Here is a 55,954-nt window from a genome sequence, read left to right as displayed (position 1 = left end):
GCGCATTATCCTGTGATTGACCGCGCCTGTCACGGTGCAACCTCATGCGCGAGCACAAAGCGTGCGCCGAGGGTTGTCAGGCTTCGCCTGCGAGGTTCAAACTGCGGCCCTTGTCGCGGGCGGTTTACACAGCTGCCTCGCTTTAAGCCTGGCTATACAGACGCCAGGCTCACCGACCTTTATAAGGGACCCGAACATGGAACTGGTTGTAAAAAGCGTTAGCCCCGAAACGTTGAAGACCGCCACCCTCGTGGTCGCCATCGGCGAAGGCCGCAAGCTGGGCGTCGCCGCCAGCCAACTCGACGAATTGAGCGGCGGCGCCATCAGCGCGATCCTCAAGCGCGGCGACCTGGCCGGCAAAGTGGGCCAGTGCCTGCTGCTGCAAAGCCTGCCCAACCTCAAGGCCGACCGCGTATTGCTGGTGGGCGTGGGCAAGGACGCCGAACTGGGCGACCGTCCGTTCCGCAAGATCATCAGCACCCTGCTCACCACCCTCAAGGGCCTGGGCGGCACCGAGGCCGTACTGGCACTCGATGAAATCGTCGTCAAGGGCCGTGACAGCTATGGCAAGACCCGCCTGCTGGCCGAAAGCCTGGTGGACGGCGGCTACGTGTTCGATCAATTCAAGAGCCAGAAAGCCGAACCGCGCGCGCTCAAGAAAATCACCCTGCTGACCATCAAGGCCGCCCAGGCCGAAGTGCAGCGCGCCGTGACCCACGCCACCGCGATTGCCAACGGCATGTCGTTCACCCGTGACCTGGGCAACCTGCCGCCGAACATCTGCCACCCGACGTACCTGGGCGAACAGGCCAAGGCACTGGGCAAGGAGTTCAAGGGGCTGAAGGTTGAAGTGCTGGACGAGAAAAAGATCAAGGAACTGGGCATGGGCTCGTTCTACGCCGTGGGTCAGGGCAGCGACCAGCCTCCACGCTTGATCGTGATGCAATACAACGGCGGCAAGAAATCCGAGAAGCCCTACGCCCTGGTAGGTAAAGGCATCACGTTCGACACCGGCGGCATCAGCCTCAAGCCTGGCCTGGGCATGGATGAGATGAAGTACGACATGGGTGGCGCCGCGAGCGTGTTCGGCACCCTGCGTGCCGTACTGGAACTCAAGCTGCCGATCAACCTGGTGTGCATCCTGGCCTGCGCCGAGAACATGCCGAGCGGCGGCGCGACCCGTCCGGGCGATATCGTCACTACCCTGAGCGGCCAGACCGTCGAGATCCTCAACACCGACGCCGAAGGCCGCCTGGTGCTGTGCGACGCCCTCACCTACGCCGAGCGCTTCAAGCCACAGGCCGTGATCGACATCGCCACCCTGACCGGCGCCTGCGTGGTCGCCCTGGGCGCCCACACTTCGGGCCTGCTGGGCAATAACGATGAGCTGATCGAGCAACTGCTCAGCGCCGGTCAGGCAGCCGACGACCGCGCCTGGCAATTGCCGCTGTTCGACGAGTACCAGGAGCAGCTGGACAGCCCGTTCGCCGACATCGCCAACATCGGTGGCCCGAAAGCCGGCACCATCACGGCCGCCTGCTTCCTGTCGCGCTTTGCCAAGAACTTCAACTGGGCCCACCTGGACATCGCCGGCACTGCCTGGACCAGCGGCGGCAAGGACAAGGGCGCCACCGGCCGTCCGGTGCCCCTGCTGACCCAGTACCTGCTGGATCGCGCCAAGGCCTGAAACTGAAGACGCCGGGGCGGTGATCATTTCGCCGTCCCGGCCTCAGGAACCGCAATGACCCAAGTCGACTTCTATATATTGCCCAGCGCCGACCCGCTCGCGCGCCTGGACTTTGCCTGCAAACTCACCGAAAAAGCCTGGCGCATGGGCCACCGCATCTACCTGCATTGCAGCGATGCCGGCCAGCGCGATGAGCTGGATGCGCGCCTGTGGCGCTTCAAGGGCGAAAGCTTCGTGCCCCACGGCCCCGCAGAATCCGAGCCCGACGGCCGTGTGGTGCTGGGGTTGGGCGACGGCTGCGGCAATCACCAGGACCTGCTGATCAACCTGGACCTGAAAGTACCGGCCTTTGCCAGGGCATTCGCCCGCGTGGCGGAGGTGGTGGTGGAAGATCCGGCTGTTCGTCAGGCCGCGCGGGAGAGTTTTCGTTTCTATCGCGAACAGGGCTATCCTCTGCAGGATCACCGGCTACAACGACTTTGAGTAGATGATGGACACGCCAAACCCGATTAAAAAAGACGACCATTTACTGGACGACCTCGAGTCGATCCGTCAACTGCTGGGTGACGACGACCTGCAGCCGCCGTTGCTGACCGAAGCGGTCATGGACGAAGCACAGATTGCCATGGCGTTCGACACGCCAACGCCGCAACCCGCTGCCGCCACAGCGGAAAAACCGCAGGACGCCTTGTTGCTGCACCTGGACAACGAACTGCGGGCCGCTGCGCAATTGATCATGCAGGACGTGATCGACGACTTCGCACCGCACATCGAAACCGAGATCAAGCGCCGGCTGGATGCGCGAATGGAGCGGTTGCTCAGCCAATACCAGTCCTGAGCTTCACCCATATCCCGTGTGGGAGGGGGCTTGCTCCCGATAGCGGTGTGTCAGTCATCAATTCATAGCTGATCCGCCATTATCGGGAGCAAGCCCCCTCCCACAGTTGATCGCGTATCCCTTAAGCCTGTCTTCGTCTCGCCCTCTCCCCTATCCCCCGTTATACTTGCCGGCTTTCCTGAATAAATGCCAACTAGGGTCCCGCCGCGCATGGATAAGACCTATCAGCCCCACGCTATTGAAACTTCCTGGTACAACACCTGGGAGTCCGAGAACTATTTCGCCCCACAAGGTGCGGGCGACCCCTACACCATCATGATTCCGCCACCGAACGTCACTGGCAGCCTGCACATGGGCCATGGCTTCAACAATGCGATCATGGATGCGTTGATCCGTTTCCGCCGCATGCAGGGTCGAGACACCCTGTGGCAGCCGGGCACCGACCACGCCGGCATCGCCACGCAGATGCTGGTGGAGCGTCAACTGGAAGCCACCGGCCAAAGCCGTCATGACCTGGGCCGCGAGAAATTCCTGGAAAAGATCTGGGAATGGAAGGACCAGTCCGGCGGCAATATCAGCCGTCAGATCCGCCGCCTGGGTTCGTCCGTCGACTGGAGCCGCGAGCGGTTCACCATGGACGACGGCCTGTCGGAGGCCGTTAAAGAAGCCTTCGTGCGCCTGCATGAAGACGGCCTGATCTACCGCGGCAAGCGCCTGGTCAATTGGGACACCAAGCTGCACACGGCAATCTCCGATCTTGAAGTGGAAAATCACGACGAGAAAGGCTTCCTGTGGAACCTCAAGTACCCGCTGGCCGACGGCGCCAAAACCGCCGAAGGCAACGACTACCTGATCGTCGCCACGACCCGTCCGGAAACCATGCTCGGCGACGCCGCCGTCGCGGTTAACCCGAATGACGAGCGCTACCAGGCCCTGATCGGCAAATTCGTCGAGCTGCCGCTGGTCGGCCGCCGCATTCCGATCATCGCGGACGACTACTGCGACCCCGAATTCGGCACCGGCTGCGTGAAGATCACCCCGGCCCACGACTTCAACGACTATGAAGTCGGCAAGCGCCACAACCTGCCGCTGCTGAACATCTTCGATAAAAACGCCGCCGTATTGCCAGCCTGCCAGGTGTTCAACCTGGACGGCACACTCAACGACAGCATCGACGGCAAAATCCCGGCCGCATACGCAGGCCTGGACCGCTTTGAAGCGCGCAAGCAGATCGTCGCAGCGTTCGATGCCGCCGGCTTGCTGGTCAGCGTCGACGACCACGGCCTGAAAGTGCCGAAGGGCGACCGTTCCGGCACCGTCATCGAGCCGTGGTTGACCGACCAGTGGTACGTGTCCACCAAGCCGTTGGCCGAGCCTGCCATTGCTGCTGTCGAAGACGGCCGCATCCAGTTCGTGCCCAAGCAGTACGAAAACATGTACTTCTCTTGGATGCGCGACATTCAGGATTGGTGCATCAGCCGTCAGCTGTGGTGGGGCCACCGTATTCCGGCCTGGTATGACGAGTCGGGCAAGGTCTATGTCGGCCGCGACGAAGCCGAAGTGCGTGCCAAGCACAACCTCGGAGCCGACATTGCGCTGCAACAGGACAACGACGTACTCGACACCTGGTTCAGCTCGGGCCTGTGGACGTTCTCGACACTCGGCTGGCCGCAGCAGACTGAATTCCTCAAGAAATTCCACTCCACCGACGTGCTGGTCACTGGTTTCGATATCATTTTCTTCTGGGTTGCCCGGATGATCATGCTGACCATGCACCTGGTGAAGAACGAGGACGGCACGCCGCAGGTACCGTTCAAGACCGTGTACGTGCACGGCCTGGTGCGTGATGGCCAGGGCCAGAAGATGTCCAAGTCCAAGGGTAACGTCCTGGACCCGCTGGACATCATCGACGGCATCGACCTGGAAACCCTGGTGCAGAAACGCACCTCGGGCCTGATGCAGCCGAAACTGGCGAAGAAGATCGAGAAGCAGACCCGCGACGAGTTCGCCGATGGTATTGCCAGCTATGGCACCGACGCCCTGCGCTTTACCTTCTGCTCGCTGGCGTCCACCGGTCGCGACATCAAGTTCGACATGGGCCGCGTCGAAGGCTATCGCAACTTCTGCAACAAGATCTGGAACGCCGCGCGCTACGTGCTGGACAAAGGCGAGGACTGCGGCCAGAACGGCGAAGCCTATGAGCTGAGCCTGGCCGATCGCTGGATCATCTCGCAGTTGCAGCGCACCGAAGCCGAAGTAACCCGCCAGCTCGACCAGTTCCGTTTCGACCTGGCCGCGCAGGCCTTGTACGAGTTCATCTGGAACCAGTATTGCGACTGGTACCTGGAGCTGTCCAAGCCGGTGCTGTGGGACGAAAACGCGCCGGTCGAACGCCAGCGCGGCACCCGTCGCACCCTGGTGCGCGTGCTGGAAGTGGCGCTGCGCCTGGCGCATCCGTTCATGCCGTTCATCACCGAAGAAATCTGGCAGCGCCTGGCGCCGCTGGCCGGTATCGACGGCAAAACCATCATGCTGCAGCCGTGGCCGGTGGCCAATGAAGCCCGCATCGATGAAGCCGCCGAAAGCGATATCGAATGGCTCAAGACTCTGATGCTCGGCACGCGCAACATCCGCGCCGAAATGAACATCGGGCCGGGCAAGCCACTCGCCGTGTTCGTCAAGAACGCCAGCGCCGAGGATCAGCGTCGTCTCGATGAGAACGATGCGCTGCTCAAGAAACTGGCGAAGCTGGAGTCGATCACCGTGCTGGCTGATGGCGCCGAAGCACCGCTGTCTGCCACCGCACTGGTGGGCGACATGGAAGTGCTGGTGCCGATGGCCGGGCTGATCGACAAGGGCGCGGAATTGGCCCGTCTCGACAAGGAAATGCTGCGCCTGCAAGGCGAAGTGCAACGGGTGGGCGGCAAGCTGTCCAACGCGGCATTCGTCGACAAGGCGCCGGCTGAAGTGATCGACAAGGAACGCGCCAAGCTGGCCGAGGCTGAACAGGCCCTGGGCAAGCTGGCGGAGCAGCATGCGCGGATTTCCAGCCTTTAAGGCTTGAGCCGTGTGAGAAAAGAGACCTTCGGGTCTCTTTTTTTATGTGGCAAACCCTCCCACATTTAACCCAGGTAGACAGGGGGAATGTGTGACAATGCCCACCACTTTGAGCCAACACCAGAATCAACATGACCGCCCCCACTACGCCCAAACCTCCGCGCAAGAAGCCCAAAACCGCCGCCACGGCCAAGCCCGTCGCACCGCGCAAAGAGGCTACCCTGCACCCGCGCAACCGCCACACGGGCCGTTACGACTTCCCGGCGTTGATCAAGACCACGCCGGAACTGGCGCAATTCGTGATCATCAACCCGTATGGCAAGGAAAGCATCGACTTCGCCAGCCCCGACGCGGTGCGCGTTTTCAATCGGGCGTTGCTCAAGTCGTTCTATGGCATCCAGCATTGGGATATACCGGCCGACTACCTGTGCCCGCCGGTGCCGGGGCGCGCCGACTACGTGCACTTCCTCGCCGACCTGCTGGCCAGCGGCAATGAAGGCAAGATCCCGCGTGGTTCAATCGTCAAGGTGCTGGATATCGGCATGGGCGCCAACTGCGTCTACCCGCTGATTGGCTATATGGAATACCGCTGGAACTTCCTTGGCTCCGAGGTGGACCCTACCGCCGTCGCAGCGGCCAAGGCCATCGTGCAGTCCAACGACCTGAGCAAGGTTATCCAGTTGCGCCTGCAACCCAACCCGAAGCAGATCCTGCTGGGCCTGCTGGAGCCGGGCGAGCGTTTTGACCTGACCATGTGCAACCCGCCGTTCCACGCGTCCATGGATGAAGCCACCAAGGGCAGTGAACGCAAATGGCGTGCCCTGGGCAGGGCCGATCCGAAGCGCAAGCTGCCGGTGCTGAACTTCGGTGGTCAGTCGGCCGAGCTGTGGTGTGAAGGCGGCGAAGCGCGCTTCGTGACGCAGTTGATCGCCGAGAGCGCGCATTTTGCGCACAAGGTGCTGTGGTTCAGCACCCTGGTGTCAAAAGCCTCCAACCTGCCGGCCATCGAAACCGCCCTGAAAAAAGCCGGCGTGCTGGAGAGCCAGGTGGTGGAAATGTCACAGGGGCAAAAGCAGAGCCGGTTCGTGGCCTGGACTTTCCAGACCAAAAACGAACAGCAGCTGTGGCGCCAGCGCTGGGTGCGCTAGGACTGAATCGCAGCCAACAAAAAACCGTGCCCGGATCGCTCCGGAGCACGGTTTTTTTTGCTGCGTCTTACTTGTTAACAGCGTCGGTCAGGCCTTTGGCCACAACCAGCTTGATAACTTTTTTGGCAGCGATTTCGATGGCAGCGCCAGTCGAAGGGTTACGGCCAGTACGGGCAGGACGCTCGGTCACTTTCAGTTTGCCAACGCCTGGCAGAGTGATTTCGCCGCCGTTTTCCAGCTGATCGGCAACAACCTGGCTCAGTTGGTCCAGCAGAGCGCGCACGGTGGTTTTCGGTGCGTCTACTGCTTCAGCCAGGTCAGCGATCAGTTGGTCTTTAGTAATAGCCATTGTGGTGTTCCTTCCCTATCAAATTCATATGGATTGCAGAGTGCAGTGTCAGCCATCGAGCCCTGCCATCTAGGCCTGGCACCCCTGGCTTATAACCGTCGGAGATCGGGGTTATAGATGCTCTAAACAGGGATTGGTTCGACCTGACAGATGCTGAATGCACGCTTAACGCCGAGACTTGGCGCAAGACCGGGCAAAACTAGCACAGAGACGGGGAAATATCCGCCTCTACCTACCCATTTGGTCAGCTTTATCGCTCTAAACCGTGAAAAAAAGGCATATGGCCCGTAAGCGAGCGCGCAAAACACCTTCCAGGCGCCCCCCGACCAATGGGTGCGGTACACTGGACGACTTTTTGGGGAGGCCCACCGCTCCCCCTCAACCAGCCGAGAAGCCTATGCCGATCCGTCATTGCATCGTCCACCTGATCGACAAAAAACCCGACGGCACACCTGCAGTTCTTCACGCGCGCGACTCGGAGCTGTCCGAATCGGCCGCCATCGAGAACATGCTGGCCGACCTCAACGAGAGCTACAACGCCAAGCAGGGCAAGGCCTGGGGGTTTTTCCATGCCGAGTCCGGCGCGCATCCGTTCAGCGGCTGGTTGAAAGAGTATTTCGACGGCGGCCAGGATTTCACCACCTTCAGCCGCACAGCGGTCGAGCATCTGCAAAAGCTGATGGAAGAGTCCAACCTCTCCACCGGCGGCCATGTGCTGTTTGCCCACTACCAACAGGGCATGACCGACTACCTGGCGATCGCCCTGCTCCACCACAGCGAAGGCGTGGCGGTGACCGACGAGCTGGACGTAACCCCGTCGCGCCATCTGGACCTTGGCCAGTTGCACCTGGCGGCGCGCATCAACGTGTCCGAGTGGCAGAACAACAAACAGTCCAGGCAGTACATCTCGTTCATCAAGGGCAAGAACGGCAAGAAGGTCTCGGAATACTTCCGCGACTTCATTGGCTGCCAGGAAGGCGTCGACGGCCCCGGCGAAACCCGCACCCTGCTCAAGGCGTTCAGCGACTTCGTTGAGAGCGAAGACCTGCCGGACGAGTCCGCCCGCGAAAAGACCAAGACCCTGGTGGACTACGCCAGCAGCCAGGCCAAGCTTGGCGAGCCCATGGGCCTGGAAGAACTGTCGGGCCTGATCGACGAGGATAGGCCCAAGGCGTTCTACGACCACATCCGCAACAAGGATTACGGCCTGTCGCCGGAGATTCCGGCCGATAAGCGCACCCTTAACCAGTTCCGCCGCTTCACCGGCCGCGCCGAAGGCCTCTCGATCAGCTTTGAAGCGCACCTGCTGGGCGACAAGATCGAGTACGACGAAGCCGCAGGCACGCTGATCATCAAGGGCTTGCCGACCCAACTGACCGACCAGCTCAAGCGCCGCAACTGATGCTCGGCGGGGTCTTTAAAAAAGTCCTGCTGGTGTTGCTGGTCGTGGTGGTGATCCAGAACTGGGGCAAGATCGAGCGGCTGTTCAACCCGTCGCAGGTGGTGTCGGAGCAGGTACGCACGTCGGCGCGCGTGGTGCTTTATTCCACGCAATGGTGTGGCTACTGCAAGCAGATCCGCCGCTTCCTGGACAAGAAAGGCATTGCGTACCAGGCCTTCGATATAGAGAAGGACGCCCAGGCCCGCACGGCGTACGAAGCGCTGGGCGGCGGCGGCATTCCGTTTGTGGATGTGAACGGGACGTTGATTCGGGATTACAACCCGGACGCGATAATGGCGGCGTTGGAGTGAAAGCCTTGGGCATCTGTGAGATGCCCAAGGCCTGCATCTTAAGGATTGCAGCCTGCCGCCTCCGCTGCGGCCTCTGACGTATCTTTTCGGTAAGGCTCGAGATTCCACGGCGATTTATCGCGGGCGATCACGTAATGACAGACCAACTGCCGGCGCATCCCGCCACCGTCGTTATTTTTCCACTGCGGGTCATTGCCGAATTTTCTCTGCAGTTCCGCCAATACGGCGTCGGTTCTGTCTGCCCTGGCGTCCTTGCCTAATTGCGTTGGCGTGATTGACAGACTCCACTCATCCTTGCCGGTGCCTGGGTCGTGCCTTTTGACCCATTCGGCCGACTGAATGTACTCGGCAGCAGGTGTGGAAGAGCACTTCTGATCACCCGGCAGATAGTCGAATGTGGCGTCCTGGGATAAAGACTGTGGCAACGTCATCTTGATGATCGGCAGACAGGTTCCGGTAGCGCCCCTGTAATCATTTTGATCAAACTGCGCATCGGCCAGGCCATCCTTCAGGTAAAACAATGCCTGGATAGGCAGGGTCTCGGGCTTGGTCGAATCCCAGGTGGCGAGGCGGAATTCATTCTGCTGATCGAAGGTATCCGAATCCTTGCCGGTCGCCTCAATAAAAGCTTCGAAGGACTGGGTGCCTTTTTCATTTGCGTCATCACGCACGTTAAAGGCGCACTGGTTCACATTACTGAGACGGTCTTTCTTGTGTTTGGCGAGCCACTGGTTCGCGTTCACGATACCTTGCTCGTGACAAATCCGGCTGTCGGAAGTTGCGCTGGTACTGACGCCACAACCTTGCCTGTCGCGTGTGTCAGTACCGCCATCCTCGGGAAATGCACAGAGTACGTGTACCGGCGTTTTATCCGGCGGCGTCAACAATGGAGGAAAAATAATATTGCCATTATTCTCGTCGCGCACCAGCCGTTTAAACTTGGCATCCCGCCGAAGATAGGAATATGACCACCCTCCACTGGCCTTGGCTTTTGGACTGGGATCCCAAAACTTATAATCAGGAGAAGGTATGGTAGCTCTAAAAATAACACCATTGCAGGTGAATCCAGGTGCGGAATATCGAGCACAAGACATTCGGGTGTCATGATAGCGAGTCCGCAAATCAGCCGCGACTTTTTGCCCTATCGCATCACCGGCGGCATCCGCCATTATAAGTCCGGACCACGCAACCGTTACAACAGCGCTCGAAAAAATAGCAACACTTATCCGTTTGGTTTTCATAATAACCTCTTGCAGCTCGATTAATAAAACACATACAGCAAGGGTAAAAATTATTGAGTCCTATACAGGATTACATTGGGCAGCCACCGCAGCCTCATGCGACACATTGGGTCTGAACGGTTCAAGATTATAAGTAGTGTTATTTCGATAAGTTGTCAGCAAGCACGCCAGTTGACGCCGAACGCCGCCTTTATTCTCGGCAAGCCACTGATTATCACGTCCGTACTTGGCCACTACTTCGGCGTAGAACTTGTCCAGCTGATTGGCTTGACTCAGCCTGCCGCAATCCGTTGGCGTTAGTTGCAATGTCCAGCGATCAGCCTTCGCACCGGGGTCATATCGGTTTACCCATTGAGCCTTGTCTATAAATCGACGGCACAGCACGGTGTCCAATCGAGCCTGGTCTGCCGGGTTATAGGAGAAGGTCGCCTCCTGAGCCGGGGTCATCGGAAGCGTCATTCGGATAATGGGCAGGAAATGCCCGGAGTCTTCGTAGAGAGCGATCTGGTCTCTCTGCGCATCAACCTTGCCTGCGTCGGAGGCGGCGCCGGTCACCGTATTATTACTGATCCAGAAAAGTGCCCAGATGGGTAGACGACTCCCATCGCTTTGCGGCCAGGAGGCGATCCGCACCTCATTGTTACTGAAAAGAATCGCAGCGAAATGCTCACTTAATACTTCTTCAAACGCATGGGCTTTTACAAACTGCATGAACGCATTGGCGCCAGCAGGCTCGGTGGCCGGCCTGAGATCAAAACCACATTGGCGATGCTTTGATCGTTTATTCAACATGTAGTCGTCACGCCACGCCGCAGCCGTTGTAATACCCAACTCCTGACAACTACGTTCTATTTCTGCCGTTTTGATAAAGTCTCCACAACCCGCCTGCGCCCGCATGTGCGTGCCCGCATCCATGGGAAATGCGCAAAGCACCTGAAGCTGAATATAATCATCGGGAGCCGTGACGATCGGCCGCATCAAGTAGCCATGACGATGGTCCGAGGCCAATTGGCGAAACTTTGCATCTTTGCGCAGCCAGGAAAAAGACGTTGCTTCTTTAGAGGCCGGCCCAGGATTCCAGAATCTGAACGCCGACGAATAAATGGTGCCGCGAATGGTGACGCCGGAACACAGGATGGACGGGCGCTTCTCTGATCCACAATCGACAGCGGTATTATTATAAGCCGCGACAATCTCCGATGCGGTCGCTGCGCCGGTTTCGTCATGCGTCAAATATTTCGCATGCGCGGAGCTGCCAAAACACAACACACAAACAATAACAGGCAAGTTCAACAAGTGCTTCATGACGTGCACCTTCAATAGGGGCTGAAGAAACCTTCAGCCCATGAAAACGCACAAACAAAAAGCCTTCTACTGTCATAATTAACAGGCGACGATATTGATTGGTAATAAATACCATAACGAAAATATCATTTAATCGTTGCGAACTGGAGAGGTTGACAGTGTCATTGAGTGTGTTTTTGTTGTAGCACTCAACGCACGATAATCACTTTTCCCAGGAGATTGTGCTGTTCAAACCCCAGCACAGTTTGCAGCGCATTCAACACAGCCTGCGGGTCCTTGCTTGGGAAGCTGCCACTCACTCGCCGGGCACCCATCGCGTCATCCAGCAACAGGATGCGTCCAGGGTAATAACGGCCCAGGTCCTTGATGACATCGGCCAGCGGCGTCTTGTAGTAATTGAGCCAACCATCGCGCCAGGCCAGGCGCGCTTCGCTGTCGACCGTCAGCAGGGGCTGGGCGATACCATCGGCGTAGGCCATTTGCTGGCCTGCGGTGAGAATTTGCTGTGAGCCGAGCTGTGATGCGGCAACACCCACCCGGCCTGACAACACTGTCACCTCGGCACCGGTCGGTTGCAGGCGCACTGCGAACTGCGTGCCCAGCACCCGCGCTTCACCACTGCCTGCCTCCACCACGAAGGGTTCGCCGGTGTGGGTCACGCTGAAAAACCCGGCACCGCGACGCAGCTGGATGAGCCGTTCGCCGTGGTTGAAATCGACGGCAATCGCGCTGTCGGCATCCAGCGTGACCCTCGAGTGGTCGGCCAGCGTGAAGGTCTTTACCTCTCCCGGCGCGGTCACGTAATCAGCGCCGATGTCGTCGATCCAATGCGACGGCTGCCAGCCGACGCCCAGCGACACCATCATCCACAAACAGGCGGCCACGGCCAGCGCACCGAACCGGCGCACCCGCCGCGAGCGCTTCGAAGTATTCATCGCGTTCAGGTAGCCCTGTAACACCAACGCTTCTTCGCTGGCCAATGTTCGCGCCGGCGCTTCGCTCAGTTCCCACAGCACCTGGGCCTGGGAATAGGCCTGGACATGGGCAGGGTCAGCACGCAGCCAGCGGGTGAAAAGAGCCTGATCGCCACTGCCGGGCTGGTCATGCAACCGGCCAAGCCATTCGAGTGCAGCCCTTTCCTGGGCGGGCGTCGGGGTGACGTTCACGGTGCTTTCCCTGGCGTGCGTGGAGGCGGTGGCTCGCGAAGACTGGCCTTGCAGGCTTCGAGGGCGCGCATCATATGTTTTTCCACGGCACTTTGGGACAGCCCCATGGCCTTGGCGATCTGCGCGTATTTGCGCCCGTGGATGCGATTGAGCAGGAAAATCTGCCGGGTGCGCTCCGGCAGGCTGCGCAGGGCGGCTTCGACGTGGCGCAGGTCGTTGCCCGCCTCCAGCGCGGCCTGGGGTTCGGCGCCGTGATTGTCCTGTTGCTCCGGCAGCCAGCCTTCACGGCTGCGCACACGGGCGCCTTCGCTGCGCAGGTGGTCAATGGCGATATTGCCGGCGCAGCGCAGCAGGTAGGTGCTGAGTTCTTCGACCTGCACCAGCGGCCGGCGCCAGAAGCGCAGGAATAAATCCTGCACCAGGTCGGCCGCTGTCGCGCGGCAACCGACGCGCCGGCTCACCAGGGCTTCCATCTGCGAACGCTGGGACAAAAACACCTGCAGAAAATACGCACGGCCGCACATCGCATCAACGGGCGGGCTGTCTTCGGAATCCGGTGGCGTGCTGATGATCATGGCGTGGGCTCAGAGGGTCACAAACGCCGCAACGGGGCTGGCCAACAACCCGGCACCCGCCAGGCTCAAGGCCAGCCTTGGCCAGTACGGCAACAGCAGCACCAGCAGCAGTGCGCTGAGCATCAGCACCGCGCACCACTCCACCAGGCCCTGGCTCCAGCCGGCAGCGGCGACGGCCGGCCAGATCGAGCCGGGCAACAGCAGCCAGCCGCTCACGCGCAAACCGACACGGCGCCGTGGCGTTGGCTTGCTGTGCAGCAGCTCGCCGTGGTGCCGGTCGGTGGACAGGCACAGCGCAGTGAATCCGGCGTAGCACAACAGCAACGCGAGCAGCATGTCAGTGAGCCTCCTGCTTGAGGTTAAGCCGATGGGCGCGTTCGGCCTTGGGCCGAGGCGCCGTGCGGTGCCGCATCTTCCACGCAGCCCAGGCCAGGAAGGCTCCGCTGCCCAGGCATGTCAGGTCGAAGCCGGCCATGGCCCAGTCGCCCCTGGCCAGTGACACACCCAAGTGCTGATCGGTGGTGAAGGCGTTCAACAGCGGCACGGCCGCAAACAACAGCGCAGCGCAGCTCAGTTGCTCGACCCAGCCCTGGCGCCCGCGGCGCAGCGCGGCATGCAACAGACTGAGGCCCCAGGCAATAAAGAACGCCTGCACCTCCCGGTCGGAACGCTCGGCAAAGCTCGCCGGCAACAGGCGGTTGGCCCAGAAGAATGCGCCGATGGCGATCAACAGCCCGGACATGCTGGCGATGTTCAGCATCTCCACCAGTCGCAATTCAAACGGCATGACGCCGGTCCTGGCGTGCTTGAGCTGGCGCTTGCCCAGCCACATCACCAGCCCGGTGCCGATCATCGCCGTGCCGGCCAGGCCACAGATGAAGTACAGCCAGCGCAGCATCGGGCCAGCGAAATGGCCGATGTGCAGGCCATAGAACGTGCCGCTGACCAGCGTCGGCAACGACTGCCCGCCGCCCACCCGCAGCAACTCACCCGTGGCGCCGTTAAACGACACCACGCTGCCAAAATCCTGCGCCACACGGTCGGAGCCTGAGCGGAATATGTTCACCGACGCGTTCACATCGCCCGGGTTGTTCACCGCCAGCCGGCCGACCTGCCCGCCCGCCCATTGCGCGCGAGCCTGCGTGTACATCGGCACCAGCGACTGCAACGGCGCCGGCTGCCCGAGGGCCGGCGCGTTGTCGGTGGCGGGGAACAGCTCGCTGAAGAACGCGCGGCTGTCGTCGCCGTAGGACGCCATGATGGGCGCCGGCATGACCATGCTCATGAAGATCACCAGGCTGCTGTAGGTGATCATCAAGTGGAATGGCAGCACCAGCACTCCCACCGCGTTATGCCCGTCAAGCCACGAACGCTGGCCCTTGCGCGGGCGGAAGGTGAAGAAGTCCTTAAAGATTTTCTTGTGGGTGATGATGCCGGTGATCAGCGCCACGAACATCACCATGGCCGCGAGGGTCGACAGCCAGCGGCCCCATGGATAAGGCATTTGCAGCTGGAAATGGAAACGGTAGAAGAACTCGCCGCCTTTGCTGTCGCGGGCTTGAACGGCCTGGCCGCTGACCGGGTCAACGACCTTCTGGACGAAATTGCCGCGCTTGCCGGGGTCGAGCTTGTCTTGCCACATCACCGACAGGCCGGGATCGCGGCTGTTGGGCAAGGTGATGAACCAGCGTGCGGCGTCGGGCGCCTGCTGCTGCAGGTAGGCCTGGGCGACGGTGAGGCTGCGCGCATCATCCAGCGGATGCGCCTGCACCTCGGGCTGCATCCAGTGGGTAATCTCGTCCTTGAAATAGGCCAGGGTGCCTGTCAGAAAAATCGCAAACAACAGCCAGCCAAAGATCAGTCCGGCCCAGGTGTGCAACCATGCCATGGCCTGACGAAAGCCCTCTTTCATGTGCGCACCATCCACAAACCCACGCCCGCCAGGGTGGCAAACGCCGCCGTCGGCAGCATCACGCCAAACCAGGCCCGCCAGGCGCTGCGGCAGGCAAAGCACCAGAGCACCGCGAGCAGGTAGAACACGAATGAGCTCATCATGCCGGTCACCACCGCATCGGCACGTGACGTCGGCAGCCACAGCGCCAGGCAAACAGCGGCCAGAGACGCCATCAGGTAGCCGCCGACCACGGCCGCCAGCACGCGTGAGGTGACGGCGAGGCGGTAGGAGACGGGCAGTGTGGTTTTGCTTTTCATTGCGGCGGCGCCAGATTATTCAGCTGGCGATATTAATGATAAATATTCTCATAAGCAAAACCGAACGGATGAATCACCTGCTCTGGCGCATTGCCGAACCCACTCGCGCGCCCTACAATGCGAACAATTCTTGTTCTCTAAAGCTTGCTCATGCTTGCGGAGTGTTTGCGTTGAGCCCGTCCACCACCGTCGAAGTCTTGTATCAGGACCATCACCATTGGCTCAACGGCTGGTTGCGACGCAAGCTCGGCTGCCCGGAAAGTGCTGCAGACCTGGCGCAGGACACCTTCATGCGCGTGCTCACCGCGCCGCCAACACCCACACTGATCGAGCCCCGCGCGTTCCTCACCACCGTCGCCAAGCGGGTGTTGTTCAACTTCTACCGCCGCCAGGACCTGGAGCGCGCCTATCTTGACGCCCTCGCGCAGATGCCGGAACAGGTCGCGCCGTCGGAAGAAGAACGCGCGATCATCCTGCAAACCCTGCTGGAACTTGACCAGTTGCTGGACGGCCTGCCAACGCCCGTCAAACGTGCATTCCTGCTGGCCCAGCTCGATGGCCTGACCTACGCGCAGATCGGCGCCGAACTGGGTATCTCCCTCGCCACCGTCAAACGCCACCTGAACAAAGCGGCCATGCGCTGCTACTTTGCCCTATGAATTTCTCGACCCAGGTGGCCGAACAAGCCGTGCACTGGCTGATGGAAATGCAGCAAGGCGCGCTCAACCCGCGCCAGCAGGCAGCCTGGCAACAGTGGCTGAATGCCCACAACGAACACCAGCGCGCCTGGGACCACATCCAGCGTGTCAACCAGCGTCTGCGCGGCATGCCTTCGCCTCTGGCACACGCGGCGTTGAACGCGCCCACATCCAGCAGCCGGCGTCAGGCGCTTAAATTGCTGTTGATCCTCGGCGCCGGCTCGGCGGCGGCCTGGGGCCTGCGCCAGCAACATATGCTGCCGCCGCTGAGCGCCGATTACCGCAGCCCGGTGGGTCAGCGCCGCACGGTGCAACTGGCGGACGGCAGTCAGCTCAAACTCAACACCGGCAGTGCAGTGGACGTGCACTTCGATGGTCAACAGCGGCTGATCCGCCTACTCGAGGGGGAAATCCTGCTGACCGTCCGCGCCGACGACACACCGCTGCGCGTACTGACCGGCCAGGGCCTGCTCAGCAGCCCGGCAGCGCGGTTGAACGTGCGTCAGTTCAATGACCATACGCAACTGGCGGTCTTCGACGGCCATGTCGAGGTGATGCCCAACCGCTACAGCGGCCTGCCGTTGACAGTGGACGCCGCGCGGCAGGTCAATTTCACCCGCAAGGGTTGGGACACGCCACGGCCCACCGACGCCAACAGCGGCGCCTGGGCCGACGGCATGCTGATGGCCGCGCACATGCGCCTGGAGGATTTCCTCGCCGAGCTGGGCCGCTACCGGCGCGGCCAGCTCCATTGCGACCCGCAGGTGGCCAACTTGCTGATCTCCGGTAGTTACCCGCTGGACGACAGCGAGCGCATTCTCGACCTGCTGGAAGTCAGCCTGCCGGTAAAAGTGCGGCGGTTTACCCGCTATTGGGTCACCGTGCAGGCGCGCGCCTGAAAATACTTTTCTACCGAGTGAGCCGTTTTCCATACCTCGCGTGACAGAGAAGGAAAGCCCCCTTGATCCGTCTTCTCAGGACCGCGTCCCATGCCCCAGCAACCCTCCCTGCTCGCCCGCACCCTGCGCCACTTGTTACTGGGCGCCAGCCTCAGTTTCACCCTGCTGCCGCCCGTCATGGCGGCCGATGCCAAGCCTTATCACATCGCCCCCAGCTCGCTGGAAACAGCCCTGAACCAGTTTGGCCGCGAAGCCGGCGTGCTGCTTTCCTTCGGTTCCCAAGTGACGGCCGGCATGCAGAGCCGTGGATTGTCGGGCAATTACAGCGCCGCCGAAGGCCTGCAGAAACTGCTGGAAGGCACCGGCCTGCAAGCCCGCGCTGAGGGCAACAACGCCTTCAGCCTGCAACCGGCAGACGCCCCGGCCACGCTGGAGCTGGCCACCTCCAGCGTGGTCGGCGACTGGCTCGGCGATGCTGCGCAGACCAACGTCTTCGAACACCCCGGCGCCCGCGATGTGATCCGCCGCGAGGAATTCGAACGCCAGGGCGCCACTCAGGCCAAGGACGTGCTCAACCGCATCCCCGGCGTCAACGCCCCGGACAACAACGGCACCGGCAGTCATGACATGGCGCTGAACTTCGGCATTCGCGGCCTCAACCCACGCCTGGCATCGCGCTCCACCGTGCTGATGGACGGTATTCCGGTGCCGTTCGCGCCCTATGGCCAGCCGCAGCTGTCGTTCGCGCCGATCAGCATGGGCAACATGGACGCCGTCGACGTGGTGCGCGGCGGTGGTGCAGTGCGTTACGGCCCGCAGAACGTGGGCGGCGTGGTCAACTTCGTGACCCGCGCGATCCCGGATGCGCCCACCGTCAAGGGCGGCCTGCAGACCGAAACCAGCCCGTCCTCCAGCCACGACGGCTTCAAGACCACCGGCAACCTGCTTGCTGGCGGCACCGCCGACAACGGCCTGGGTGGCGCCCTGTTGTATTCGGGCACCCGCGGCGGCGACTGGCGCGAAAACAGCGACACGCGTATCGACGACCTGATCCTCAAGGGTAAATACCAACTGGACGATGCCAACAGCTTCAACGCCATGGCGCAGTACTACGAAGGCCAGGCCGACATGCCCGGCGGTCTGAACGTGGCCGACTACAAGGCCGATCCGTACCAGTCCACCCGCGCCTACGACAAATTCTGGGGTCGCCGCACGATGTTCAACGTCGGCTACCGCTACGAGCAGGACCGCCGCGAATTCACCATCAACAGCTTCTTCACCAAGACCCTGCGCAGCGGTTACCTGGACCAGGGCAGCTTCCTTTCCCTGTCGCCGCGCGAATACTGGGTACGCGGTATCGAGACCCGCTTCGCCCAGGGCTTCGACCTCGGCCCCACCAGCCATGAAGTGGGTGTGGGCTACCGCTACATCAACGAAGCCGGTCATGAGCTGCGCTACCGCACGCCGATCTCGGCCAACAACCAGCAGATGCCCACCACCAACAGTCGCAACGACCGCGATACCCGTGGCGGCACCGAAGCCAATGCGTTCTTTATCGATGACCGGATCGATATCGGCAAATGGACCATCACCCCGGGCATTCGCTACGAGATGATCGAGTCGCAGCAGACCAACAACCTCAGCAACGTCAAGTACAAGGGCGACTACAACACCGCGCTGCCGGCGCTGAACGTGCTCTATCACCTTACCGACGAGTGGAACCTCTACGCCAACACCGAAGGTTCGTTCGGCAGCGTGCAATACAGCCAGATGCCCAACCGCGTGAGCAGCGGCGAAGTGAAACCGGAGAAGGCCCGCACCTGGGAACTGGGTACGCGCTATGACAACGGCAACCTGCGCGCGGAAATCGGCGCGTTCCTGATCAACTTCGACAACCAGTACGAAAGCAACCAGACCAACGATTCGGTGATCGCTCGCGGCGAGACGCGTCATCAGGGCGTCGAGTCGAGCATCAACTACGCCCTCGACGGCTTGAGCCCGGCGCTGGCCGGCTTTGATGTGTACGCCAGCTACGCCTACGTCGACGCCACCATCCGCGAAGACGGTCCGAACAAGGGCAACCGCGTGCCCTTCTCGTCCAAACACAAAGGCACCCTGGGCGTGGGCTACACCGAAGGCCACTGGAAGCTCAACCTGGACAGCAGCTATCAGAGCAGCCAGTTCGCCGACAACGCCAACACCCGCGCCGAAAGCGCCGACGGTGCCAACGGGCGCATCCCCGGCTACATGCTGTTCAGCAGCCGCGCGGCCTACGATTTCGGCCCGCAACTGTCGGATTTGAATGTGGCGGTGGGCGTCAAGAACATCTTCAACAAGCAGTACTACACACGCTCGTTTGACGATAACAACAAGGGCAAATACGTCGGCGAGCCGCGCACGGTGTACGTGCAAACCTCCATCGCGTTCTGATCGACGCTTGAACGAAAACGGGCCTGCATCTGCAGGCCCGTTTTATCAGGGGGTGAAAAAACCGTCAGCTGTTGATCGCGGCGTTTTCGTTTTCCAGGAATTCCTGTTCCAGCGCATCTTCATTCACTTTATTGATCGGCTGGTTTTTCGCGGCAGCGCGGGGCTTGCCTTGCAGTTTGCCGAACAAGTGCTCCAGCGCGTGATCGAGCTTGGTGGCTGCACCGTCGATTGCCTGTTCCAGGGTATCGGCCTTGTGCAGGACCGACAGCGGCTGATGGCCCTTTGGCCGTGCTTCCAGGCGGCAACTTAAATCGTGGGGACCGGGCTTGTCGCCGTTCTCATCGCGCAGGTAAACCTCAACGCGGGTCAGGTCTTCTTCATAACGTTCGAGCGTGCTTTCGATGGTAGTACGTACCCACTCCTCCAGTCGGATGCTGCTTTCAATATGGTTATCGCTATTGACTTGGATTTGCATAGTTCTTCCCTTATTTCAGCTAGCTCGCCAGAGATCACAAACTGCAACACCGGGGTGGTGAAACCATGACCTCCTGCTTACACAATTGAGCACCCGCTGAAACAATTCAACCCCTTTTCAAAGATAAATCCTACATTACAAATTAACCCTGACGACAAGCAGAAACGCTGTTAGGGTGGGGAGTTGGTTACATCTTCTTACGACCACATTTCCTCATGATTGCCCCTCCGCCAACGGGTGCAATGCGCGAAAATTCCCTGCTTCCTCCACCAGCCAATCATGCACCGCGCGCACGCCCGGATGATTCAGCGCCCCCGGCGCGTACAGCAGCACATAGCGTTTATGGTTGGGCACCGCCAGGCCGAATGGCACGATCAAGGTGCCGCGTTCCAGCTCATCGTTGAGCAAGGTGCGCCGCGCAATGGCCACGCCCATGCCGGCGATGGCGGCCTCGATGGTCAGGTGGTTGCGGTTGAACGTGTGCCCCCGGCGCACATCGGCGTGGTGATAGCCGATTTCATTCAGGTAGAACTCCCACTCCGCGTACTCATAACTTCCACGCCAGGCGGTAATGTCGTGCAGCAACGGAAAGTGCGCCAGGTCCGCCGGCCCGTGCAGCGGCGGGCGGCCACGCAGCAGGCTGGGGGCGCACACCGGAAAAATCTGCTCATCCAGCAGGGCGGTGGATAACAGGCCGGGGTAGCTGCCGTCATTCAGGTCGATGGCCAGGTCGAAATCGCCTTCGTGCAGGGCGACGCTGCTGTCTTCGGCAACCAGACGCAGTTGGATGTCGGGGAAACGCTGCTGCAGCCGTGGCAGGCGCGGCGTCAGCCATTTGCCGAGAAACGACGGGATCGAGCGCAGCCGCAGGGTACCGCTGATCATGCCCGCATCCAGCCGCTGCAGTTCGGCGTCGATGCTGCCGTACGCCTCCCCCACCGTGGCGGCCAGCCGCTGCCCTTCAGCGCTGAGCTCCACGCCCCGAGCCCGCCGATGAAACAGCCGAAAGCCCAGGCGCTCCTCCAACTGGCGAATTTGCTGGCTCACTGCGCCTGGCGTGATGTGCAACTCCTCTGCGCAGCGGGTAAATGACAAGTGCCTCGCAGCGCAGGAAAACACGTGCAGCCACATATAGGTCTGGCCATGAAGGGGACGTGGCATAGGGTTTAGTCCTGCTAAAGGGTTTCTTAGGATAATTCGTTGGTCAGCACCAATCCACACGCTCAGTATCACGCCAATTGCGCTCGTCCCACAAAAGATGGCAGCGATTTCTGTTCCATTGCTTGTAAGGGTTTAGCATGGCTATCAGTGTTTTTGATCTATTCAAGGTGGGCATCGGTCCCTCCAGCTCCCATACCGTCGGCCCGATGCGGGCAGCGGCGACCTTTGCCCAGGCGCTGATCGACCAGCAGGTGCTGGCCGCAACACGCCGCGTCGAAGTGCGCTTATACGGTTCGCTGTCCGCCACCGGCGTAGGTCATGCCACCGACCGCGCCTGCGTCATGGGCCTGATGGGCGAATGGCCGGATCAGGTCGATCCTACTTCGATCAATCCGCGTATCCAGCAATTGCGCGAGTCCGGCCGGCTGTTGCTGGCAGGCCAACAGGCAATCGCCTTCGACTGGCACACCGACCTCCTGCTGCTGGACGAAAGCCTGCCCTACCACCCCAACGCCATGTCCCTGCACGCCTACGGTGACAACGGGCTGTTGAGCGAACAAACCTACTACTCGGTCGGCGGCGGCTTCATCATCGACGCGGCTGAAGCGGACTCGGGTATTGCGCCGACCAGCGATGTTGAATTGCCCTACGACTTTTCCAGCGCCGTTGAACTGCTGGCTTTGTGCAATAAACACGGCCTGCGGGTTTCCGAATTGATGATGGCCAACGAGCGCGCCTGGCGCAGTGACGAACAGATCCGCAGCGGCCTGCTGCATATCTGGTCGGTGATGCGCGAGTGCGTGGAGCAGGGCCTGCGCGATGAGGGCATTCTGCCCGGCGGCCTGGATGTGCCGCGCCGTGCGGCAAAACTGCATCGCAGCCTGCTGGAGATAGGCAAGCCCAACGTCATCACCTCGACGTTATCGGCCATGGAGTGGGTCAACCTGTTCGCCCTCGCCGTCAACGAAGAAAACGCCGCCGGCGGGCGCATGGTCACCGCGCCGACCAATGGCGCGGCGGGTATCATCCCGGCGGTGCTGCACTACTACATGAAGTTCAACCCCGACGCGTCTGACGATGATGTGGTGAATTTCTTCCTGGCCGCCGCCGCCGTCGGCATCCTGTGCAAGAAAAACGCCTCGATCTCCGGTGCCGAAGTCGGCTGCCAGGGCGAAGTGGGCTCGGCCTGCGCCATGGCCGCCGCAGGCCTGGCCGACATCCTCGGCGCCACGCCCGAGCAACTGGAAAACGCCGCCGAAATCGGCCTGGAACACAACCTCGGCCTCACCTGCGACCCGGTCGGCGGCTTGGTGCAAGTGCCGTGCATCGAGCGCAATGCCATCGCGGCGGTCAAGGCCATCAACGCCACGCAAATGGCCTTGCGCGGAGACGGCAAGCATTTCATCTCGCTGGACCGGGTGATTCGCACCATGCGCGACACCGGTGCCGACATGCACGACAAATACAAGGAAACCTCGCGCGGCGGCCTGGCGGTCAACTGGGTGGAGTGCTGAGTGCGCTGCAAGCGACCGTTTTATCGGCGCTGCCCTGAAACAGGTCACCCGTCCCCCCACCCCACCGACCCCATGTGGGGAGGGGACTTGCTCCCGATAGCGGTACATCAACCAAGTATCCATTGGCTGACACACCACTATCGGGAGCAAGCCCCCTCCCACAGTTGCATCTCCTTGTAACAGGGACCGTTGTACGGCACGCCCTTTGCTGTACAGCTATTGAGGAAAACGGACCTTGTGAACCCTCAGCGACGGAGTGACCGGTGGTCAGGCAATGCGAACCAATCCCGACACCGGTCGTCAATGACTGCATGTTCTTATCAGGCGGTAACGCACCATGGACAATCCTTTTCAGATCATCACCGACACCTTCAGCCCCCAATACCGCGTCAACCTGAGCATCCAGCGGCTGGACGGCAGCATCATGCTCACCCTCTCCAACGAGGATGGCGTGGTGGCCAAACGCATGATCAGCGCCGAACAGCGCAAAGACCCGAAACGGCTCAAGCGCCTGGTGCAGAGCATCCAGTTCGGCATTGCCATCGAGCAGGGCCACAGCGCCATGGATATCCTGGCGGTGATGACCGATGGCGACAGCCACAACATACTGCAGCCACCGCCCCCTCGTAACCAGCCCTTCAGCGCCGGGCTCTAGAGCTCGCCCTTCTCGGTTTCCAGGCTCGCCTCGCCTTTGCGACGCGGGCCTTCGATCTTCATCGACGGGAAGGCCGACGAGGCGTAGCGCACTACCAGAATCGCGAACGCCAGCAACAGAATGCCGCCACACAGGTAGATGATGCCCAGGTCCGGCGGGTTGTGGTGCGACACGTTGGAAATCAGCAGGCGCGTCAGCGCGGTGATCGCCACGTAGATCAGGAAGCGTACCGGCATGTGATTGGTCTTGAAATAAATCCCGACCATCGCGCCCAGTTCCAGGTAGATGAACAACAGCAGGATGTCATCGATCTTGATGTGCCCGTTCTCCAGCATCCCCAGAAACTCCATCACCGCTGCCCACGCGGTCACCGCACCAATGGCGAACAGCGCCAGATAGTGGAAGGTTTCGACAAACAGATTGCCCAGCGACTCGGCCAGCCCGTGTACCTGCCCGCGCAGCCTTTCGGCCCAGTTGATTTTCACGATGGTGCTTCCTTAGGTCGACTCGACCGGATAATGCGGGATGGACGTGACGGTTGTTCTGCATGCAGAAAAAAGGCCAGTGCTGGGAAGTGAGAGGGCGGCGGGGTGCGACGGGGCACGTCTGGGAATTGGAAAAGTGAATATTACGCTCATCCGAGAAGCAGTCGCTCATGGATACCGTTGGCGGGCGTGTAAAACCGAAAGGATCCGGATGTGGTCCGTCACTTTGTATACGACCAGATAATTGGATGTACCACCATCTCACGCGTGCCGTTGATTCTTCCGGGACGGTAGAGATGTGGCCTACGAGAAAGAGCCAGTACAGAAGCCTCGATTGATCGCATAAGCTCCAGCGCTGCTACAGGATTGCGATCACTCAGATAATCAATAATTTGACGAAACTCCACCCGCGCCGCGGGTAGCCACTCAATCAGCATCGCCTTTCTTGAGTTTAGACTCGATGAGCGATTTCATTTCAGCCATTACCTCGTCGTGAGGAATACCGGGGCTTTTGTCATCAAGCGCAGCTTGTACCCTGGCGCGAAACCAGCGGTTGTAGCCATCGGCCTGCTCTTCGGTGTCTGCGTGGGTACCAGAGGAAAAGGAAGTGTCCATTGAAGGCTCCGTTGTCGATGAGGAAGGAGTCTAGCCGCTGGCCCTTTTACTGTCGTGCTCCAAGCGATGAAGTGAGTAACAGGAAAAATCCAGGCTTGTGCGACGGTTTTTTTGGCCGCCCCACTAGCGTGCGAACAGTCTGTTAGAGGCATCAGGGTGGCGGGCCGCGACGAGGCACAGATTGATCAAGAGAGGCTATTTCCGACTACATTAAAAACCTGCTATCCAAACCGCTGCGTTTGGCTTATGCTTTTCGCTGTATATAAATACAGTAGTCGCAAAAGACATCTATCGTGAAGGCATGTGAGGTGGTGAATGGCCGTCGAAGTGGTATACCGCAGCAGCCGAGATCTGGAGCGTTTGTTCATGGATAAAGCCGAAGCTGACCGTCATGACAAAATGCTTGAACTCGCTGAGTTGCTGGCAGAAGTGTTGCAAAAAGCCGTGCCGTCCCTCAGCGAGCAGCAGGTGGAGGAAGCCGGGATCTACATGGCGAAAAATCGCGATGTGTTTGCCAAGGCGTTCAAGAGCCAGCCGGACGCGTTGTCCGAGTTGCTCAACGCAGCGGCGGAATAAGCCCGAATTGAACAGGCCCTGAATCCTTGATTCAGGGCCTTTTTAATGCCCGGTCAGCGGTAGAGCAGGCGCTCGGCCAGTTCGTCGGCCACGCGTGCGGGTGAGCGTTTTTCGGCCTGGGCGTGGGCGAAAATTTCGGTCAGGCGCGTGCCGATGTTGGAAAGGTGCGCGGTGATGGTCGGCAATTGCGCGCCGCTGTGCTTGAGGGCGACGTAGATCAGTCCGCCGGAGTTGATCACGTAGTCCGGGGCGTAGAGGATGCCGCGCCCTTCCAGTTGGTCGGCGATCTGCAGGTTGGTCAGTTGTGCACTGGCAGAACCGGCCACGGCGGCGCAACGCAGTTGGGCAACGCTCTGGCGGTTGAGCACGGCACCGACTCCGCAGGGCGCGAGGATATCGCAGGGCGTGCTGAGCAAGGCATCGTTGGCGATAGGGTGCGCGCCGAGCTGTTCCATGGCCAGTTGCACCTTGCCGTGGTCGATGTCGCTGACCAGCAGTTCGGCACCGGCGGCGTGCAGTTGTTCGGCCAGCGCGTAACCCACGTTGCCCAGGCCCTGGATCGCCACGCGCAAGCCTTCGAGGTTGTCGCTGCCCAGGCGGGCCATGGCCGTGGTGCGAATGCCGGCGAACACGCCCATGGCCGCATGGGGCGAAGGATCGCCGGCAGCGCTGGTGCTGGTAACGAAACGGGTGTGCTGGGCGATGCAGTCCATATCGGCCACCGAGGTCCCGCTGTCGGTGGCGGTGATGTAGCGACCGCCCAACTGCTCGATGCAGCGGCCAAAGGCTTCAAACAGTGCCGCGCGGTCTTCCACATGGGCAGGCCGCAGGATCACCGCCGTTGCGCCGCCCACCGGCAGCCCGGCCAGGGCCGCCTTGTAGCTCATGCCCTGGGCCAGGCGCGCAGCATCCGCCACGGCGCTTTCGTCATCGGGGTAGGCAAGGTAGCGACAACCGCCCAGCGCAGGACCGAGGCGGCTGTTATGAATAGCGATGATCGCCTTCAGCCCGGTCACCGGGTCGATGCTCAGGTGCAGCGATTCAAGGCGGGTGTCATGCATGAGAGCAAACATCGTCAAGCTCCCGGATCACGTCTGGTCGTGGGCCAAGTATAGGCTCGCGGTAAAAATCCGCTGAAGCGTGCTGGAATAAGCAGGCGGAATTGGTAGGCGTTCCGACATAAGCAGGTAGGATATTTCTCAAGACACTGGACGTACATTCGCAGCAAGGCTAAAACGGGGCATCTGCCGGAGATTGCAATGACTCCCCGCCAAGCCTTTTTCGCCTGCCTGCAACGCTCGCCGCCTGCGCTGTTTGAAGCCGCGCTGTGGATTGCCGCCGAGCACGACCCGGCCGTGCAGCCGGCGGCGATCCTGCGTGACGTTGCCTTGCTGCAGCAACAGGTCAGCCTGGCCATGCCGATATTGCCGATGGATGAACTCGGCCAGCCGCTGCTGCGACGCATGAATGACCTGGGCTTTGCTCAGGACGACTTCACCCCGCTGCGCCCCGCCGCGGCCTTGATGGACAAGGTGCTGCAACGCAAGCGCGGGCAACCGCTGGCCATGGGCCTGATCGCACTGGAACTGGCGCGGCGCCTGGAAATCCCCCTGCAGGGCGTGAACTTCCCAGGTCACTTTCTGCTGCGTGTGCCCGGTGCCGATCATCTGCTCGACCCTTGCGGCGGTCGACGCCTCTACCCCAACGACTGCCGCGAACTGCTGCAACGTCAATACGGCCCCAACCTCACGCTGAAATCCGAGCACCTGCACACCGCCGAGCCGCGTTCGATCCTGCAACGACTGTCACGTAACCTGCGGCAGTTGCACCTGTCCAACGATGATTACCTGGCCGCGCTGGTCGACGCCGAGCGCGTGCTGGAACTGGGCAACGCCAGCGCCGCCGACTACCTGGCGCGGGCCAGTCTGTACCAGCGCCTGGACTGTCCCAGCGCCGAGCGGTTTGACCTGGAACATGCGCTGCTGCTCAGCGAAGACCCGATCCAGCGCCTGCGCCTGGCCGAACGGCTGGGTCATCTGCCCCCCAACTCGGTCGTGCACTGAACACGTGCACTCCTAATGGCGATAGGGCCTGTTGTGGCGAGCGGGCTTGTTGTGGCGAGCGGGCTTGCCCCGCGTTGGGGGGCGAAGCCGCCCCAAAACCAGGCGCTGAGCCGTATCAGGCACACCGCGTGTTTCTTGATTGGGGGCGCTTCGCACCCCAACGCGGGGCAAGCCCGCTCGCCACAACAAGCCCGCTCGCCACGACAGGCCCGCTCGCCACAACGAGTCCGCTCGTCGCGCAACCTCTCGCCTCCTGAACTAAGGCGCGTCAGCTTGACTGCCGGGATGTGCCCGGATAAACGCCGGATGCTGCGCCGCCAACGCCGCTACCCGCTGAATTCGTGGATACGCCGCCAACGACACCTTGAAGCGCTGCGCGGCATACACCTGCGGAATCAAAAACACATCCGCCAGCCCCGGCTGCTCGCCCAGGCAATACCCCTCATCGCCAATCAACTGCTCGACTGCGGCCAAGCCCTGGCTGATCCAGTGACCGATCCATTCCAGCAACTGCGCCTCATCGTGTCCCCACTGGCGCAGCAGGTTCTGGGTACTGGAGTTGTGCAACGGGTGAATATCACAGCCAATAATCGACGCCACCGCACGTTCGTGGGCACGGGTCGCCAGATCCCTGGACAGCAGCGGCACCTGTGGATAACGCTCCTCCAGGTACTCAATGATCGCCGGTGACTGAATCAACAGTTCGCCGTCATCCGTGCGCAACGCCGGAACGCGCCCTTGCGGGTTGATCGCAAGGTACTCGGGCTGATGATTCGCGCCTCCCGGCGGCACCAGCAGGTTGACCGGCACCGCGCTGAACGCCAGGCCTTTCAGCGCCAACGCAATACGCACCCGGTACGACGAGGTGGAACGGTAGTAGGTATAGAGTTGCATCGCCCTGCCCTCTCAGCGCGCCGCGATGACAGTACCCCGGCAGTCACCGAATCCGATGGACGCAAACCCGTCACGGCGGCAGCGTGCACGCAAGATGATTTCATCGCCGTCCTCAAGGAATTTGCGCACCTCGCCGTTGGGCAATTCGACCACCCGTTTACCGCCTTCGGTCATCTCCAGCAAGCTGCCGAACTGTCCTGCTTCGGGCCCGGACAGGGTGCCCGAACCGAACAGGTCACCGGCCTGCAACTGGCAACCGTTGACGCTGTGATGCGCCACCAACTGCGCGACGGTCCAGTACATGTGCAGGCTGTTGCTCAGGGCCAGACGGTGCGCCGGCAGATTCTGCTCGCGCATGGCCTGCGTGAGCAGCAGCACCTCGAGTTCGATATCCAGGGCGCCGGCAGCTTGATCGCGGGTGTCCAGCAGGTAGGACAGCGGTTGCGGATCACCTTCGGGTCGTGCCGGCTGCGCCTTGCGAAACGGTTCCAGCGCTTCCACCGTCACCACCCAGGGCGACAGGGTGGTAATAAAGCTCTTCGACAAGAACGGCCCCAGCGGCTGGTATTCCCAGGCCTGGATATCGCGCGCCGACCAATCGTTGAGCAAACAGAAACCGGCGATATGCTCGGCCGCATCGCCGATGGCAATCGCGTCGCCCATGGCATTGCCCTGGCCAATCCAGATGCCCAGCTCCAGCTCGTAATCGAGTCGCGCACAGGGGCCGAAAACCGGTTCGGTGTGGCCGGCCGGCAAGGTCTGGCCCTTGGGGCGACGTACCTCGGTGCCCGACGGGCGAATGGTCGACGCACGGCCGTGATAGCCGATAGGCACATACTTGTAATTGGGCAGCAGCGGGCTGTCGGGGCGGAACAGTTTGCCGACGTTCTGTGCATGCTCGATGCCGACATAGAAGTCGGTGTAGTCATTGATTCTGGCCGGCACGTGCATCTGGCAGTCGGCGGCGCGATGCAGCACCTGGGCCTCACGCGCCTGCAGTGAGCCGCCTTCGGCCAGCAGCTCCAGCAGGCGTTCACGCAGCGCCACGCGCGGGCCACGGCCGAGTTCGAAGAAGGCGTTCAACTGGCCGCCAGCGGTGGCCTCGACGGCGCGGCGCGCCTGACCCTCGAACGCATCCAGGGCGGCGTGCAGGTCGAGAATGCAGTCACCAATCGCCACGCCACTGCGCGGGGCAGAACCGTTGACGCTGAACACGCCCAAGGGCAGGTTCTGCAACGGGAAATCAGGATGACCGTTGGCGGAGGCGACCCAACTGCGGGTGAGGGTTGGCTGCGTCATGGTTATCTCCGATTCGGGTTGAAGGTGGCGGGCAGCGAGGCCCAGCAGGCGTCATAGGAAGGTTGCAATTGCGCGCACTCAAGGGCGAACCGAGTGGGCCGCAGCACCTGGCTGGTCTCGAACATGAACGCCATGGTGTTATCGATCTTGTGCGGCGCAAGGTCAGCGTTGATCGCTTTGGTGCAGGTCTCGCCGTCCGGGCCGTGGGCGCTCATGCAACTGTGCAGCGACGCGCCGCCGGGCAGGAAGCCTTCGGCCTTGGCGTCGTACGCACCCTGGATAAGGCCCATGTATTCGTTCATCAGGTTGCGGTGGAACCACGGCGGGCGGAACGTGTTTTCGGCCACCATCCAGCGCGGCGGGAAGATCACGAAGTCGAGGTTGGCCAGGCCGTGGGTGCTGGTGGGCGAGGTCAGGACGGTAAAGATCGACGGGTCAGGATGATCGAAACTCACGGTGCCCAGGGTATTGAAACGGCGCAGGTCATATTTGTACGGCACGTTGTTGCCGTGCCAGGCCACCACGTTCAGCGGCGAATGGTCGAGCTCGCAGGCCCAGAGTTCGCCGAGGAACTTCTGCACCAGCGTTGTAGGTTTTTTCAGGTCTTCGTAGTGCGCCACCGGGCTGAGAAAGTCGCGCGGGTTGGCCAGACCGTTGCTGCCGATCGGGCCGAGGTCCGGCAGGCGCAGTGGCGCGCCGTGGTTTTCGGCAACGTAGCCGCGGGCCTGTGCATCAAGCAGTTCGATGCGGAATTTGAGGCCGCGCGGCAGCACGACAATTTCCAGCGGCTCCACGTCCAGCACGCCGAGTTCGGTGGCGATGCGCAGGCGGCCCTGCTCGGGAACGATCAGCAGTTCGCCGTCGGCGTTGAAGAACACACGCTCCATCGAACGGTTGGCACGGTAGGTATGAATGCTGATGCCTGACGGTTTTTCCGACGCCGCGTTGGCAACCATCCCCACCAGCCCGTCGATAAAGTCCGTCGGCTCATCCGGAATATCCAGGGGGTTCCAACGCAGCCGGTTAGGCGTCACCGCGCCCAGCGGCCCGCCGGCCAACTGCCGTTCCAGCTTGACGAACGCCGGGTGATTGGCCGACGGCTGAATGCGGTACAGCCAGGTGCGCCGGGCTTCACTGCGCGCCACGGTAAAGGCGGTGCCGGAGAACAGTTCGGTGTACAGCCCGTAGGGCGCTTTTTGCGGGGAGTTCTGGCCGACGGGCAAGGCCCCGGGCAAGGCTTCGCTGGCAAATTGATTGCCGAAGCCCGACAGGTAGTCCAGGTGCATGGATCGTCCTCTGCAAGGAAGTTGTTTTTATCGTAATCCAGTTACGCACAACGTAATTTGATCACCGTCGAGCGTCAAGCTATAAAGACGCCCACTCATCTCTCGGATTCTCGCCCTTCCATGGAAAAGCCCCGCGACACCGGTAAACAGAAAGTCCGCTCGGCCGAAGTGGGCACCGATATCCTCAAGGCCCTCGCCGAGCTGTCACCGGCCACTTCGCTGTCGCGCCTGGCCGAGCATGTGCAGATGCCGGCCAGCAAGGTGCACCGCTATCTCCAGGCATTGATCGCCTCGGGGTTTGCCGAACAGAACGCCGCCACCAACCATTACGGCCTGGGCCGCGAAGCCCTGCGCGTGGGCCTCGCCGCGCTGGGCAGCATGGATGTGCTCAAGGTAGGCGCCCTGCCCCTGGCCGAACTGCGCGATGACTTGAATGAAACCTGCTTCCTGGCGGTGTGGGGCAACCAGGGCGCGACCGTGGTGCAGATCGAACCGGCGGTGCGCGCGGTTACGGTGGTGACGCAGTTGGGCTCGGTGCTGCCACTGCTCGGCTCGTCCACCGGACTGGTGTTCAGCGCCTACCTGCCCGCGCGGGAAACCGTGGACTTGCGTGCGCGCGAAATCCAGGCCGGCATCGCCCACGTACTGGCGGACGATCAGGCTTACGCCAGCACCTGCGCGCAGATCCGCAGCCGCGGCCTGCATTTTGTACATGGTTTGCTGATGCCCGGCGTGGATGCGCTGTCGGCGCCGGTGTTCAACGCGGTCGGGCAGGTGGCGGCGGTGATGACCGTGGTCGGCCCCACTTCGGTGTTCCACGCCGATGAACACGGCCCGGCGGCGCAGCGCCTGCTGGCGGCGACCCGGGCCGTGAGTTGGCGGATGGGCTACCAGCCTTGAATCAGTCGTGCCACTGGCTCAGCGTGACGGCCAGGCGATTTTCCAGGGCGCGAATTGGCGCCGCATCGCTGACGTAGTTATTGCTGATCATCGAGAACACCAGACGCCGCCCGCCGGCGTCGGTGATGTAGCCACTCAGTGACGACACCCCGGCCATCGAGCCGGTCTTGGCGTGCAGGTTGTTTGCGGCGGCGGTGCCCCGCAGGCGATAACGCAGGCTGCCGCCGGTGAGGCGATCGGCATTGCCGGCAATCGGCAACGCGTTATACCAGGCGTCGAACCAGGGCTGTTTTGCCGTCGCCAGCAGCACGTCCGTGAGGTTCTGCGAAGACACCAGATTACGCCGCGACAACCCCGAACCATCGACCTGACTCAAGGTTGCCGGGTCCATGCCCTGGCGTTTCATGAACGCCGCCACTGCTGCCACACCGGCCTGCGCGGTGCCGGCATCGGCGGTCTTGCGCCCCATGGCCTTGAGCAGCGCTTCAGACATATTGTTGTTCGAGAGTTTGAGCAGCGGCGTGATCAGTTGCTGCAACGGTGCCGAGTGGTGCTCGGCCAACAGCAACGCGGTGGTCGGGCTGGCGCCACCGATCACCCGCCGGCCCATCACCTGAATGCCCTGCTGCGCCAGCGCCTGTTCAAACAGATTGGCCACCAGTTGCGTCGGCTCCCACACACTGACCCACTGCCGGCTCTGCTTGCCCGGCGCCAGCGCGCCGCTCAGTTGCAGCAGGTTGGTGCCGTGCTGGCGGGTAATGCCGTAGCTGTTGCCCGGCCCGCTGACGGCGCGATTGCTCAGTTGCACGTAATCGGTGGCGGGGCTGATCTCCACGCTCACCGGCTGCCCGAGCGTCACGGGTGCCTTGGCGGTGACCAGCAAGGTGCCCGCATCAAAATCAGCATTTGGCGACACGGTCAGCGCCGAAATCTGCGCACCGTAGTATGTGGATTCGTCGTCCTGGGCCCAGTCGACGCCCAGGCGCTCGGCGTCAAACCAAGTGTCGTCGACCACCAGATCACCCTGCACCTGGCGCACACCGAGGCTCGCCAATTGCGCGGCCAAGGCCTGGTAATCAGCGAATTGCAGGGTGGGATCACCCAGGCCACGCAGGTACAGGTTGCCCGTCAGGCGATCACCCTGCTGCGCGCCGTTGCTCAACAATTGCGTGGCAAAGCGGTACTGCGGCCCCAACACATCCATCGCCGCCGCCGTGGTGAGCAGCTTGAGATTGGACGCGGGAATCAGCCGTGTACGCGGGTTGTGCTGGTACAGCGTGCTGCCGCTGCGGGCGTCGCGCACCATCAGCGACACGGTGGCGCCATTGAGCGCAGGATCCGCCAGCAAGTGGTCCAGCGTTCCCATGGACGTCTGCGAGACGCTCGCGCAGCCGCCCAGTAAAAGGCTCAGGCCCGCCAGCAGCGTGAGAGGATGTAACCATCGTCCAAAATGCATCGCCAGGGTGTATCCGCAAAAAAGTTGCGGCAACGCTACCAGTTCGCCTCCCTTGTGGCGAGCGGGCTTGCCCCGCGTTGGGGTGCGAAGCGCCCCCCATCGAGCAAAACGCGGTGTACCTGATACGGCTCAGCGCCTGGCTTTGGGGCTGCTGCGCAGCCCAACGCAGGACAAGCCTGCTCGCCACAGGGGAGCTGCGCTTAACTAAACGGCTCGCTCGCCACAACAGCCCCCCCATCAGCCCTTTTCGCAGTAAACCCGCCCAGCGCTAGAACTCCAGCGTACTGGACACCGACACCTGCCGCGCATCGCCCATCGACACAAACAGACGGCTCGCCGCCGAGGTGTAGTAGGTGCGATCGAACAGGTTCTTCACGTTGAACTGGAACTTGACCTTCTGCCCCTCGATCCGCGTGTCGTAGGTGGCAAACGCGTCGGCCACGGTGTAACCCGGCAGGTTGAAGCTGTTGTTCGCGTCGCCTTCGCGCTGGCCCACATAGCGTGCGCCGGCGCCCACGCGCAGGTCATCGCCGCCCACCAGGCTGCCGACGTCGTACACCGCCGACAGTGAGCCGGTGTGCTTGGCCACGTTCTGCAGGCGTTTGCCCTCCAGGGCCGGGTCCTTGGTGACTTCAGCGTCGGTGTAGGCATAGCTGCCGATCAGGCTCCAGTTGTCGCTGAGCTGGCCGGTGGCATCCAGCTCCAGGCCGCGCGAGCGTACTTCGCCGGCGACGCTGTAGACCGTGTCCAGCCCGGTGCCCACCGACACCAGCACATTGCGCTTGTTGATATCGAACAACGCGGCGCTGGCGGTGATGCGCCCCGGTATATCCAGCTTGGCGCCCAGCTCCCACGCCTTGGATTCTTCCGGCGTGAGGCTGCCGCTCAGGGTGCTGCCATCGGCCAGCGCCGCGATGGTGGAGTTGGGTTTGAACGACTCGGTGTAGCTGCCGTAGAACGACAGTTCATCGGTGTAGCGATACACCACGCCGGCACGCGGCACCCACTTCTGACCGTTGCCGTCGGTGTTGGCCTTGAACGGCACGCCTTTGCCGGCGTACTGGTCGTACATCTGGTAACGCGCGCCACCCACCAGAATCCATTGGTCGGTCAGGTGGATCGCGTCCTGGAAGAACAGCGAGTCGCTGCGCAGCAGGTCGGTCTGGGCGCTGTCCGGGGCACTGACGGTAGAGCCCGCCACTTCGTTGCCGTACACCGGGTTCAAGTAGCTGAAGACACCGCGCGGCTTCTGCCGAATCAAATCGGCGCGGTAGACCTTGCGGTACTCGTCATCCAGGCCGAACACCAGGTCATGTTGCAGCCCGCCGGCCTGCACCTTGCCTTCCAGGCTGGCCGTGGTGAAACGGTCGGTGGTGATCGCGCCCTGGGTGCCGTCCATGCTGCGGGTCAGGGTGCCGTTGGCGTTCACTGCACTGACACGCACCTGGCTGGCGTCGTAGGTCTCGCGGTTCCAGCTGTAGCCGAAGTGAGCCTTCCAGTCGTCGTTAAGATCGTGGTCGACTTCCAGACGGTACAGGTCGGAGCGACCTTCCATGTTGTTGAACGGCTCGTCCAGGCGACGGGTTGCAGGGATGTTCAACGGGTGGTTGGTCTTGGGGTCGATGGCGGTGCCACGGTCGAACGGCGAGAGAAATTCGCGATGCTCGTAGGCAAACACCACCTTGGTGGTGTCGCCATACCAGGCCAGGGACGGCGCCACCAGTGTCTCGCGGTGGGTGCCGAAATTGCGCCAGTAATCCTCGTCTTCGTGGTCGACGATCAGCCGATACGCCAGCCCGCTGTCACCGATGGGGCCTGTGGTGTCGAGGCTGCCGCCGCTGCCGTTCTTGCCGTCGCCGAAGGTCGAGCCGCGCGCGGTGAGGGACGTCGACTGCACCTGTTCAGGCTTTTTGCTGACGATATTGACCACGCCGCCCGGGTCCTGAATGCCGTACAACAGCGACGACGGACCTTTGAGCACTTCGACGCGATCGGCCGTGGCATTCAGCGCACGGCCCTGCACCACGGGCATGCCGTCCTGCATGATCGAGCCGTTGCGGTTGTCGCCGAAGCCACGCAGCATCACCGCGTCCTGGGTGCTGCCGAGGGTGTTGGCCTGGGTGATGCCGCTGATATTGGCCAGGGCGTCGTCAAGGTTGCGCGGGGTCTGGTCGCGCAACACCTGGGCGGGCACCACGTTGACGGTCTGCGGGGTTTCCAGCAGCAAGCCCTGGGAGCGCATCACCGAGCTGGTGGGCGGCGGCTGATAGCTGGTGCTGTCCTGGGCAAGGCCGGCACCGCTGATGGTGGTGGCGCCGAGGTTGACTGCCCCGCTGGTGGGTACAGGTTCGAGGGCCAGGGTACGGGCGTCGATCTGGCGGAAGGTAAAGCCGGAGTTGCCCAACAATCGTTGCAGGGCGTCGGTGGCGCTCATCAGCCCATTGATCGACGGCGCGTTGAGGCCGTAGGGCGCCTCGTCGGTGTAGATCACACTGATCCCGGTCACCCGGCTGAAATCGCTCAGCGCCTGGGGCAGCGGCTTGGCTGCCAGGGCAAAATTGAACCGGGCACTGTGCTGCTCCTGCGCCTGCGCGACGCACAGGGGCAGCAACGCCAGCCCCGAGACCGCCAATACCGAGGCTCCCAGCCACTGTTTAACCCAACCGCCCGCCATCGATTTCATGCTCAAAGGAACCCGTGTAGAAAAGCCGTTAATGCGAATAGCTCGCAGTTTCAAGCACTACACGGATGGGCCGGCGGTTTACCTCACATTTTGTTTGCAAATATTTTCGATTATTGCGCCTGAATGCGAAAACCCCAGCGCGGGAAGTGCACATGCACGGTGCCTGCGCGTTCGTCGGTGCGGCGCAGGATCAGCGCTTCGCGCCCGGCAAACAGCAACTCGCCCGCAACAGGATCAACGCCGTAGTCGATTGCGCTGACAGTGACTGCCTGCCCGGGGTGGAAGCCATTCAAGTCCTCGAACACCTCGTCCGGCAACGCGGCCGGCGTGGCATTACGGGAAATCTCCAGCGCCTGTTCGGCACTCATTTCACTGGCGCTGCCGTGACCGAACGCCAGCACCCGCGCCAACCACGCGGTCACCGCCGGATACGCATCCACCAGCGGCGCAGTCACCGGCGTGGCCGTGAGAAACCACAAACAATGAGCCAGGGCAAAGTCGGCAATCGAGGGTTCGCCGAACAGAAAATGTCCGGCCTTAAGCTGCTGCTCCAGGCGCGCCATGATCGCCGGCCACTGATGCTTGGCCAGCTCCACCGGCAACCTGCTCGCCGTGCCGCCGCTGAACAGTGCGGCGCGGTCGGCAAGAAAGCCCTTGACCGCGTCCGGGGACAATTTGCCGAAGCGCACCGCCACCGATTCCGGCTGGAACACCAGGCTCACGGCGTGGGCGAATACCACGCTGTCGGCCCAGGTGGCGAAGGTCTGGGTGATCATTTCCTGGCCCGGCGGGAACAGCGCAGGACTGGCTTTTTCCTGCTCCAGACGGCGCGCGATCAGCGCGGTATCGCAATAGATATCCGCGCCCACCTGCAACACCGGGGTCTTGCGATAACCGCCGGTCAAGGCGGTCAGGTCCGGCTTGGGCATCACCGGCGAAATATGCACGGAATGCCACGACAAGCCTTTGAAGCCCAGCAGCAGCCGAGCTTTTTCTGCGAAAGGTGACGTTGAGTAGTGATGCAGGATGAGCTCAGACATGTGGCGGTCCACTTGGCGAATGAACCCGCAGCTTAACGCGCCAAGTGCTCAGGTGGCGTGATGAGACGCTATCAGTCAGATCAATGCACCACTACGGGCCAGGCACTCCTTGGCGCTTTTTTTCAATTTCTTGATCAACCGTTCCTGACGCAACGCCTCGCCCTTCGTCGCGCATTGCTCGGTGTACACCAGCGCCACAGCCGGGCTGGACAGGAAGAACCGCGCGCCCTTGCCGCTCTGGTGCATGGAAAAACGGCGTTGCGGATCGTTGCTGATGCCGCAATAGAGGGAGCCATTGGCGGCACGCACCAGATAAACGTACCAGGGCTTGGCTTCAGTCGGAGGGGTCACGGGGCGATTCGGCACAATGGGAAAGCGCCAAGCTTATCAACGCCCGGCCTGGAATGCCTGCAAGCCTTTGCGCGCCTGGGCCCGCACGGCGTTTTTCAGCGCCGGCGACCAGCCCAGCAGCCAGCCCTTGAGGCCCAGCGCCTGGCGCGACCAACGCCACAGGTCAAAGTGGTCATGGTGCTCGCAGATCTTGCCATCGCGAAACACGAACCGCGCGCCAATGTCATTGACCACCGTGTTGCCGGTCGCACTGAACAGGTAAGTCGCCACCCAATGCGCGCTGCCGGTGCTGTCATCGCTGCGCACATGGTCGAAGGTCAGGGAAAAGTCCCTGGCCCGCGTGGTGAGCATGCGCCACATGTCACCCACGTCGCGCCCGCGCAGCTCACCGAAGGCCGGGTCGCTGAACACCACGTCGTCGGTGTAGCAGGCGGCCATGGCTTCGGCATCCAGCCGTTGGAAGGCCTCGTAAAAACGGGTGATCAACGCGGTGTGGGCATCACTCATGTGCAGCTCCGTGAATCGTTTTTGTAGGAGCGCACAATAGTCTGCACGGCAATGGAAAGCCACGGGCATTCACTAAGGCACCATGCCTGCATCCCGCGCGTAAGCAAACAAGTCCACATCGGTAGAGATACACAAGCGGTGCATGGCAGTGCTTTTCTGTTTACTGATGGTGGAAATACTGCGATTGACCCGCGCCGCGATCTGGCTGACGGTCATGCCGCTGGCGAGCATCCTGACCACTTCCTGTTCCTTGCCCGACAGCTGCGGTGCCTGCGTGGGCTGGGCCAGGCCCGCCAGGTCGAGCTGCGCACGCAGGGACTCACTGATAAAGTTGCGCCCTTGCACTACGGTTTGCAGGGCCTGGGGCAACTCACGCGCCGACGCACTTTTGGCCACCACCGCCCGCGCACCGTGGGACAGCGCTGTGCGCAAGGTCGCAACGTTGGCGAACATGGTCACCACGATCACCGGCACCTTGGGAAACTGGCGGTGCAACAAGCCCAGCAGGCCGTAGCCATCCGCTTGCTGGTCGCCCGGCATGGCGAAGTCCGTCACGATCACATCACAGGGGGTCTTGGCCACCAGCGCCAGCAGTTCGTCCGGGCCATTGGCCTCGCCCACGACTTTACATTTACCACTCGCCTCTATCACGACTTTTTGCCCGACTCGGACGATAGGGTGATCGTCAGCAATAATTATGCGAAGCATCGGTTTTTCCCATGACGGCAATTAGTTAGTAGCAAAATATCCCGACTGGCTGTAGGCAACAACCGTCAATAACTGCGTGAAATTGGCCCCACCCAATGTTTTAAGTGCCATCAGTTGTTACCCACAGAAATAAAAGAAATTACATACAGAGAAGTACTACGACGCAGAAGTATGTATTCCTACAGCAACTAAGGATTAGAGACTTCCCAAGTACTGTAGGTAATGTTCCACATCCCAAAAAAAATCCTGCAGAGCCACTGCATTGTCCGAAACACCCGATTGATTGACCCGTTCAATCAAATGCACGGCCCGTGGTTCAAGGCCGGTGTTGCCCAGAAACGCGACGCTGCCCATCAAACGGTGCAGCCGTTGACTGGTCAACGTCCCATCCAGACAGGCCAGGGCGTGCTTCAGAATGAAGAGATCATGGCGGGCTTCCTGGATCAGGCTGACTAACAGCGGCTGGGTCATTTCCCAGGAACCGAACATGGCGACCAGACTGGCGCGCGTGGGTCGCCTGCCGTGCACAGACAAAGAGAAAGGCTCGACTGCGCCCACCCGTACCTGGGGCGCGGCCAACCAATAGCGCAACACCTCACGGAGTTTGGCCAGGCCGATCGGCTTGACCAGCCAGCCATCCATCCCACAGGCCAGGCAGCGCTGGATATCCCCGGGCCCCAGGCTCGCGGTAAAGGCCAGCACGCAACAGGCTGGGCTGCGCGCCGCACGCTCGCGACGGCGCAGTTCACGCGTCATTGCGTAGCCGTCCATCACCGGCATGCAACAGTCGGTGATGACCACGTCATAGTGCAGCGCCTCCAACGCCTTCAACGCCTGACGACCATCACTGCAACAGAGATGCGAGACGCCAAGCTTTTCCAACAGAGAACCGAGCAACAGGCGGTAGGTGCCGTGATCGTCCACCACCAACACGCGAGCGCCACTTTCACGCCACTCGCAGGCAGCGTCGGGGTCTGCCTGGCATGAACTTCCTTCTGGAAACGTGCCCGACATAAAGCCCTCTTCACGAGAGCGAACTGCCCAGCCGGCATGACGGTGGTCACACGCGAACCTTTCGCCCAAAGACGATGCCCTGAACCTCAACGATGAGATTCAAATAAATGCGCTTCGAGCTTTGAACATATCCGGACGAATGCACATCAGCGATACAACAAGTACGAAAACTCCAGTAGGCGCTTCCCATCTGATAAAGCGATCCGACATTGCCGACCGTGGCTGTACGACATTCGCTCAGTCTCGTATTAGTTGCATTTCCCCACGGAGCCCCTCTGGCTAAATTCCCCGGCGCCTCATCAAGGGGGACAACGCTGACCTACCCCACTTAAAAAACAGACACCGGAGCCGCACCCCATGAAAAAGCCTTTAGCCGCCTGCTCGGCCATTCTTCTCACTGGATGCCTGAGCAACGCCTTCGCCGCCAGCAGCGTCGACCTGAGCGTCAGTGGCGTGATCACACCGAGCGCGTGCACGCCCGGGCTGTCCAGCAACGGCAACATTGACCTGGGCAAGATTTCGGCCGGAGACCTCAAGCAGGACACCAACACCGTGCTGCCCAGACGCACGCTGCGGATGAGCATCGATTGCGACGCCAGCACCTTGTTCGCCCTGCAAGGCACCGACAATCGCGCCTCGTCCTCAACGGCCTCGACGGGCTACGGCCTGGGCCTGATCGACAACACGCAAAAAATCGGGCGTTACTACTTGCTGATGGCCAATTCCGTCGCGGACACCGCGGTCGTCGCGGCCATGGAATCATTCGACGGCGGCGTGACGTGGATGGAACTTGACGATGCCATATGGCAACGCAACAACCTCGCAGCCTTCGGGGCCGGCTTGAACGGTCCGTGGGTGCCGATTCCGATCAAGGCGCTGACGACTGACCTGGTGGTCGCGCCGATGATTGCCCCGGCCAAAGACCTCAACCTGGCCAATGAAGTGCAAATCGACGGCTCTGCCACGCTGACCATCCAGTACCTCTGACGTGCAACACGCTTGAAGAGGGCAACGTCGCGCTCCACTGCAGGGTCGCCACACCACAACCGGCGGCGATGCCCTCAACAACAGGCCTCAATTCCATTGCCACCGTGTCATTCGTATTAGTTGTATTTCCGTTCCGCCGGCCCGGCGCTAAATTTACTCCCACGCGCCCTTCAGCGCTTTAACGACGGCCCTGGGCAACTGCACCACCAGGGTGGTTTGGCTTTCCCCCAGGAATTTTCTTAGAACCCAAGGACGTGTACCTATGGACAGAACCACCCTCGCCTTCCTGCTTGCGGCCTGTGCGCCAGGCGCCTTCGCCGCCAGCACTACCGACTTGAGCGTCTCCGGGGCGATTGTGCCCAGTTCCTGCACGCCCACCCTCACCAATGGTGGCTTGATCGACCACGGCAAGATGACCGCCAAGGACCTCAAGCAGACCCAGCCCACGCTGCTGGCCCCGGCTGAGTTGCGCCTGGAAGTGCACTGCGAGGGTGAAACGTTTTTTACCCTGACCACCATCGATAACCGCGCGGGCACCTCGGCCATCAACCGGCAAGACCACGGCCTGGGCCTGACCCCCAAAGACGAGAAGCTCGGCAGCGTGACGTTCACCCTGTTCGATCCGTTGGCCGATGAAAACGCGGTCAACGTGATCGTCTCGCGCAATGGCGGCAGCAGTTGGTCAGCGTCCAATTACCTCGGCCACGATGGGCTGACGTCGTTCGCCGCCATCGGCACCAACACCCCTATCGCCATCAAGGAACTGAACGCTCGGCTGCGGGCGTTCTCGATCATCGTGCCGGCCAATGCGCTCACGCTAATCGACGAAGTACCCGTCGATGGCCAGGCCACGTTGCAGCTCAAGTACCTGTAAATCCGTTTACCCCCTTCCCCCTGTAGGAGTACCACCATGAAGCCCCTCAATACCCTTTTCGCCGCCTTGCTGCTGACCACTGCCGGCAGTGCAGTGGCGGCCTCCAGCGTTGACCTGACTGTACGCGGGCTGATCACCCCGAGTGCATGCGAGCCAAGCCTGCCGAATGGCGGCAATGTGGATATTGGCAAGATTTCCGCGAAAGATCTGAAGGCCGACAGTTATACCGCTCTGCCCTTCCAGTCGCTGCAACTGACCGTGAGGTGCGATGCGGCAACCCTGATGGCCCTGGAGCCGAAGGACAATCGCGCAGGCTCGGAGTACGAAAACGACACGGGGTTATTCGGTCTGGGCATGACCAACGACAGCGAGAAACTCGGCGGGATGGAGCTGACGCTCTTGAATGCAACCGCCGATGGCGTCGCTTCCCGAGTTATCACATCGTTCAACAACGGCACCAGTTGGACACCGCTGCACATGTTTCAAAAGGGCGCCCTTCTTTCGGTTACCGCAAGCGACGTGAACACGCCCACGCCGGTTAGCCAGATGACCGCTGACATGATTATCCGCCCGGTGATAGCCCCCGCCAATGGCCTGACCCTGAACAACGAAGTGGCCATCGACGGCTCTGTCACCCTGACCGTCAAGTACCTCTAACGCCCGGTCCGCCATGCCTGCACGGCGTGGCGCGATTGCCACGGATGTCTCCTTAAATCACGGTTTCAAACCTGACCATGAACATGCTCTCGCGCCGTCTGCTGACGCTGTGCCTCTGCCTTCCCGCCACACCTGCGCTGTGTGCGTCGTCCACCGAGATGACATTAACCGGCGTCATCACGCCCAGCGCCTGCGCACCGTCCCTGTCCTCCGACGGCGTTGTCGATCACGGACGGGTGCCGGCGCGCTCACTCAACCACTACGAATTCACCGCGCTGCCCACGCGCAACCTTGACCTGCACGTGAGCTGCAATCAGCCAGTGCTGTTTGTGCTGGTGGGTGTGGATAACCGCGCCGCGTCGTCTGTAGGGCCGGGATTTTATTACGGCCTGGGCCACAACATTCATGCGCCAAGTGAGCGCCTGGGATCGGTCTCGCTGGCGATTCGCGAAGCGTACGGCGACAGCCTGCGCGTGCTGGTCCTGGCGTCGAGCAACCAGGGCGAGACCTGGTTTCCGGAAGACAATGCGTATCCAGACAATTACATGGGCTTCGCCACGCCCGGCACGCTGATCCCTGAACCCCATCGCAGGATCGACGCCACCTTGCAGATCGACACGTCGATCAACGCTGCTGCCTTTCTGACTCTCGACCAGGACGTGCCGCTGGACGGCTCCATCGTGCTCGACCTGAGGTACCTCTAGCCATGTTTCCCGCCCCGCGTTTTGCCCTGCTCTCACGGCTGTTCAACCTTGTTCGCTACACCGGCCTGTACCTGGCCGCCGTGGCCCTGACCTTGTGGGGGCCGACCCTGGTGCTGGCCGACGGCATGGTGCCGGATACCTCGGTGGTGATCGTCAATGAAGCCGATGGCGAAGCCTCGGTGTCGGTCACCAACACCGACTCAAAGCTGGCGCTGCTGCATGTGACCCTCGAAGACATTCCGGAAGACACCGCAACGCTGCTGTTTGTCACACCACCGCTGACGCGGGTTGAGCCGTCCAAAAGCCAGTTGATCCGTTTCATCCTGCAATCACCGACGCCACTGACCACGCAACGCTTGAAACGCGTGATCTTCGAAGGCATGCCCCAGGGCCGTGCCGCCGCCGAGGCCGGCCATGCCCGCGTGGGCGTAACGGTGCGCCAGAACCTGCCGGTGATCCTGCATCCCAAGGGCCTGGCCCCCAACCGCACGCCCTGGACCGGCCTGACCTGGAGCCTGCAAAACAACCAGTTGAGCGTGCATAACCCGACGCCCTACGTGGTGCGCCTGGCCCAGGAGCTGAGGCTGTTACCGGGCAACGGTTCGGCACTGTTGCCACGCACCTATGTGTTGCCGGGCGAAACCCTGACGGTCACCGCCAGCCAGACCCGGGCCAGCACCGTGCAATTGCAGCCGGCCACCGTCTACGGGTTTGCCGTGGGGCCTTACGAAGCACCGATCACCCTTTGATCACAGCGCCGTAGGACGGGTTGCGGCGCCCTGACGACGAAGTGGCCTCCCATTGAAGGCCACCAGGAGTGTGCCCGAGTCAGGGAGTGGCGCGGCGCATCTCTCTAATACGAGTACACCTTGTGAGCACAGTTAAGACTGATCGTGACGGCAAAGCCATGCCCGGCGTTTCACCGCGTACACTGCGCCGACTGCTGGCAGGTCTGGCGCTGAGCCTGGGCACCACGCTGCCGAACGGCGATAGCCTGGCCGACGAAAGCGCCGGTTCGTTCGACCCTCAAACCCTGTCCCAGCGCGGCATCGACCCGCAGCTTGCCAACCTGCTGCTACAGGCGCCCCGATTCGCGTCCGGGCGTCATGCCCTCAACCTCAACGTCAATGGCCAGCGGCGCGGGCGCGTGGAGGTGGTGTTTGATGACCGCGGCGCGCTGTGCTTTAACCAGGCGCTGTTGGACGCGGGCAATTTGCGCGCGCCGGACGCCAACGCCGAGTGCCACGGTTTTCTCGACGCCTACCCGCAAACCGTCATCGAGCAAGACCCGGCCAGCCTCAGCCTGTCGCTGGTGGTGCCCACGGACGCATTGCGTCCGGCGGAGCAGGACGTGTCCGGCTACCAGACCGGCGGGTTTGCCGGGCTGCTCAACTACGACCTCACCGGTCTGTATAACGAGTATGGCGAAGACAACAGCCGCTTCGGCTCGGCCAACACCGAGGTGGGCTTCAATGCCGGTGACTGGATCGTGCGCAGCCGCCAGGTGCGCACTTGGCAGGACAAGGTCTCGCGCACCACGCACCTGGACGCCTACGCCCAACGCACCTTCGCCGAACAACAGGCGGTGTTCCAGGCCGGACAGCTCACCCTGTACAACCCGGTGCTGGCCGGCGCGCAGATTACCGGCGCCCAGGTGCTGAACGAAACCGCACTGCAGGACCAGAACCAGGGCGCAACGATCACCGGCATCGCCAACAGCCCGGCCCAGGTGGAGGTGCGCCAGAACGGCACGCTGATTCATTCCACCGTGGTGCCCGCCGGGCCGTTTTCGCTGACTGACGTGCGGCGCCTGAACGGGCGCTCCGATGTGGAAGTCACGATCAGGGAAACCACGGGGCAAGAGCGACGCTTCACGGTGCCGGCCGCCATGCTCGGCCTGGGACTGCCGGCACCGGGCTATTCGGTGGCCGCCGGTCGGGTGCGCAAGGTCGGCCGAGGTGAAGGCGCCGAGCCGTGGGTGCTAAGCGGCGGCTGGAGCGGCGCGTTGCACCCGCAGGTCAGCATTGGCGCCGGCGTGCTGGCCGCTGAAGACTACCGCGCCAGCGGCCTGAACCTGGGGTGGTTGCCCTGGCAGGACGGCCAGTTTCAGGTCTCGGCCCAGCTCGCCCAGGCCAGCCGCCAAGGCAACGAACGCGGCGTGCAAAGCGATTTTTCGTGGTCCCAACGCGTGTCCGAAAGCTGGTCGATCACCACGGCCGGCTCCTGGCGCAGCCTGGGCTACCGCGACCTGGAAGACTCCACCTACACCACCACGACCCGCGAACAACAACGTACGCGCTACCGCGACCAGCAAAGCGCCACAGCGTCCTGGTCGCACCCGATGCTCGGCGCGTTCAGCGCCGGGGTCTCGCGCTCCTCCAACTTCACCGGCGACAACAGCAGCAGGGCATTGGCGTCGTGGGGTAGCCGTGTTGGTCGGGTGTCGGTGTCGGCCAGTGCCGAGTGGCAAGTCGGCGGGCGCCAGCAGAGCGATGACAGCGTGTACCTGAACATCAGCGTGCCCCTGGGCGAAAACCGCAGGGGTCGCGCCTGGACCCGTAATGCCGGCGGCGAACAGCGTACAGGCGCCGGACTCAGCGAACAGCTCAACGACCAACTGAGCTACCGCGTGGGCGTGGAACGCGACAGCCGCGACCGTGAGGTGGAATCGTCCCTCGGCGTCTCGGCGCTGCCCTATTACAGCCAACTGGACTTCAACTACACCCGCAACAATGCCGAGCGTTCCAGCTATCAGGGCGGCGCGCGCGGTGGCGTGGTGCTGCACGGCGACGGCCTGACCTTCTCGCCCTACCCCGTGCGCGAGACCTTTGCAGTGATGTCGGTGGGCGACATGGCCGGTATCCAGGTCAGCACCCCCAGCGGCCCGGTGTGGACCGACTGGCAAGGCCAGGCCGTGGTGCCGCAACTGAGTCCGTATGGGCGCAGCCCGGTGGAAGTGCAAACCCGTTCGCTGCCGCGCAATGCCGATATCAGCAACGGCCTGGCGGTGCTGTCCGCCGGGCGTGGTGCGGTGGATAAAGTCGAGTTCGGCGTCGCCCTGACGCGCCGCGCGCTGCTCAACGTCAGCACTGCCGATGGCCGACCGCTCGCACGGGGCGCAGCCGTGAGTACGGACGACGGCGAGTTCGTGACCCTGGTGCAGGAAGGCAGCCAGGTGTTCCTGCCCGACGTGCTCAACCGCCGTGCGCTGTGGATCAGCGAGCCGGGCCAGGCCCGCTGCCGCCTCGAATTCGAGCTGCCCGAACGCGGCAATCCCGACGCGTATTACGAAACCGCACCGGCGCGGTGCCAACCATGAGGACCTTAACCATGGGTTTGAAACCTGCCTTGCTCGCCCTCGCCTTGCTGCCGGGCGCCTGCGCCTTCGGCGCGGATGAGTGCCAGTTGAACCTGAGCGAATCGCTGGTGGATTTCGGCCTGATGAATCGCGCCGTCGCATTGACGCCAAAGGCCGACCGTTTATTGGGCGAACGGCGCTTGAGCCTGACCTTCAATTGCCCGAACACCACCGACATGAGCCTGTTCTATCGCGCCATGGGCGCAGGCATCGAGCGCTTCGCGTTCACCGCGCGCGGCAGCTACGGGTTGCAGGTGGGCGATGCACTGCTCGATGGTCGGGCGGTAGACCTGGGCTTGCTCGCCGGCAGCGGCCAGTCCCCGATCAGTACCGCGACAAGCCTGCGCTGGCGGCCGGAACACGGCATCGTGCCGATGCGCGCCGGCGTGCCGGTGAGCGGGCGCAGCTTGTCAGTGCAGATTCAGGTCAGCGCCTGGGCCAGCGCAGACGCATCGCGGGTCAACGATGCGGTGACATGGGACGAAAGCGGCGTGTTCGATGCCATCAATGGCGGCCGCTCGCAGGAACTGCGCCTGCAGGCACGCTTTGCGCCGGCAGCCTGTACGCCGAGCCTGTCCGGCGGCGGCACGGTGGACTTCGGCAAACTGTCGGTGATGGACCTGAACATGCACAAGGAGACCGCGCTGCCCGCACGTCCCTTGATCGTCAGCGTGGCGTGCGATGCGCCCAGCGCCTTCACCCTGCGCCTGGGGGACAACCGCGTCGGCTCAGCAACGGGGCCGGCCGACGACACTCTCTTCGGCCTTGGCCTGGACGCCCGGCAAAACAGAATTGGCCGCTATCGCCTGATATTCGATCCCGCACGCACCACCGCCGACAGTTGGCCACAGCTGTATCGCACCGATTCGGCCACGGGCACCTCGGCCTGGAGCAGCGCCAGCGCCAGCCCTCTTTCGATAAGCGCCAGCCGTTACCTGGGCTTCAGCGCGAGCGTCGGCAGTACCAGCGGCCCTTTGCCAATTCAACAACTCAGCGCCACCGCGAGCCTGGAAGCGGTGATCGCACCGCTGAGTTCCCTGGACCTGGCCAGCGAGGTGCGGCTGGACGGCGCGGCCACCCTCGAAATTCACTATCCCTAGGAGCACCACCATGAAACCCCTGCTGATGCCACTTATTGCATTACCCCTGCTGACGGGCGCGGCGCACGCCGCATCGACCGTTGACCTGACCGTCACGGGCCTGATTACGCCGATGGCCTGCACGCCGCTGTTATCCAGCGGCGGCCTGATCGACTTCGGCAAGATTTCCCGCAATGACCTCAATCTCACCAAAGGCACCCGCCTGCCCCTTAAATACTTGACGCTGACAGTAAACTGCAACGCCCCCGGCCGTTTCGCCCTGCGCATGCGCGACAACCGCGACGGCACGGCCCACGTCAACAGCGAAATTTTCTACGGCCTGGGACTGGACACCAGCGGCAACAAGATCGGTGTGTATTCAGTGAGTTTCGACCCGAAACAAACCGTCGTCGACGACCTGGCGGTGGCGTACGGCACCGAGTCCACCACCGGCGGCGTGGCCTGGCGCACCGCCAACCTCAACCCCATCGATATTGGCTCGCGCAGCCTGTTGGGATTCACCGACGTGATGGGCAGCGTTGCCGGCCCCTCGGCCATCCGACGCCTGACCAGCACGCTGACGCTTGAAGCCACGATCAACGCCCGGCAGAACCTTGATCTCAGTGTGGAAACGCTGATGGACGGCTCGGCCACCCTGGAAGTTGTGTACCTGTAAACAAACACACGACACCCACCCTTTCCCTGAAAAAAGGAACACTTCATGAAGCGCCTGAACATGTTTTTTGCCGCGTCCGTAATGGCGAGCGCGGGCCACGCGGTCGCAGCGTCCAGCGTCGACCTTGGCGTTCGCGGCCTGATCACACCCAGTGCCTGCACCCCGAGCCTGTCCGGTGGCGGCGTGATCGATCACGGTAAAATCTCCATTAAAGACCTGAACCTGACCGAACCGACCCTCATCGCAAGCCACCTGCTGACCCTGGGCGTGAACTGTGAGGCCGCCACCACGCTCGCCTTGCACTCGATCGACAATCGCGTCGGTTCGAGCGTTTTTGACGACCGATACGGGTTGGGTTTCATCGCGGGCGGTCAGCGGCTGGGCCATTACACACTGGGCCTGGCCAATGCGATCGCCGACAACGTGGCGGTGCAGACGATCGGCTCCGATAACCAGGGCGACACCTGGTACAAGCACGATTTCATGAAACCCGGCCGCTACACCTCGATCGCCACGCAGGACGATGCCTCCCAGGTATTACCGGCCAAAGACCTGGTGGTCGACCTGCGCGTCGACACCATCATCTATCGCGCCGACAACCTGAACGTGGACTATGAGCTGCCGATCGACGGCTCAGCCACGCTGGAAGTCAAATACCTGTAGCCCTCAGCGCCGCGCGCGGCCGGCACCCACGTACAGCGCGCGGCCAGCGCCAAGGCCGGCGATGATGGCGGCCACCCCGATCACGCCGAACGCCCAGCCGACCGCGCTCCAGCCGCCGCTCCAGTCGTGGATCAAACCCACGGCCAGCGGCCCCATCGACGCCAGGGTGTAGCCGAAACCCTGGGCCATGCCCGAGAGGCTGGCCGCCACGTGTGCGTCCCGCGAACGCAGCACAATCAGGGTCAGCGCCAGGCTGAACGTGCCACCCTGCCCCAGGCCGAGCAAAACCGCCCAACCCCAGAGGCCGTCGATCGGCGCGTACAGGCAGCCGAACAAGCCACCGAGCGTCATTAGCATCACCACCACAATCGCCAGGCGCTGATCCTTGCCCCGCGTGGCCAGCCACGGCGCGGTCAGTGCGCTGAGCAGTTGCAAGACGATGGATCCAGACAGCGCAAACCCCGCGTCCGTCGCATTCAGGCCCCGGTCGATCAGAATCGATGGCATCCAGCCAAACACGATATATGACAGCGACGATTGCAGCCCCATGTACAGGGTCACTTGCCAGGCCAGCGGATCGCGCAACAGACCTTTGACCCGCGAAGCCACAGGGTGAGCGGTGTGTTTGTGCCGGGCCTGGGGCAACCAGAACAACGCCGCGATAAGCGCCGGCAGCATCCAGAAGCCCAGGCCAAGCGACCAGCTGTCGGCAAAGTAATGGCTCAACGGCACCGTCGCCCCCGCCGCCAGCGCCGCCCCCAGGGACAGGGCCATGGTGTACACACACCGGTCATGGCACCGGCCTGCCTGGCGAAGTCGCGCTTGACGATACCCGGCAACAACACGCCGATGATGCCGATGCTGGCACCGGCGATCAGGCTGCCGCTAAACAGGCCCGCCTCACCAAACGCGCTGCGCAGCGTAATACCAGCGGCCAGCATCAGCAAAATCCCCAGCACCACACGCTCGGCGCCAAAGCGCCGTGCCAGGATCGGCGCCAGCGGTGCGAACAGGCCCAGGCACAGCACCGGCAAGGTGGTCAGCAACCCGGCCCTGGCTGCCGATAATCCAAGGCTGTCGGACACCTGGCTGAGCAGCGGAGCCAGGCTCGATAACGCCGGACGCAGATTCAGCGCCACCAGGATCAACCCCAGCAACAGCAACCAAGGCCGCGTGACGACCGGATGGCTGTGCTGCACCACCTCGTCGTCGATTTCAGCGTCGATCAACAGTTCTTCGAGTTCGGTCGCAGGTTTGGTTTTACGGTTCATTGATCAACTGCCGGCAGAGGGATTTGGCGCGCTGCGGATCTTGCTGTTCCACCGCATCGAGCAGTTCGGTGTGCAGGTCGAACACCGCCTGGCGACGTGGCGTGATGTTCAGGGTCTGGCGCAACTGCGCGCCGACGATCGCGGAAAAGTATTGGTACAGCTCGCTCAACGCGGTGTTGTGCGCGGCATCCACCAAGTATTGGTGGAAGACCAGGTCGGCGCTGATATAGGCCTCCAGGTCGCCGTGGTACAGCGCGGCGCTGGCATCGAGTGCCACCCGCAAGACCTTGAGGTCGTGCTCGGTACGGCGCAGGGCTGCAAGGCCGATCGCTTGCACTTCCAGAATCTGCCGCGTCTCTTGCGCTTGCTCCAGGGAGCAATGGGACAGCACACGCATCGTGCCCAGTGGGTCGCTCATCGAACGCAGGTAACTGCCGTCACCCTGGCGAATTTCGATCAACCCGGAAAACGCCAATACACGCATCGCCTCGCGCACGGTGTTGCGGCTGATGCCCAGCTCGGCGGACAACTCCGGCTCGGTGGGCAGGCGCTCGCCGATGGCCCATTTGCCTTCGGTGATACGCCAGCGCAGTTGCTCCAAGGCCTGGTCGACCAGGGAGCGTTTGATCAGGGGGGCGATGTCTGTCATGGATTTCGTGCTTTCGTCCAATCATAGGATGAATTTCCCTACAACCTATTCGGAGTTGCCTACAAAGGCAAGGCACTAGGGTTCTTAAGCAGGAAAAGGAGCAGTATTTTCGATTGGTAAAATTACCCTTATAGGGTAATTATTGGACTCAGGTGTCTTATGGAAAAGTACACACCTCATTACGATTTGGCGGTGATAAAGGCGGATGTGAGGCGGCTTGGCAGGAAAGCGTTTACCCGCACGGCAGAGGAGTGCGGTGAGGCTCTTGGCTATAGCATCGAAGACATGCAGGCCGTCATTTATGAGTTACAGAACTGGATGTTGTACAAGTCGATGACCACTTATGGAGACCATCGAGTCTGGCAGGACGTGTACCACACTCACTCAACAGGCACACAGATTTACATCAAGGTCACGTACCGAACAAACGGTAGACCTCCGGTAGTCTCTTTCAAGGAGAAAAATCCATGAAAAAAGCAGAGCTGTGCTACATCTGCGGCGCCCCCGACGCATTGCACCACTTCGAGGGTCGCAGCGAAACCATCAGCATCAAGGGCATGGAACGTCGGATCGACAATCTATCAGGCTGGGAATGCAAGGTCTGCGGCGACGGATTCTGGGACCAGGACAACGACAGCGCAGACCGCTACGGCCAAGCAAAGGATGAGTTGATCCTCGCCGCTCGGCAAATGATCGGCGCCGAGATGAAACGCATCCGCCGCAAACTGCACCTGACACAAAAGGAAGCGGTGGAGTTGCTGTCCGGCGGCGGTCACAACGCATTCTCTCGCTACGAACGTGGCGAGTTGCTTGCCCCCAAACCGTTGGTACTGCTGATGCGGCTTCTGGATCGTCACCCGCACTTGCTTGCGGATGCGAAGATCCTGGCAGACGGCGCTGATCTGCGTGGCGCCTTCACCTACACCGTGAACGACGACGCAGAAGCACTCAAGGCGTCCTAGCCCCAAAAAACAAACCCGGCGCCAGGCCGGGTTTATTCATTCACGCTTCGATCAATGCAAAATCTGGCTCAAGAACAACCTGGTCCGATCATTCTGCGGATTGTCGAAGAAGTCATTCGGCGCCGCCTGCTCAACGATTTCGCCCTTGTCCATGAAGATCACACGGTTGGCCACAGTGCGCGCAAAACCCATTTCGTGGGTCACGCACAACATGGTCATGCCGTCTTCGGCCAGGCCGATCATGGTGTCCAATACCTCTTTCACCATCTCGGGATCGAGGGCCGAGGTCGGTTCGTCGAACAGCATGATCTTCGGCTTCATGCACAGCGCGCGGGCAATCGCCACACGCTGTTGCTGGCCGCCGGAGAGTTGCCCCGGAAACTTGTGCGCCTGCTCCGGAATGCGCACGCGCTCCAGGTAGTGCATGGCGATTTCCTCGGCCTTGCGCTTGGGCATCTTGCGCACCCACATCGGCGCCAGCGTGCAGTTCTGCAGGATGGTCAGGTGCGGGAACAGGTTGAAGTGCTGGAACACCATGCCGACTTCACGGCGGATCGCTTCGATCTGCTTGAGGTCGTTGGTCAGCTCCACGCCATCGACCACGATGCGGCCCTGCTGGTGCTCTTCCAGACGGTTGAGGCAGCGGATGGTGGTGGACTTGCCCGACCCCGACGGGCCGCACAGCACGATTCGCTCGCCCTGCTTGACGTTGAGGTTGATGTCTTTCAACACGTGGAACTGGCCGTACCACTTGTTGACGCCCTGCATCTGGATAATGCCTTCAGGGCTCACAGGCTGTTTGATCGCTTCGCTCATCACATCAACTCCTAACGCTTGTGGCCTGTGTCGAGCTTGTGTTCCAAATGAATGGAATAGCGCGACATACCAAAACAGAAAATCCAGAACACCAGGGCAGCGAACACGTAGCCCTCAGTGGCCATACCCAACCATTTCGGGTCGGCGGCGGCTTGCTTGACGCTGTTGAGCAGGTCGAACAGGCCGATGATGATCACAAGGCTAGTGTCCTTGAACAACGCGATAAACGTGTTGACGATGCCGGGGATCACCATCTTCAGGGCTTGCGGCAGAATCACCAGGCCCATGCTGCGCCAGTAACCCAGACCCATCGCCGCAGCCGCTTCGTACTGACCTTTAGGAATGGCTTGCAGACCGCCGCGCACCACTTCGGCCACGTAGGCCGACTGGAACAGGATCACGCCGATCAACGCCCGCAGCAGTTTGTCGATGCCCATGCCTTCGGGCAAAAACAACGGCAGCATCACCGACGACATGAACAGCACGGTGATCAACGGCACGCCACGCCAGAATTCGATGAAGGTCACGCAGACCACCCGAATCGCCGGCATGTTCGAGCGCCGTCCCAGCGCCAGCACGATGCCCAGCGGCAAGGCGCCGGCGATGCCGACCGTGGCGATCACCAGGGTCAGCATCAGGCCGCCCCATTGGCTGGTCGCCACGTTGGTCAGGCCGAAGGCGCCGCCGTGCAGCAGGAAGAACGCGATGATCGGGTACAGCACCAGAAAGCCCAGGCCGTAGATCGCCTTGCGCGGGAAGCGCGAGATGAACAACGGCGCCACGCCAACGATGGCCAGCCACACGGTGAGATCCACGCGCCAGCGCAGGTCGCCCGGGTAGTAGCCGTACATGAACTGCCCGAAGCGCTGTTGGATGAACACCCAGCAGGCGCCCTCCTTGGTGCAGTCGGCACGAGTCGTACCCACCCAGTTGGCGTCGAGGATGGCCCAGCTGAGGATCGGCGGGACCACCAAATAAATCAGGTAAAACGCCAACAGGGTCAGCAGGGTGTTGAGCCAGCTGGAGAACAGGTTGGCGCGCATCCATGCCATCGGCCCGAAGACTTTGTTCGGCGGCGGCATATCAGGTTTGAACGTATGCGAACTCATGCAGGTTTCCTCACCGCTCGATCAGCGCAATGCGCTTGTTGTACCAGTTCATCAGCAGGGAAATGCTGATGCTGATCGCCAGGTACACGCTCATGGTGATGGCAATGACTTCAATCGCCTGGCCGGTCTGGTTGAGCACCGTGCCGGCAAACAGCGAAACCATTTCCGGGTAACCGATACCGGCGGCCAGTGACGAGTTTTTCGCCAGGTTCAGGTATTGGCTGGTCAGCGGCGGAATGATCACCCGCAGCGCCTGCGGGATGATCACCTTGCGCAGCGTCGGCCCGGGGCGCAGGCCCAGGGAGCGCGCGGCTTCGGTCTGGCCGTGGCTGACGGACTTGATGCCCGAACGCACGATCTCGGCAATGAACGCCGCCGTATAGACCGTCAGCGCCAACGTCAGCGCCAGCAGTTCGGGGATCAATACCCAGCCGCCAACGAAGTTGAAGCCTTGCAGTTTGGGCATTTCCCAGTGCAGCGGCGCGCCAAAGATCAAGGCGCACAACGCCGGGATCACGATGAACAGTGCAAGACCGGCCCAGAACTTGTGGAACGGTACGCCCGTGGCCTCGAAGCGCTTGTTGGCCCAGCGCGTCATCAGCACGATGGCGACGATGGCAAGTACCACACTGATCACGAACGGCCAGAACCCATCGGCGGCCAGCGCTGCCGGCATGTTCAGGCCACGGCTGCTGACGAAGAAGGTATCGCCGAAGTTGTGACTGGCACGCGGCCCCGGCATGGTCAGGAACACCGCGAAGTACCAGAACAGAATCTGCAGCAATGGCGGGATGTTGCGGAACACTTCCACATACACCGTCGCCAGCTTGTTGATCATCCAGTTGGGCGACAGGCGCGCCACGCCGATGATAAAGCCGAGCAGGGTCGCCAGGACCACACCGATCACGGTCACCAGCAAGGTGTTGAGCAAGCCGATCACAAACACCCGGGCATAGCTGTCCGATTCGGTGTAGTCGATCAGGTGCTGCGCGATGCCGAAGCCGGCACTGCGCTCAAGAAAGTCGAACCCCGAGGTGATGCCCCGGTGCTGAAGGTTGGTTTGCGTATTGTTGAAGAGGTACCAGCCCAGCGAGACCACCGCCACAATCGTGATGATCTGGAAGAGCCACGCACGCACTTTGGGATCGCTGAAGCTGAGCTTCTGCTTGGGTGCGCCGATTTGATTTTGCATGAAGTGCCCCGAAAAGAATGGAACAGAACATCACCCGGCGGTTGGCCCACCGGGTGACAGAACCATCAGCGATCAGCGCACAGGGGGTGCGTACTGGATGCCGCCGTTGTTCCACAGTGCGTTCAGGCCGCGGTCGATTTCCAGCGGGGTGCTCTTGCCCAGGTTGCGCTCGAACACTTCGCCGTAGTTACCGACTTGCTTGACGATCTGCACGACCCAGTCTTTCTTCACTTTCAGGTCTTTGCCGTATTCGCCGTCGGCACCGAGCAGACGTGCAACGTCCGGGTTCTTGGTGGACTTGGCTTCGGCTTCAACGTTTTTCGAGGTGATGCCGGCTTCTTCAGCGTTGAGCATGGCGTAGCCAACCCAGCGCACGATGGCCAGCCACTCGTCGTCGCCGTTACGCACGACCGGGCCCAGCGGTTCCTTGGAAATGGTTTCCGGCAGCACCACGTAGTCCTTCGGCGAAGCCAACTTGCTGCGCTGGGCGAACAGTTGGGACTTGTCGGAGGTCAGCACGTCGCAACGCCCGGATTCCAGCGACTTGGCGCTTTCATCGGAGGTGTCGAAGGTGATCGGGGTGTATTTGAGGTTGTTGCCACGGAAGTAGTCGGAAACGTTCAGCTCGGTGGTGGTACCGGCCTGGATGCAGATGGTTGCACCGTCCAGTTCCTTGGCACTTTTAACGCCCAGCTTGTTGTTTACCAGAAAGCCGATGCCGTCGTAGTAGGTGATGAAGCCCGGGAATTTCAGGCCCATGCCCGCATCGCGAGAACTGGTCATGGTGGTGTTGCGCGACAGAATGTCGACTTCGCCCGATTGCAGCGCGGTGAAACGCTCCTTGGCATTCAACTGGCTGAACTTGACCTTGGTCGCGTCGCCAAAGACGGCAGCGGCTACGGCGCGGCACACGTCAGCGTCGATCCCGAGGATCTTGCCGCTGGCATCCGGTACCGAGAAACCCGGCAGGCCGTCACTCACGCCACATTGCACAAAGCCTTTCTTCTGCACGGCGTCCAGGGTGGCACCAGCTTGGGCAAAACCACTGACACCCAATACAGCGGCCGCAGTGACGATGGCCAGGGTGGATTTCAATACCTTCATTCAAACCTCCAGTTTTGCTCTTGTTGTGTCGGAGCTCGAACCCCACCGCACCCTTTTGAGGCGACTTTGACCCGTGTTGGCTTTTTTTGGGGTCAAACGGTTTGAGGCTGTCGCTATAAGTCCAGTTGCTATCCCACAAGCGGCGTCACTGATAGTGTTACCGACGTGAAAGAGACCTGACATCGCTCTGTGCATAGCAAGCGCCGTACCAGAGTGACGACTGAGTCGATTCAGCACAGGGTCAAGAGCAAAAGATTCAACCTTGCGACACTTTGTTAACAGATCAACCCGCTACGCACCGTTCCGACGCACCCAATCGGAGCGCCCGCACATTTATGGAGCAGACATGACCGACCCCTTGATTCTTCAGCCCGCCAAGCCCGCAGACGCCTGCGTTATCTGGCTGCATGGCCTGGGCGCTGATCGCTACGACTTCATGCCGGTGGCCGAAGCGCTGCAGGAAACCCTGCTGTCGACCCGCTTCGTGCTGCCCCAGGCGCCGACCCGCGCGGTGACCATCAACGGCGGTTACGCGATGCCCAGCTGGTACGACATCAAGGCCATGAGCCCGGCACGCTCGATCAGCCTGGAAGAGCTGGACGCGTCCACGCAGAGGGTCACGGACCTCATCGAAGCGCAGAAGAGAACCGGAATAGACGCCTCGCGGATTTTTCTCGCAGGCTTTTCCCAGGGCGGCGCAGTGGTATTTCACACCGCGTATCTGAACTGGCAGGGCCCGTTGGGTGGCGTGATCGCACTCTCCACCTATGCGCCTACCTTCGACGACGAGCTGCACTTGTCCGCCAGCCAACAGC

The 55,954-nt window shown here is 61.7% G+C and carries 55 protein-coding genes and 2 pseudogenes (1 of these 57 running past the window's edge); 27 read left to right on the top strand and 30 right to left on the bottom strand.

Annotated elements, in window-relative coordinates:
* Window positions 1-196: 196 nt before the first annotated feature.
* The 5 genes from LUB09_RS16085 to rlmF all read left to right on the top strand — a co-directional run bounded on the left by LUB09_RS16085 (window position 197) and on the right by rlmF (window position 6,730).
* Window positions 197-1,687 (top strand): leucyl aminopeptidase, encoded by a 1,491-nt coding sequence (locus LUB09_RS16085; RefSeq protein WP_231423036.1) that lies wholly within the window; start codon window positions 197-199, stop codon window positions 1,685-1,687.
* A gap of 54 nt (window positions 1,688-1,741) precedes the next feature.
* The gene (locus tag LUB09_RS16080) at window positions 1,742-2,170 is read left to right on the top strand and encodes a DNA polymerase III subunit chi (protein WP_231423035.1); all 429 of its coding nucleotides are present in this window, start codon (window positions 1,742-1,744) and stop codon (window positions 2,168-2,170) included.
* 7 nt (window positions 2,171-2,177) lie between these two features.
* Window positions 2,178-2,525: a hypothetical protein gene (locus LUB09_RS16075; RefSeq protein WP_057007053.1), complete on the top strand. Its 348-nt coding sequence runs from the start codon at window positions 2,178-2,180 to the stop codon at window positions 2,523-2,525.
* Between the two features lie 210 nt (window positions 2,526-2,735).
* Window positions 2,736-5,582, top strand: coding sequence for a valine--tRNA ligase (locus tag LUB09_RS16070; protein ID WP_209989041.1), 2,847 nt, complete (start codon window positions 2,736-2,738; stop codon window positions 5,580-5,582).
* A gap of 131 nt (window positions 5,583-5,713) precedes the next feature.
* Window positions 5,714-6,730, top strand: coding sequence for a 23S rRNA (adenine(1618)-N(6))-methyltransferase RlmF (rlmF, locus tag LUB09_RS16065; protein ID WP_209989037.1), 1,017 nt, complete (start codon window positions 5,714-5,716; stop codon window positions 6,728-6,730).
* A 67-nt stretch (window positions 6,731-6,797) separates the two neighbouring features.
* On the opposite strand, the gene LUB09_RS16060 is transcribed toward rlmF, so the two are convergent.
* A complete protein-coding gene (locus tag LUB09_RS16060; protein ID WP_003188840.1) occupies window positions 6,798-7,079 on the bottom strand; it encodes an HU family DNA-binding protein in 282 nt (93 codons plus the stop codon).
* Between the two features lie 397 nt (window positions 7,080-7,476).
* On the opposite strand from LUB09_RS16060, the gene yejK reads away from it, so the two are divergent.
* Window positions 7,477-8,481: a nucleoid-associated protein YejK gene (gene yejK / locus LUB09_RS16055; protein WP_231423034.1), complete on the top strand. Its 1,005-nt coding sequence runs from the start codon at window positions 7,477-7,479 to the stop codon at window positions 8,479-8,481.
* Window positions 8,481-8,831, top strand: coding sequence for a glutaredoxin family protein (locus tag LUB09_RS16050; protein WP_209989034.1), 351 nt, complete (start codon window positions 8,481-8,483; stop codon window positions 8,829-8,831). The genes yejK and LUB09_RS16050 overlap by 1 nt, the downstream gene beginning before the upstream one ends.
* Before the next feature lie 38 nt (window positions 8,832-8,869).
* On the opposite strand, the gene LUB09_RS16045 is transcribed toward LUB09_RS16050, so the two are convergent.
* The 7 genes from LUB09_RS16045 to LUB09_RS16015 all read right to left on the bottom strand — a co-directional run bounded on the left by LUB09_RS16045 (window position 8,870) and on the right by LUB09_RS16015 (window position 15,329).
* On the bottom strand, window positions 8,870-10,072 hold the full coding sequence (locus LUB09_RS16045; RefSeq protein WP_231423033.1) for a DUF2599 domain-containing protein: 1,203 nt from the start codon (window positions 10,070-10,072) through the stop codon (window positions 8,870-8,872).
* Between the two features lie 60 nt (window positions 10,073-10,132).
* Window positions 10,133-11,377 (bottom strand): DUF2599 domain-containing protein, encoded by a 1,245-nt coding sequence (locus LUB09_RS16040; RefSeq protein WP_209989029.1) that lies wholly within the window; start codon window positions 11,375-11,377, stop codon window positions 10,133-10,135.
* 188 nt (window positions 11,378-11,565) lie between these two features.
* The gene (locus tag LUB09_RS16035) at window positions 11,566-12,543 is read right to left on the bottom strand and encodes a FecR family protein (protein WP_231423032.1); all 978 of its coding nucleotides are present in this window, start codon (window positions 12,541-12,543) and stop codon (window positions 11,566-11,568) included.
* On the bottom strand, window positions 12,540-13,118 hold the full coding sequence (locus tag LUB09_RS16030; RefSeq protein ID WP_231423031.1) for an RNA polymerase sigma factor: 579 nt from the start codon (window positions 13,116-13,118) through the stop codon (window positions 12,540-12,542). The genes LUB09_RS16035 and LUB09_RS16030 overlap by 4 nt, the downstream gene beginning before the upstream one ends.
* Before the next feature lie 9 nt (window positions 13,119-13,127).
* Window positions 13,128-13,454, bottom strand: coding sequence for a DUF3325 domain-containing protein (locus tag LUB09_RS16025; RefSeq protein WP_231423030.1), 327 nt, complete (start codon window positions 13,452-13,454; stop codon window positions 13,128-13,130).
* Window position 13,455: 1 nt separating this feature from the next.
* Window positions 13,456-15,030, bottom strand: coding sequence for a PepSY-associated TM helix domain-containing protein (locus tag LUB09_RS16020; RefSeq protein ID WP_231423029.1), 1,575 nt, complete (start codon window positions 15,028-15,030; stop codon window positions 13,456-13,458).
* On the bottom strand, window positions 15,027-15,329 hold the full coding sequence (locus LUB09_RS16015) for a DUF3649 domain-containing protein (protein WP_209989015.1): 303 nt from the start codon (window positions 15,327-15,329) through the stop codon (window positions 15,027-15,029). Before LUB09_RS16015 ends, LUB09_RS16020 begins: the two co-directional genes overlap by 4 nt.
* Window positions 15,330-15,499: 170 nt before the next feature.
* Between LUB09_RS16015 and LUB09_RS16010 the strand changes: the two genes are divergently transcribed.
* From LUB09_RS16010 to fecA, 3 genes are all read left to right on the top strand, one after another.
* Window positions 15,500-15,988: a sigma-70 family RNA polymerase sigma factor gene (locus LUB09_RS16010; RefSeq protein WP_209989011.1), complete on the top strand. Its 489-nt coding sequence runs from the start codon at window positions 15,500-15,502 to the stop codon at window positions 15,986-15,988.
* A complete protein-coding gene (locus LUB09_RS16005; protein ID WP_231423028.1) occupies window positions 15,985-16,926 on the top strand; it encodes a FecR domain-containing protein in 942 nt (313 codons plus the stop codon). Before LUB09_RS16010 ends, LUB09_RS16005 begins: the two co-directional genes overlap by 4 nt.
* Before the next feature lie 90 nt (window positions 16,927-17,016).
* The gene (fecA, locus tag LUB09_RS16000) at window positions 17,017-19,356 is read left to right on the top strand and encodes a TonB-dependent Fe(3+) dicitrate receptor FecA (protein ID WP_209989005.1); all 2,340 of its coding nucleotides are present in this window, start codon (window positions 17,017-17,019) and stop codon (window positions 19,354-19,356) included.
* A 64-nt stretch (window positions 19,357-19,420) separates the two neighbouring features.
* Here the strand turns inward: fecA and LUB09_RS15995 are convergent, their stop codons facing one another.
* Window positions 19,421-19,831 carry an HPF/RaiA family ribosome-associated protein gene (locus LUB09_RS15995; protein WP_057006756.1) on the bottom strand — a complete coding sequence of 137 codons (411 nt, stop codon included), beginning with the start codon at window positions 19,829-19,831 and terminating at the stop codon, window positions 19,421-19,423.
* A 213-nt stretch (window positions 19,832-20,044) separates the two neighbouring features.
* Complete coding sequence (locus tag LUB09_RS15990; protein ID WP_231423027.1) at window positions 20,045-20,992, bottom strand: LysR substrate-binding domain-containing protein; 948 nt, start codon at window positions 20,990-20,992, stop codon at window positions 20,045-20,047.
* A 137-nt stretch (window positions 20,993-21,129) separates the two neighbouring features.
* Between LUB09_RS15990 and LUB09_RS15985 the strand changes: the two genes are divergently transcribed.
* Both LUB09_RS15985 and LUB09_RS15980 read left to right on the top strand, forming a co-directional pair.
* On the top strand, window positions 21,130-22,506 hold the full coding sequence (locus tag LUB09_RS15985) for an L-serine ammonia-lyase (protein ID WP_231423026.1): 1,377 nt from the start codon (window positions 21,130-21,132) through the stop codon (window positions 22,504-22,506).
* 337 nt (window positions 22,507-22,843) lie between these two features.
* Window positions 22,844-23,161: a DUF3509 domain-containing protein gene (locus LUB09_RS15980; protein ID WP_209988997.1), complete on the top strand. Its 318-nt coding sequence runs from the start codon at window positions 22,844-22,846 to the stop codon at window positions 23,159-23,161.
* On the opposite strand, the gene LUB09_RS15975 is transcribed toward LUB09_RS15980, so the two are convergent.
* The 3 genes and pseudogenes from LUB09_RS15975 to relB all read right to left on the bottom strand — a co-directional run bounded on the left by LUB09_RS15975 (window position 23,158) and on the right by relB (window position 24,261).
* The gene (locus LUB09_RS15975; RefSeq protein ID WP_231423025.1) at window positions 23,158-23,646 is read right to left on the bottom strand and encodes a phosphate-starvation-inducible protein PsiE; all 489 of its coding nucleotides are present in this window, start codon (window positions 23,644-23,646) and stop codon (window positions 23,158-23,160) included. The genes LUB09_RS15980 and LUB09_RS15975 overlap by 4 nt on opposite strands.
* Before the next feature lie 168 nt (window positions 23,647-23,814).
* A pseudogene (locus LUB09_RS15970) lies at window positions 23,815-24,083 on the bottom strand (type II toxin-antitoxin system RelE/ParE family toxin).
* Window positions 24,073-24,261: a type II toxin-antitoxin system RelB family antitoxin gene (gene relB / locus LUB09_RS15965; RefSeq protein WP_231423024.1), complete on the bottom strand. Its 189-nt coding sequence runs from the start codon at window positions 24,259-24,261 to the stop codon at window positions 24,073-24,075. The pseudogene LUB09_RS15970 and the gene relB overlap by 11 nt, the downstream one beginning before the upstream one ends.
* 315 nt (window positions 24,262-24,576) lie before the next feature.
* On the opposite strand from relB, the gene LUB09_RS15960 reads away from it, so the two are divergent.
* Window positions 24,577-24,837, top strand: coding sequence for a YebG family protein (locus LUB09_RS15960; RefSeq protein ID WP_003171979.1), 261 nt, complete (start codon window positions 24,577-24,579; stop codon window positions 24,835-24,837).
* A 53-nt stretch (window positions 24,838-24,890) separates the two neighbouring features.
* Here LUB09_RS15960 and LUB09_RS15955 read toward each other — a convergent pair whose 3' ends face one another.
* The gene (locus LUB09_RS15955; RefSeq protein ID WP_057006761.1) at window positions 24,891-25,910 is read right to left on the bottom strand and encodes a Leu/Phe/Val dehydrogenase; all 1,020 of its coding nucleotides are present in this window, start codon (window positions 25,908-25,910) and stop codon (window positions 24,891-24,893) included.
* 186 nt (window positions 25,911-26,096) lie between these two features.
* Here LUB09_RS15955 and LUB09_RS15950 point away from each other — a divergent pair, with 186 nt between their 5' ends.
* A complete protein-coding gene (locus tag LUB09_RS15950; protein WP_209988988.1) occupies window positions 26,097-26,900 on the top strand; it encodes a SirB1 family protein in 804 nt (267 codons plus the stop codon).
* Window positions 26,901-27,158: 258 nt separating this feature from the next.
* Here the strand turns inward: LUB09_RS15950 and maiA are convergent, their stop codons facing one another.
* The 3 genes from maiA to hmgA are packed head-to-tail and all read right to left on the bottom strand — an operon-like array spanning window position 27,159 to window position 30,379.
* Window positions 27,159-27,794 carry a maleylacetoacetate isomerase gene (gene maiA, locus LUB09_RS15945; RefSeq protein WP_231423023.1) on the bottom strand — a complete coding sequence of 212 codons (636 nt, stop codon included), beginning with the start codon at window positions 27,792-27,794 and terminating at the stop codon, window positions 27,159-27,161.
* Between the two features lie 12 nt (window positions 27,795-27,806).
* Window positions 27,807-29,093 (bottom strand): fumarylacetoacetase, encoded by a 1,287-nt coding sequence (fahA, locus tag LUB09_RS15940; RefSeq protein ID WP_209988982.1) that lies wholly within the window; start codon window positions 29,091-29,093, stop codon window positions 27,807-27,809.
* A gap of 2 nt (window positions 29,094-29,095) precedes the next feature.
* The gene (gene hmgA / locus LUB09_RS15935; protein ID WP_231423022.1) at window positions 29,096-30,379 is read right to left on the bottom strand and encodes a homogentisate 1,2-dioxygenase; all 1,284 of its coding nucleotides are present in this window, start codon (window positions 30,377-30,379) and stop codon (window positions 29,096-29,098) included.
* Between the two features lie 120 nt (window positions 30,380-30,499).
* Between hmgA and LUB09_RS15930 the strand changes: the two genes are divergently transcribed.
* Window positions 30,500-31,279, top strand: coding sequence for an IclR family transcriptional regulator (locus tag LUB09_RS15930; protein WP_209988976.1), 780 nt, complete (start codon window positions 30,500-30,502; stop codon window positions 31,277-31,279).
* Between the two features lies 1 nt (window position 31,280).
* Here the strand turns inward: LUB09_RS15930 and dacB are convergent, their stop codons facing one another.
* From dacB to LUB09_RS15895, 7 genes are all read right to left on the bottom strand, one after another.
* Window positions 31,281-32,735, bottom strand: a complete 1,455-nt coding sequence (gene dacB / locus LUB09_RS15925; RefSeq protein WP_231423021.1) for a D-alanyl-D-alanine carboxypeptidase/D-alanyl-D-alanine endopeptidase — start codon at window positions 32,733-32,735, stop codon at window positions 31,281-31,283.
* A gap of 268 nt (window positions 32,736-33,003) precedes the next feature.
* Entirely contained in the window at window positions 33,004-35,418 is a 2,415-nt protein-coding gene (locus tag LUB09_RS15920) for a TonB-dependent siderophore receptor (protein ID WP_231423020.1), read from the bottom strand.
* A 110-nt stretch (window positions 35,419-35,528) separates the two neighbouring features.
* The gene (locus LUB09_RS15915; protein WP_209988968.1) at window positions 35,529-36,458 is read right to left on the bottom strand and encodes a glutathione S-transferase family protein; all 930 of its coding nucleotides are present in this window, start codon (window positions 36,456-36,458) and stop codon (window positions 35,529-35,531) included.
* Window positions 36,459-36,533: 75 nt separating this feature from the next.
* Entirely contained in the window at window positions 36,534-36,809 is a 276-nt protein-coding gene (locus LUB09_RS15910) for a GIY-YIG nuclease family protein (protein ID WP_209988965.1), read from the bottom strand.
* Window positions 36,810-36,845: 36 nt separating this feature from the next.
* Window positions 36,846-37,316, bottom strand: coding sequence for a nuclear transport factor 2 family protein (locus tag LUB09_RS15905; protein WP_231423019.1), 471 nt, complete (start codon window positions 37,314-37,316; stop codon window positions 36,846-36,848).
* A gap of 72 nt (window positions 37,317-37,388) precedes the next feature.
* Entirely contained in the window at window positions 37,389-38,024 is a 636-nt protein-coding gene (locus LUB09_RS15900) for a response regulator transcription factor (protein WP_209988959.1), read from the bottom strand.
* A 195-nt stretch (window positions 38,025-38,219) separates the two neighbouring features.
* Complete coding sequence (locus tag LUB09_RS15895) at window positions 38,220-39,038, bottom strand: response regulator (RefSeq protein WP_231423018.1); 819 nt, start codon at window positions 39,036-39,038, stop codon at window positions 38,220-38,222.
* A gap of 357 nt (window positions 39,039-39,395) precedes the next feature.
* Between LUB09_RS15895 and LUB09_RS15890 the strand changes: the two genes are divergently transcribed.
* From LUB09_RS15890 to LUB09_RS15850, 9 genes are all read left to right on the top strand, one after another.
* Window positions 39,396-40,025, top strand: a complete 630-nt coding sequence (locus LUB09_RS15890; protein ID WP_209988952.1) for a DUF1120 domain-containing protein — start codon at window positions 39,396-39,398, stop codon at window positions 40,023-40,025.
* Window positions 40,026-40,287: 262 nt separating this feature from the next.
* A complete protein-coding gene (locus LUB09_RS15885) occupies window positions 40,288-40,899 on the top strand; it encodes a DUF1120 domain-containing protein (RefSeq protein ID WP_231423017.1) in 612 nt (203 codons plus the stop codon).
* 36 nt (window positions 40,900-40,935) lie between these two features.
* Window positions 40,936-41,556, top strand: coding sequence for a DUF1120 domain-containing protein (locus tag LUB09_RS15880; protein WP_231423016.1), 621 nt, complete (start codon window positions 40,936-40,938; stop codon window positions 41,554-41,556).
* A 77-nt stretch (window positions 41,557-41,633) separates the two neighbouring features.
* Window positions 41,634-42,260, top strand: a complete 627-nt coding sequence (locus LUB09_RS15875) for a DUF1120 domain-containing protein (RefSeq protein WP_209988943.1) — start codon at window positions 41,634-41,636, stop codon at window positions 42,258-42,260.
* A 2-nt stretch (window positions 42,261-42,262) separates the two neighbouring features.
* The gene (locus LUB09_RS15870; RefSeq protein WP_231423015.1) at window positions 42,263-43,009 is read left to right on the top strand and encodes a fimbria/pilus chaperone family protein; all 747 of its coding nucleotides are present in this window, start codon (window positions 42,263-42,265) and stop codon (window positions 43,007-43,009) included.
* A gap of 158 nt (window positions 43,010-43,167) precedes the next feature.
* Window positions 43,168-45,579: a fimbria/pilus outer membrane usher protein gene (locus LUB09_RS15865; RefSeq protein WP_442964103.1), complete on the top strand. Its 2,412-nt coding sequence runs from the start codon at window positions 43,168-43,170 to the stop codon at window positions 45,577-45,579.
* A gap of 11 nt (window positions 45,580-45,590) precedes the next feature.
* A complete protein-coding gene (locus LUB09_RS15860) occupies window positions 45,591-46,718 on the top strand; it encodes a DUF1120 domain-containing protein (RefSeq protein WP_231423013.1) in 1,128 nt (375 codons plus the stop codon).
* 10 nt (window positions 46,719-46,728) lie between these two features.
* Window positions 46,729-47,373, top strand: a complete 645-nt coding sequence (locus LUB09_RS15855; RefSeq protein ID WP_231423012.1) for a DUF1120 domain-containing protein — start codon at window positions 46,729-46,731, stop codon at window positions 47,371-47,373.
* 45 nt (window positions 47,374-47,418) lie between these two features.
* On the top strand, window positions 47,419-48,036 hold the full coding sequence (locus tag LUB09_RS15850) for a DUF1120 domain-containing protein (protein ID WP_209988931.1): 618 nt from the start codon (window positions 47,419-47,421) through the stop codon (window positions 48,034-48,036).
* Between the two features lie 3 nt (window positions 48,037-48,039).
* On the opposite strand, the pseudogene LUB09_RS15845 reads toward LUB09_RS15850, so the two are convergent.
* Both LUB09_RS15845 and LUB09_RS15840 read right to left on the bottom strand, forming a co-directional pair.
* Window positions 48,040-49,307, bottom strand: a pseudogene (locus tag LUB09_RS15845) (CynX/NimT family MFS transporter).
* Window positions 49,297-49,956, bottom strand: coding sequence for a FadR/GntR family transcriptional regulator (locus LUB09_RS15840; protein ID WP_231423011.1), 660 nt, complete (start codon window positions 49,954-49,956; stop codon window positions 49,297-49,299). Before LUB09_RS15840 ends, LUB09_RS15845 begins: the two are co-directional and overlap by 11 nt.
* A gap of 159 nt (window positions 49,957-50,115) precedes the next feature.
* On the opposite strand from LUB09_RS15840, the gene LUB09_RS15835 reads away from it, so the two are divergent.
* Together LUB09_RS15835 and LUB09_RS15830 are read left to right on the top strand one after the other, a co-directional pair.
* Entirely contained in the window at window positions 50,116-50,427 is a 312-nt protein-coding gene (locus LUB09_RS15835; RefSeq protein WP_209988923.1) for a type II toxin-antitoxin system MqsR family toxin, read from the top strand.
* Window positions 50,424-50,918 carry a type II toxin-antitoxin system MqsA family antitoxin gene (locus LUB09_RS15830; RefSeq protein WP_209988921.1) on the top strand — a complete coding sequence of 165 codons (495 nt, stop codon included), beginning with the start codon at window positions 50,424-50,426 and terminating at the stop codon, window positions 50,916-50,918. The genes LUB09_RS15835 and LUB09_RS15830 overlap by 4 nt, the downstream gene beginning before the upstream one ends.
* Window positions 50,919-50,969: 51 nt before the next feature.
* Here the strand turns inward: LUB09_RS15830 and LUB09_RS15825 are convergent, their stop codons facing one another.
* From LUB09_RS15825 to LUB09_RS15810, 4 genes are all read right to left on the bottom strand, one after another.
* Window positions 50,970-51,734: an amino acid ABC transporter ATP-binding protein gene (locus LUB09_RS15825; RefSeq protein ID WP_065934436.1), complete on the bottom strand. Its 765-nt coding sequence runs from the start codon at window positions 51,732-51,734 to the stop codon at window positions 50,970-50,972.
* A gap of 11 nt (window positions 51,735-51,745) precedes the next feature.
* Window positions 51,746-52,843, bottom strand: a complete 1,098-nt coding sequence (locus LUB09_RS15820) for an amino acid ABC transporter permease (protein WP_057006782.1) — start codon at window positions 52,841-52,843, stop codon at window positions 51,746-51,748.
* A gap of 10 nt (window positions 52,844-52,853) precedes the next feature.
* On the bottom strand, window positions 52,854-54,035 hold the full coding sequence (locus LUB09_RS15815; RefSeq protein WP_209988917.1) for an amino acid ABC transporter permease: 1,182 nt from the start codon (window positions 54,033-54,035) through the stop codon (window positions 52,854-52,856).
* 72 nt (window positions 54,036-54,107) lie between these two features.
* Window positions 54,108-55,139 carry an amino acid ABC transporter substrate-binding protein gene (locus LUB09_RS15810; protein ID WP_053254520.1) on the bottom strand — a complete coding sequence of 344 codons (1,032 nt, stop codon included), beginning with the start codon at window positions 55,137-55,139 and terminating at the stop codon, window positions 54,108-54,110.
* A 346-nt stretch (window positions 55,140-55,485) separates the two neighbouring features.
* On the opposite strand from LUB09_RS15810, the gene LUB09_RS15805 reads away from it, so the two are divergent.
* A protein-coding gene (locus LUB09_RS15805; protein ID WP_231423010.1) for an alpha/beta hydrolase crosses the window boundary here: on the top strand, window positions 55,486-55,954 show its 5' portion. The gene runs 188 nt beyond the window's last position; the window shows 469 of its 657 coding nt (coding positions 1-469); it begins with the start codon at window positions 55,486-55,488; its stop codon lies off the right edge, out of view.

The sequence above is a fragment of the Pseudomonas sp. Leaf59 genome, assembly GCF_920984685.1.
In the GTDB taxonomy this organism is placed as follows: domain Bacteria; phylum Pseudomonadota; class Gammaproteobacteria; order Pseudomonadales; family Pseudomonadaceae; genus Aquipseudomonas.
This window is presented reverse-complemented; position numbering and strand designations above follow the sequence as displayed.

Bases quoted from the DNA above. Each gene is read 5' to 3' on its own strand.
- LUB09_RS15950 (WP_209988988.1), top strand. From the start codon at position 26,097: ATGACTCCCCGCCAAGCCTTTTTCGCCTGCCTGCAACGCTCGCCGCCT.
- hmgA (WP_231423022.1), bottom strand. From the start codon at position 30,379: ATGCACCTGGACTACCTGTCGGGCTTCGGCAATCAATTTGCCAGCGAA.
- LUB09_RS15820 (WP_057006782.1), bottom strand. From the start codon at position 52,843: ATGAGTTCGCATACGTTCAAACCTGATATGCCGCCGCCGAACAAAGTC.
- LUB09_RS15900 (WP_209988959.1), bottom strand. From the start codon at position 38,024: ATGCTTCGCATAATTATTGCTGACGATCACCCTATCGTCCGAGTCGGG.
- LUB09_RS16015 (WP_209989015.1), bottom strand. From the start codon at position 15,329: ATGAAAAGCAAAACCACACTGCCCGTCTCCTACCGCCTCGCCGTCACC.
- LUB09_RS15880 (WP_231423016.1), top strand. From the start codon at position 40,936: ATGAAGCCCCTCAATACCCTTTTCGCCGCCTTGCTGCTGACCACTGCC.
- fecA (WP_209989005.1), top strand. From the start codon at position 17,017: ATGCCCCAGCAACCCTCCCTGCTCGCCCGCACCCTGCGCCACTTGTTA.
- LUB09_RS16045 (WP_231423033.1), bottom strand. From the start codon at position 10,072: ATGAAAACCAAACGGATAAGTGTTGCTATTTTTTCGAGCGCTGTTGTA.
- LUB09_RS15840 (WP_231423011.1), bottom strand. From the start codon at position 49,956: ATGACAGACATCGCCCCCCTGATCAAACGCTCCCTGGTCGACCAGGCC.
- LUB09_RS16020 (WP_231423029.1), bottom strand. From the start codon at position 15,030: ATGAAAGAGGGCTTTCGTCAGGCCATGGCATGGTTGCACACCTGGGCC.
- LUB09_RS15835 (WP_209988923.1), top strand. From the start codon at position 50,116: ATGGAAAAGTACACACCTCATTACGATTTGGCGGTGATAAAGGCGGAT.
- LUB09_RS16060 (WP_003188840.1), bottom strand. From the start codon at position 7,079: ATGGCTATTACTAAAGACCAACTGATCGCTGACCTGGCTGAAGCAGTA.
- LUB09_RS16075 (WP_057007053.1), top strand. From the start codon at position 2,178: ATGGACACGCCAAACCCGATTAAAAAAGACGACCATTTACTGGACGAC.
- LUB09_RS16005 (WP_231423028.1), top strand. From the start codon at position 15,985: ATGAATTTCTCGACCCAGGTGGCCGAACAAGCCGTGCACTGGCTGATG.
- LUB09_RS15810 (WP_053254520.1), bottom strand. From the start codon at position 55,139: ATGAAGGTATTGAAATCCACCCTGGCCATCGTCACTGCGGCCGCTGTA.
- LUB09_RS16025 (WP_231423030.1), bottom strand. From the start codon at position 13,454: ATGCTGCTCGCGTTGCTGTTGTGCTACGCCGGATTCACTGCGCTGTGC.
- LUB09_RS15895 (WP_231423018.1), bottom strand. From the start codon at position 39,038: ATGTCGGGCACGTTTCCAGAAGGAAGTTCATGCCAGGCAGACCCCGAC.
- LUB09_RS15955 (WP_057006761.1), bottom strand. From the start codon at position 25,910: ATGTTTGCTCTCATGCATGACACCCGCCTTGAATCGCTGCACCTGAGC.
- dacB (WP_231423021.1), bottom strand. From the start codon at position 32,735: ATGCATTTTGGACGATGGTTACATCCTCTCACGCTGCTGGCGGGCCTG.
- LUB09_RS16070 (WP_209989041.1), top strand. From the start codon at position 2,736: ATGGATAAGACCTATCAGCCCCACGCTATTGAAACTTCCTGGTACAAC.
- LUB09_RS15865 (WP_442964103.1), top strand. From the start codon at position 43,168: ATGCCCGGCGTTTCACCGCGTACACTGCGCCGACTGCTGGCAGGTCTG.
- rlmF (WP_209989037.1), top strand. From the start codon at position 5,714: ATGACCGCCCCCACTACGCCCAAACCTCCGCGCAAGAAGCCCAAAACC.
- LUB09_RS15875 (WP_209988943.1), top strand. From the start codon at position 41,634: ATGAACATGCTCTCGCGCCGTCTGCTGACGCTGTGCCTCTGCCTTCCC.
- LUB09_RS15870 (WP_231423015.1), top strand. From the start codon at position 42,263: ATGTTTCCCGCCCCGCGTTTTGCCCTGCTCTCACGGCTGTTCAACCTT.
- LUB09_RS15995 (WP_057006756.1), bottom strand. From the start codon at position 19,831: ATGCAAATCCAAGTCAATAGCGATAACCATATTGAAAGCAGCATCCGA.
- LUB09_RS16030 (WP_231423031.1), bottom strand. From the start codon at position 13,118: ATGATCATCAGCACGCCACCGGATTCCGAAGACAGCCCGCCCGTTGAT.
- LUB09_RS15930 (WP_209988976.1), top strand. From the start codon at position 30,500: ATGGAAAAGCCCCGCGACACCGGTAAACAGAAAGTCCGCTCGGCCGAA.
- LUB09_RS15825 (WP_065934436.1), bottom strand. From the start codon at position 51,734: ATGAGCGAAGCGATCAAACAGCCTGTGAGCCCTGAAGGCATTATCCAG.
- LUB09_RS15860 (WP_231423013.1), top strand. From the start codon at position 45,591: ATGGGTTTGAAACCTGCCTTGCTCGCCCTCGCCTTGCTGCCGGGCGCC.
- fahA (WP_209988982.1), bottom strand. From the start codon at position 29,093: ATGACGCAGCCAACCCTCACCCGCAGTTGGGTCGCCTCCGCCAACGGT.
- LUB09_RS15985 (WP_231423026.1), top strand. From the start codon at position 21,130: ATGGCTATCAGTGTTTTTGATCTATTCAAGGTGGGCATCGGTCCCTCC.
- LUB09_RS15920 (WP_231423020.1), bottom strand. From the start codon at position 35,418: ATGAAATCGATGGCGGGCGGTTGGGTTAAACAGTGGCTGGGAGCCTCG.
- LUB09_RS15885 (WP_231423017.1), top strand. From the start codon at position 40,288: ATGGACAGAACCACCCTCGCCTTCCTGCTTGCGGCCTGTGCGCCAGGC.
- LUB09_RS15815 (WP_209988917.1), bottom strand. From the start codon at position 54,035: ATGCAAAATCAAATCGGCGCACCCAAGCAGAAGCTCAGCTTCAGCGAT.
- LUB09_RS16040 (WP_209989029.1), bottom strand. From the start codon at position 11,377: ATGAAGCACTTGTTGAACTTGCCTGTTATTGTTTGTGTGTTGTGTTTT.
- LUB09_RS16085 (WP_231423036.1), top strand. From the start codon at position 197: ATGGAACTGGTTGTAAAAAGCGTTAGCCCCGAAACGTTGAAGACCGCC.
- LUB09_RS15980 (WP_209988997.1), top strand. From the start codon at position 22,844: ATGGACAATCCTTTTCAGATCATCACCGACACCTTCAGCCCCCAATAC.
- LUB09_RS15960 (WP_003171979.1), top strand. From the start codon at position 24,577: ATGGCCGTCGAAGTGGTATACCGCAGCAGCCGAGATCTGGAGCGTTTG.
- LUB09_RS15890 (WP_209988952.1), top strand. From the start codon at position 39,396: ATGAAAAAGCCTTTAGCCGCCTGCTCGGCCATTCTTCTCACTGGATGC.
- LUB09_RS15990 (WP_231423027.1), bottom strand. From the start codon at position 20,992: ATGCCACGTCCCCTTCATGGCCAGACCTATATGTGGCTGCACGTGTTT.
- LUB09_RS16050 (WP_209989034.1), top strand. From the start codon at position 8,481: ATGCTCGGCGGGGTCTTTAAAAAAGTCCTGCTGGTGTTGCTGGTCGTG.
- maiA (WP_231423023.1), bottom strand. From the start codon at position 27,794: ATGCAACTCTATACCTACTACCGTTCCACCTCGTCGTACCGGGTGCGT.
- relB (WP_231423024.1), bottom strand. From the start codon at position 24,261: ATGGACACTTCCTTTTCCTCTGGTACCCACGCAGACACCGAAGAGCAG.
- LUB09_RS15855 (WP_231423012.1), top strand. From the start codon at position 46,729: ATGAAACCCCTGCTGATGCCACTTATTGCATTACCCCTGCTGACGGGC.
- LUB09_RS15915 (WP_209988968.1), bottom strand. From the start codon at position 36,458: ATGTCTGAGCTCATCCTGCATCACTACTCAACGTCACCTTTCGCAGAA.
- yejK (WP_231423034.1), top strand. From the start codon at position 7,477: ATGCCGATCCGTCATTGCATCGTCCACCTGATCGACAAAAAACCCGAC.
- LUB09_RS15830 (WP_209988921.1), top strand. From the start codon at position 50,424: ATGAAAAAAGCAGAGCTGTGCTACATCTGCGGCGCCCCCGACGCATTG.
- LUB09_RS15850 (WP_209988931.1), top strand. From the start codon at position 47,419: ATGAAGCGCCTGAACATGTTTTTTGCCGCGTCCGTAATGGCGAGCGCG.
- LUB09_RS16080 (WP_231423035.1), top strand. From the start codon at position 1,742: ATGACCCAAGTCGACTTCTATATATTGCCCAGCGCCGACCCGCTCGCG.
- LUB09_RS15905 (WP_231423019.1), bottom strand. From the start codon at position 37,316: ATGAGTGATGCCCACACCGCGTTGATCACCCGTTTTTACGAGGCCTTC.